Origin of the sequence: Roseateles sp. L2-2 (assembly GCF_050613215.1) — a bacterium.
GTDB lineage: Bacteria > Pseudomonadota > Gammaproteobacteria > Burkholderiales > Burkholderiaceae_C > Roseateles > Roseateles noduli.
Genome location: NZ_CP192509.1, coordinates 1 through 54745, shown reverse-complemented (window position 1 = coordinate 54745; position 54745 = coordinate 1). Strand labels below are relative to the sequence as shown.

53 protein-coding genes and 1 pseudogene (1 of these 54 cut by a window edge) are annotated in these 54745 nt (G+C 63.3%); 16 read left to right on the top strand and 38 right to left on the bottom strand.

The annotated features are described in order from the left end of the window. The 5 genes from ACQZ13_RS00270 to ACQZ13_RS00250 all read right to left on the bottom strand — a co-directional run. On the bottom strand, positions 1-118 hold the 5' end (the start) of the coding sequence (locus tag ACQZ13_RS00270; RefSeq protein ID WP_431049301.1) for a glycosyltransferase. It extends 536 nt beyond the left edge of the window; 118 of the gene's 654 nt are visible here — the first part of the coding sequence; the start codon lies at positions 116-118; the stop codon falls past the left edge of the window. Then, positions 115-753, bottom strand: a complete 639-nt coding sequence (locus tag ACQZ13_RS00265) for a class I SAM-dependent DNA methyltransferase (RefSeq protein WP_431049300.1) — start codon at positions 751-753, stop codon at positions 115-117. The genes ACQZ13_RS00270 and ACQZ13_RS00265 overlap by 4 nt, the downstream gene beginning before the upstream one ends. Continuing rightward, positions 750-1628: a PIG-L deacetylase family protein gene (locus tag ACQZ13_RS00260; protein ID WP_431049299.1), complete on the bottom strand. Its 879-nt coding sequence runs from the start codon at positions 1626-1628 to the stop codon at positions 750-752. Before ACQZ13_RS00260 ends, ACQZ13_RS00265 begins: the two co-directional genes overlap by 4 nt. Further along, on the bottom strand, positions 1616-2656 hold the full coding sequence (locus tag ACQZ13_RS00255; protein ID WP_431049298.1) for an acyl-CoA dehydrogenase: 1041 nt from the start codon (positions 2654-2656) through the stop codon (positions 1616-1618). Before ACQZ13_RS00255 ends, ACQZ13_RS00260 begins: the two co-directional genes overlap by 13 nt. 205 nt (positions 2657-2861) lie before the next feature. After that, on the bottom strand, positions 2862-3125 hold the full coding sequence (locus ACQZ13_RS00250) for a hypothetical protein (protein WP_431049297.1): 264 nt from the start codon (positions 3123-3125) through the stop codon (positions 2862-2864). A 104-nt stretch (positions 3126-3229) separates the two neighbouring features. Here ACQZ13_RS00250 and ACQZ13_RS00245 point away from each other — a divergent pair, with 104 nt between their 5' ends. Then, positions 3230-3997: a DUF72 domain-containing protein gene (locus ACQZ13_RS00245; protein WP_431049296.1), complete on the top strand. Its 768-nt coding sequence runs from the start codon at positions 3230-3232 to the stop codon at positions 3995-3997. Positions 3998-4111: 114 nt separating this feature from the next. Here the strand turns inward: ACQZ13_RS00245 and ACQZ13_RS00240 are convergent, their stop codons facing one another. From ACQZ13_RS00240 to ACQZ13_RS00230, 3 genes are all read right to left on the bottom strand, one after another. Next, on the bottom strand, positions 4112-5122 hold the full coding sequence (locus tag ACQZ13_RS00240; protein ID WP_431049295.1) for a hypothetical protein: 1011 nt from the start codon (positions 5120-5122) through the stop codon (positions 4112-4114). Positions 5123-5210: 88 nt separating this feature from the next. Beyond that, entirely contained in the window at positions 5211-6830 is a 1620-nt protein-coding gene (locus tag ACQZ13_RS00235; RefSeq protein ID WP_431049294.1) for a histidine kinase famiy protein, read from the bottom strand. Between the two features lie 123 nt (positions 6831-6953). Then, the gene (locus tag ACQZ13_RS00230) at positions 6954-7346 is read right to left on the bottom strand and encodes a response regulator (protein WP_431049293.1); all 393 of its coding nucleotides are present in this window, start codon (positions 7344-7346) and stop codon (positions 6954-6956) included. A 181-nt stretch (positions 7347-7527) separates the two neighbouring features. Between ACQZ13_RS00230 and ACQZ13_RS00225 the strand changes: the two genes are divergently transcribed. The 3 genes from ACQZ13_RS00225 to ACQZ13_RS00215 all read left to right on the top strand — a co-directional run bounded on the left by ACQZ13_RS00225 (position 7528) and on the right by ACQZ13_RS00215 (position 10454). After that, positions 7528-7947 carry a response regulator gene (locus ACQZ13_RS00225; RefSeq protein ID WP_431049292.1) on the top strand — a complete coding sequence of 140 codons (420 nt, stop codon included), beginning with the start codon at positions 7528-7530 and terminating at the stop codon, positions 7945-7947. A gap of 167 nt (positions 7948-8114) precedes the next feature. After that, positions 8115-9920 (top strand): ATP-binding protein, encoded by a 1806-nt coding sequence (locus ACQZ13_RS00220; protein WP_431049291.1) that lies wholly within the window; start codon positions 8115-8117, stop codon positions 9918-9920. A gap of 111 nt (positions 9921-10031) precedes the next feature. Then, entirely contained in the window at positions 10032-10454 is a 423-nt protein-coding gene (locus ACQZ13_RS00215; RefSeq protein ID WP_431049290.1) for a response regulator, read from the top strand. Positions 10455-10546: 92 nt separating this feature from the next. Here ACQZ13_RS00215 and ACQZ13_RS00210 read toward each other — a convergent pair whose 3' ends face one another. The 3 genes from ACQZ13_RS00210 to ACQZ13_RS00200 all read right to left on the bottom strand — a co-directional run bounded on the left by ACQZ13_RS00210 (position 10547) and on the right by ACQZ13_RS00200 (position 12384). Beyond that, positions 10547-11086 (bottom strand): hemerythrin domain-containing protein, encoded by a 540-nt coding sequence (locus tag ACQZ13_RS00210; protein ID WP_431049289.1) that lies wholly within the window; start codon positions 11084-11086, stop codon positions 10547-10549. Positions 11087-11133: 47 nt separating this feature from the next. Then, a complete protein-coding gene (locus ACQZ13_RS00205; RefSeq protein WP_431049288.1) occupies positions 11134-11670 on the bottom strand; it encodes a tetratricopeptide repeat protein in 537 nt (178 codons plus the stop codon). A gap of 486 nt (positions 11671-12156) precedes the next feature. After that, positions 12157-12384: a DUF3606 domain-containing protein gene (locus ACQZ13_RS00200; protein WP_088405818.1), complete on the bottom strand. Its 228-nt coding sequence runs from the start codon at positions 12382-12384 to the stop codon at positions 12157-12159. A gap of 113 nt (positions 12385-12497) precedes the next feature. On the opposite strand from ACQZ13_RS00200, the gene ACQZ13_RS00195 reads away from it, so the two are divergent. Beyond that, entirely contained in the window at positions 12498-13088 is a 591-nt protein-coding gene (locus ACQZ13_RS00195; RefSeq protein WP_431049287.1) for a pyridoxamine 5'-phosphate oxidase family protein, read from the top strand. 352 nt (positions 13089-13440) lie between these two features. On the opposite strand, the gene ACQZ13_RS00190 is transcribed toward ACQZ13_RS00195, so the two are convergent. Beyond that, positions 13441-15873 (bottom strand): catalase, encoded by a 2433-nt coding sequence (locus ACQZ13_RS00190; protein WP_431049286.1) that lies wholly within the window; start codon positions 15871-15873, stop codon positions 13441-13443. 204 nt (positions 15874-16077) lie between these two features. Here ACQZ13_RS00190 and ACQZ13_RS00185 point away from each other — a divergent pair, with 204 nt between their 5' ends. The 4 genes from ACQZ13_RS00185 (at position 16078) to ACQZ13_RS00170 (ending at position 19582) form a co-directional block, all read left to right on the top strand. After that, positions 16078-16536, top strand: a complete 459-nt coding sequence (locus tag ACQZ13_RS00185) for a DUF421 domain-containing protein (RefSeq protein WP_431049285.1) — start codon at positions 16078-16080, stop codon at positions 16534-16536. A 694-nt stretch (positions 16537-17230) separates the two neighbouring features. Next, on the top strand, positions 17231-18406 hold the full coding sequence (locus tag ACQZ13_RS00180) for a zinc-dependent alcohol dehydrogenase (RefSeq protein ID WP_431049284.1): 1176 nt from the start codon (positions 17231-17233) through the stop codon (positions 18404-18406). 43 nt (positions 18407-18449) lie between these two features. Next, positions 18450-19256, top strand: a complete 807-nt coding sequence (locus ACQZ13_RS00175) for an SDR family NAD(P)-dependent oxidoreductase (protein ID WP_431049283.1) — start codon at positions 18450-18452, stop codon at positions 19254-19256. Positions 19257-19357: 101 nt separating this feature from the next. Beyond that, complete coding sequence (locus tag ACQZ13_RS00170) at positions 19358-19582, top strand: hypothetical protein (protein ID WP_431049282.1); 225 nt, start codon at positions 19358-19360, stop codon at positions 19580-19582. A gap of 30 nt (positions 19583-19612) precedes the next feature. Here the strand turns inward: ACQZ13_RS00170 and ACQZ13_RS00165 are convergent, their stop codons facing one another. Next, on the bottom strand, positions 19613-19876 hold the full coding sequence (locus ACQZ13_RS00165; RefSeq protein WP_431049281.1) for a hypothetical protein: 264 nt from the start codon (positions 19874-19876) through the stop codon (positions 19613-19615). 237 nt (positions 19877-20113) lie between these two features. Here ACQZ13_RS00165 and ACQZ13_RS00160 point away from each other — a divergent pair, with 237 nt between their 5' ends. Beyond that, on the top strand, positions 20114-21622 hold the full coding sequence (locus ACQZ13_RS00160) for an ATPase domain-containing protein (protein WP_431049280.1): 1509 nt from the start codon (positions 20114-20116) through the stop codon (positions 21620-21622). Further along, a complete protein-coding gene (locus tag ACQZ13_RS00155; RefSeq protein WP_431049279.1) occupies positions 21619-23202 on the top strand; it encodes an ATP-binding protein in 1584 nt (527 codons plus the stop codon). Before ACQZ13_RS00160 ends, ACQZ13_RS00155 begins: the two co-directional genes overlap by 4 nt. A 50-nt stretch (positions 23203-23252) precedes the next feature. Here the strand turns inward: ACQZ13_RS00155 and ACQZ13_RS00150 are convergent, their stop codons facing one another. Genes ACQZ13_RS00150 through ACQZ13_RS00140 form a run of 3 tightly spaced genes read right to left on the bottom strand, consistent with a single transcriptional unit; the run spans position 23253 to position 24010 of the window. After that, on the bottom strand, positions 23253-23507 hold the full coding sequence (locus ACQZ13_RS00150) for a hypothetical protein (protein ID WP_431049278.1): 255 nt from the start codon (positions 23505-23507) through the stop codon (positions 23253-23255). A 33-nt stretch (positions 23508-23540) separates the two neighbouring features. Further along, on the bottom strand, positions 23541-23792 hold the full coding sequence (locus tag ACQZ13_RS00145; protein WP_431049277.1) for a hypothetical protein: 252 nt from the start codon (positions 23790-23792) through the stop codon (positions 23541-23543). Beyond that, a complete protein-coding gene (locus tag ACQZ13_RS00140) occupies positions 23780-24010 on the bottom strand; it encodes a hypothetical protein (RefSeq protein WP_431049276.1) in 231 nt (76 codons plus the stop codon). Before ACQZ13_RS00140 ends, ACQZ13_RS00145 begins: the two co-directional genes overlap by 13 nt. 143 nt (positions 24011-24153) lie before the next feature. Here ACQZ13_RS00140 and ACQZ13_RS00135 point away from each other — a divergent pair, with 143 nt between their 5' ends. After that, a complete protein-coding gene (locus ACQZ13_RS00135) occupies positions 24154-24339 on the top strand; it encodes a hypothetical protein (protein ID WP_431049275.1) in 186 nt (61 codons plus the stop codon). Between the two features lie 149 nt (positions 24340-24488). Here ACQZ13_RS00135 and ACQZ13_RS00130 read toward each other — a convergent pair whose 3' ends face one another. The 5 genes from ACQZ13_RS00130 to ACQZ13_RS00110 all read right to left on the bottom strand — a co-directional run bounded on the left by ACQZ13_RS00130 (position 24489) and on the right by ACQZ13_RS00110 (position 29374). After that, positions 24489-24917: an Hsp20/alpha crystallin family protein gene (locus ACQZ13_RS00130; RefSeq protein ID WP_431049274.1), complete on the bottom strand. Its 429-nt coding sequence runs from the start codon at positions 24915-24917 to the stop codon at positions 24489-24491. Positions 24918-24944: 27 nt separating this feature from the next. Then, positions 24945-25397, bottom strand: a complete 453-nt coding sequence (locus tag ACQZ13_RS00125) for an Hsp20/alpha crystallin family protein (protein ID WP_088405808.1) — start codon at positions 25395-25397, stop codon at positions 24945-24947. A 483-nt stretch (positions 25398-25880) separates the two neighbouring features. After that, positions 25881-27791 carry a WD40/YVTN/BNR-like repeat-containing protein gene (locus tag ACQZ13_RS00120; protein ID WP_431049273.1) on the bottom strand — a complete coding sequence of 637 codons (1911 nt, stop codon included), beginning with the start codon at positions 27789-27791 and terminating at the stop codon, positions 25881-25883. A 380-nt stretch (positions 27792-28171) separates the two neighbouring features. Then, the gene (locus ACQZ13_RS00115; protein ID WP_088405806.1) at positions 28172-28525 is read right to left on the bottom strand and encodes a hypothetical protein; all 354 of its coding nucleotides are present in this window, start codon (positions 28523-28525) and stop codon (positions 28172-28174) included. A 507-nt stretch (positions 28526-29032) separates the two neighbouring features. Further along, the gene (locus tag ACQZ13_RS00110; protein WP_431049272.1) at positions 29033-29374 is read right to left on the bottom strand and encodes a helix-turn-helix domain-containing protein; all 342 of its coding nucleotides are present in this window, start codon (positions 29372-29374) and stop codon (positions 29033-29035) included. 218 nt (positions 29375-29592) lie between these two features. Between ACQZ13_RS00110 and imuA the strand changes: the two genes are divergently transcribed. The 3 genes from imuA to ACQZ13_RS00095 all read left to right on the top strand — a co-directional run bounded on the left by imuA (position 29593) and on the right by ACQZ13_RS00095 (position 34935). Further along, positions 29593-30432, top strand: a complete 840-nt coding sequence (imuA, locus tag ACQZ13_RS00105; protein ID WP_431053424.1) for a translesion DNA synthesis-associated protein ImuA — start codon at positions 29593-29595, stop codon at positions 30430-30432. Continuing rightward, positions 30362-31678, top strand: a complete 1317-nt coding sequence (locus tag ACQZ13_RS00100; protein ID WP_431049271.1) for a Y-family DNA polymerase — start codon at positions 30362-30364, stop codon at positions 31676-31678. The genes imuA and ACQZ13_RS00100 overlap by 71 nt, the downstream gene beginning before the upstream one ends. 164 nt (positions 31679-31842) lie before the next feature. Next, on the top strand, positions 31843-34935 hold the full coding sequence (locus ACQZ13_RS00095; protein ID WP_431053422.1) for an error-prone DNA polymerase: 3093 nt from the start codon (positions 31843-31845) through the stop codon (positions 34933-34935). Between the two features lie 98 nt (positions 34936-35033). Here the strand turns inward: ACQZ13_RS00095 and ACQZ13_RS00090 are convergent, their stop codons facing one another. Then, complete coding sequence (locus tag ACQZ13_RS00090; protein WP_431049270.1) at positions 35034-35333, bottom strand: helix-turn-helix domain-containing protein; 300 nt, start codon at positions 35331-35333, stop codon at positions 35034-35036. A gap of 122 nt (positions 35334-35455) precedes the next feature. On the opposite strand from ACQZ13_RS00090, the gene ACQZ13_RS00085 reads away from it, so the two are divergent. Then, complete coding sequence (locus tag ACQZ13_RS00085) at positions 35456-35938, top strand: hypothetical protein (protein WP_431049269.1); 483 nt, start codon at positions 35456-35458, stop codon at positions 35936-35938. 261 nt (positions 35939-36199) lie between these two features. Here ACQZ13_RS00085 and ACQZ13_RS00080 read toward each other — a convergent pair whose 3' ends face one another. The 16 genes and pseudogenes from ACQZ13_RS00080 to dnaA form a co-directional block, all read right to left on the bottom strand. Then, positions 36200-36562, bottom strand: coding sequence for a hypothetical protein (locus tag ACQZ13_RS00080; RefSeq protein ID WP_431049268.1), 363 nt, complete (start codon positions 36560-36562; stop codon positions 36200-36202). Continuing rightward, positions 36559-37365: a metallophosphoesterase family protein gene (locus tag ACQZ13_RS00075; protein WP_431049267.1), complete on the bottom strand. Its 807-nt coding sequence runs from the start codon at positions 37363-37365 to the stop codon at positions 36559-36561. Before ACQZ13_RS00075 ends, ACQZ13_RS00080 begins: the two co-directional genes overlap by 4 nt. Positions 37366-37893: 528 nt before the next feature. Beyond that, positions 37894-38238 carry a hypothetical protein gene (locus ACQZ13_RS00070; protein WP_431049266.1) on the bottom strand — a complete coding sequence of 115 codons (345 nt, stop codon included), beginning with the start codon at positions 38236-38238 and terminating at the stop codon, positions 37894-37896. A gap of 140 nt (positions 38239-38378) precedes the next feature. Then, entirely contained in the window at positions 38379-39620 is a 1242-nt protein-coding gene (locus tag ACQZ13_RS00065; protein WP_431049265.1) for a TniQ family protein, read from the bottom strand. A gap of 5 nt (positions 39621-39625) precedes the next feature. After that, positions 39626-40375: a hypothetical protein gene (locus tag ACQZ13_RS00060; RefSeq protein WP_431053446.1), complete on the bottom strand. Its 750-nt coding sequence runs from the start codon at positions 40373-40375 to the stop codon at positions 39626-39628. 321 nt (positions 40376-40696) lie between these two features. Next, positions 40697-41101 (bottom strand): annotated as a pseudogene (locus ACQZ13_RS00055) (TniQ family protein); the annotation flags it as partial. Continuing rightward, positions 41085-42041 (bottom strand): TniB family NTP-binding protein, encoded by a 957-nt coding sequence (locus ACQZ13_RS00050; protein ID WP_431049264.1) that lies wholly within the window; start codon positions 42039-42041, stop codon positions 41085-41087. The gene ACQZ13_RS00050 and the pseudogene ACQZ13_RS00055, both read right to left, overlap by 17 nt. A gap of 12 nt (positions 42042-42053) precedes the next feature. Next, positions 42054-44066 (bottom strand): hypothetical protein, encoded by a 2013-nt coding sequence (locus ACQZ13_RS00045; protein ID WP_431049263.1) that lies wholly within the window; start codon positions 44064-44066, stop codon positions 42054-42056. Further along, positions 44023-44571: a TnsA endonuclease N-terminal domain-containing protein gene (locus ACQZ13_RS00040; RefSeq protein ID WP_431053420.1), complete on the bottom strand. Its 549-nt coding sequence runs from the start codon at positions 44569-44571 to the stop codon at positions 44023-44025. The genes ACQZ13_RS00045 and ACQZ13_RS00040 overlap by 44 nt, the downstream gene beginning before the upstream one ends. Positions 44572-44577: 6 nt before the next feature. Further along, the gene (locus ACQZ13_RS00035) at positions 44578-44817 is read right to left on the bottom strand and encodes a hypothetical protein (protein WP_431049262.1); all 240 of its coding nucleotides are present in this window, start codon (positions 44815-44817) and stop codon (positions 44578-44580) included. Continuing rightward, entirely contained in the window at positions 44814-45212 is a 399-nt protein-coding gene (locus tag ACQZ13_RS00030; RefSeq protein WP_431049261.1) for a hypothetical protein, read from the bottom strand. Before ACQZ13_RS00030 ends, ACQZ13_RS00035 begins: the two co-directional genes overlap by 4 nt. Before the next feature lie 569 nt (positions 45213-45781). Further along, complete coding sequence (locus ACQZ13_RS00025; RefSeq protein ID WP_431049260.1) at positions 45782-46222, bottom strand: helix-turn-helix domain-containing protein; 441 nt, start codon at positions 46220-46222, stop codon at positions 45782-45784. 1486 nt (positions 46223-47708) lie between these two features. Continuing rightward, on the bottom strand, positions 47709-49163 hold the full coding sequence (locus ACQZ13_RS00020; protein ID WP_431049259.1) for an ATP-binding protein: 1455 nt from the start codon (positions 49161-49163) through the stop codon (positions 47709-47711). Between the two features lie 187 nt (positions 49164-49350). Further along, the gene (gene gyrB, locus ACQZ13_RS00015; RefSeq protein ID WP_431049257.1) at positions 49351-51879 is read right to left on the bottom strand and encodes a DNA topoisomerase (ATP-hydrolyzing) subunit B; all 2529 of its coding nucleotides are present in this window, start codon (positions 51877-51879) and stop codon (positions 49351-49353) included. Positions 51880-51996: 117 nt separating this feature from the next. Beyond that, on the bottom strand, positions 51997-53121 hold the full coding sequence (dnaN, locus tag ACQZ13_RS00010) for a DNA polymerase III subunit beta (RefSeq protein ID WP_431049256.1): 1125 nt from the start codon (positions 53119-53121) through the stop codon (positions 51997-51999). A gap of 70 nt (positions 53122-53191) precedes the next feature. Beyond that, a complete protein-coding gene (dnaA, locus tag ACQZ13_RS00005; RefSeq protein ID WP_088408119.1) occupies positions 53192-54745 on the bottom strand; it encodes a chromosomal replication initiator protein DnaA in 1554 nt (517 codons plus the stop codon).

Below are 54745 nucleotides of genomic sequence, written 5' to 3'. Positions count from 1 at the left end.
CCAGGATGCGAACTTCCTCGCCTTGCAAGTCCGGATGCGCGGCGGCTACCCGCAAGGCCTTCAAGGCCCTGCCGATCAGGGCCTCCTCGTCATGGGCGGGAACCACCGCGCCGATCATGGCCGCAGGCCCTCGCGCCGCGCCACCGAGCGACCGTCCGGACTCCAGGCCTCGACAAGGAAATCCTCCTCCTCGTGACGCGACAGTCGGGTCCAGCCGGAACGCCGCTGGAACGCGGCACTCATCAGTCGATGCACCTCATCGCCGCTGCGGACATAGTCGCCTTCCGGATGCCGCCAATGACTGGCGAGCAGCGTGCCGCCGGCATCCAGGCTCGCCATCGCGCCCTCGAGGGTCTGCCGGAAGGCCTCGTCGTCGAGGTAATAGCCGATCTCGCTCAGGACGATCAGGTCGAAGCGTCCCTCGGGCCACTGCGCAGGGAGGCGGGCCTGCGACACCTCGACATGCGACAGCCGGGACAGTCGCCGACGCGCATGGGCCACGGCCGTGGCGCTGCCGTCGCTGCAGAGCAGCCGGTCGCAGCGCTCCGCCAATCCGGCGCTCAGCACGCCATTGGCGCACGCGGGCTCAAAGGCTCGCGCATAGCGCTCCGACGGCAGGCTGGCGAGGATCTGCGCGCGCTTGCGCCGCTCGTACCACCGCGTGCGGTAGCCCCACGGGTCCGCGTCCTTCCTGAACAGATCCTCGAAATGCTCGGCCAGCGCGTCCTGTCCTGACGGACCTCGGGCGTTCATGACGACTGCTCCGACACGAAGAAGAACTCCGCCGAGCGAAGCAGCCGATCCACCGCTTCAGGGAACAGCACGGGCGGACGGTCTCCGTCGGGCGTCAGCTGGCTGCGGTGTTCGGACAGCGCGAGCCACTTGTCCTCGAGCGCGCGCCCGGTCAACGGCAACTGGCGCAGGCGCTGCCACGGCACGGCTGGGTCTCCCGGTCGCGCCCAATGCCAGGTCCACACCGGGACTTCCAGCAGCGTGGCCCCGCATGCCGCGCTGGCCTTGGCGCAGGCGCGGCCGACAGCTTCATGGTCGGGATGGCCGTCGTGGCGCCAGGTGGAAATGACGACGTCGTGCGGCCGCAGCTGTCCGGCCAAGGCGTCGACGAGCCGAGTCTCGTGGTGCCGCACCTGACCATCGGGAAGTCCGAGCCCGTGGATCGGGGCACGCAGCCCGAGATGCCACAGGCCTTGCGTGCGCTCCTGCCGGCGGCGCGCGGCGAGCCGGGCCGGCGTCCATCTCGTCGACCCGGCGTGGCTGGCGCCGCCATCGGTCACGCCGATCACGAGGACCGTCGATATCGAGGGCCAGCGCTGCGTCGTCGCGCGCGACCGGGCCGCGAGCAGCGACAGCAGGCCGCCACATCCCAGCACTTCATCGTCCGGATGCGGCGCCACGACGACGACCCGCGATCCGTCCGGCACCAGCTCGTCGATCGAAGTCAGCGGCACCTGCCACAGCGGCATCCATTGCCGCCAAGCCCATTCAGGCGTCCCGGTGCCCTCGATCCGGCGGCGCGACAACGGCGCCCCCGTCGACGTCAAGTCGGGTTCTTGCGTCTGCGGCATCTGCTGCAGATGCGGGAAAGTGAGATCGATGGTCAGAGCGTCCATGTCGTGTCCGCCTGTTGAGAGAGTTCCTGACCCAGCGCGGCCAGATCCCGGTCGCCATGGCATTGGCGGATGAACACTGGCAAATCCGCTGCCAGCCGGGCAAGGCGCTCGTCATGGCATAACGGACCGGCGCCCATCGCACGTGTCGCCGCGCGGAGCACCTGCTGGGCGCATTCATCGCTGGAGGCCCGCGTCCGCAGCGCCCAGACGCGCGCGTCGCGGTCGGGATGGCGATCGATCCAGGCGGCGGCTTCGCGCAGGAGCGCGGCATTGGCGCTGAGCAGTCGATCCATGTCGCCGAGTGCCAGCGCCCGATGCCAGCCTGGATCGCCGGCGGCGTTCGCGCCGGTGCCGGAAGAGGCGACCGCCGCCGCGCGGGCCTGTGCCACGAGGGCGTTGGCGATCGCACACGACGCACCATGCCAGCAGGCGGCGATGCCGATGCCGCCTTGCCAGAACCCAGGCCGGGAGAGATAGAACCCCGCCGGCCCGACCAGGCGAGCCGGCACCGCGTCGAATCGCACCGATGCACTCGCGGAGTCCGCCATGCCGACGGCCTTCCAGCGCGACGCATCGATGGTCACGCCCGCCTGCCGCAGATCGACATCCGCGAGCCACGGCCCCTCATTCGGGTCAGCGTGCGCCCCTTCGTCCGGCCAGACCGTCAGCAGCGCCCGATCCAACGCGGCGGCACCTGAGCACCAAGCCTTGACGCCGTACAGCGCGACGGTGTCTTCATCCGATGCTCGAAAGGCCACGCGTGCCCCCGGAGGCTCCGCCGCCCACATGCCGTAGGCGGGCGCCGCGGATGAGGTGCCTCGCGGCACTGCAACGCCGCCGGCGTCCGCGAGGATGGCCATCGCGTCGGTGTGTCCCTCGAAGAGCTTGACGAGCGAGAGATCCACGGCGGCCACGGTCGCCAGCGCAGACCAGCGCTCCAGGGTGCGCCCACGCCCTGGTAGCGGCAGTTCGGCCCGACCCGCGTCGATGAGGGCACGCAAGCGTCGACCTGGCTCCACGTCGCTCATGGCCAGGCGCTCGCAGAGGGCGCGGCCCGCCTGCTGGGCAAGATCGCAAGGGTCGCGGTGGAAAGCATGGACCGGTTCCTGAAAAGGGCGACCCGCATGGCAAGGCGCCGCGGGAATCTGAACCGCTCGATAGCAAGGGCGGTGCCCGCGCCAAATGGAGAAGTCCCTTCGGCCTCGAAGCGCTTCTCTGCGGGGTGATCCTCGGTCAACGCCCGTTCGGGTCCTGGTCCTGCGCGCTCCGCTCGTTCTTTCGTACGCCACGCAGGTTCATCGCGAACAGACCGACCTGCAGCACGATCAGGGCGTACGAATGACTGAAGGCGCCCCAGACACACCACAGCACATTGCTCAGGACAAAGGTCCAGAAGCCCCAGGTCCTTCGCCGTGCGCTCTGTCCGCCCACCAGCCAGGCGGCAATGAGCGTGACGACCATGGCAGGCCATTGAAGCGCGTCGAGCAGGTTGTCCATCTCCACGCACGGCAATTGGCCCGCCGACGGCCGACGGTGAGGGCGTGACCAGCACGGCTTGCCGCTTGCCATGCCTTGGAGGCCATTCACGCGGAGCTTATGGCATGTCCGTCACTCTTCGCATCGGCACCGCCGGCTGGAGCATTCCCAGGGATGTGGCCGGCAGCTTCCCGGGAGACGAGAGCCAGCTGAATCGCTACGCGCGCGTCCTCGGGTGCACCGAGATCAACACGACGTTCAGCCGCACGCATCGCGAGTCCACCTTCGAACGCTGGGCCGGCGAAACGCCGGAGGATTTCCGGTTTTCAGCAAAGCTGCCGAAGGCGATGACGCATGACGCGCGCCTGAGGGTCTCCCGGGCAGATGTCGACGCATTCATCGCGTTGCTCGCGGGGCTGGGCGAGCGGCTGGCCGTGCTGCTCGTCCAGTTGCCTCCGTCCTTGGACCTGGAACCGAAGACGGCGCGGACCTTCTTCCGTGCTCTTCGCGCCGCGTTCAACGGCGCGGTGATGTGCGAGCCCAGACATTCGAGTTGGTTCACCGCATCCGCCCAGCGGCTGCTGCGTGAAGAACGGATTGGACGCGTGGCCGCCGACCCTGCCCACCCTGCCGGCGCTTTCCAACCAGGCGGGTGGATGGGTGAGGCGGCGAACGGTCGCGGCGCCACGATTTATTACCGGTGGCACGGATCTCCGCGCACTTATTGGTCCCGTTATGACGACGACTGGCTTCTGGGACGTGCGCAGGAACTGTTGCGGTGGCCGGACGGCTCGGACATCTGGTGCATCTTCGACAACACCGCGTCCGGCGCCGCCGCAGCCAACGCATTGCAGTTGCAGGCCTTGATCAGGCAAAACCGCGACAACCAGTGATCGGGGACCGGTGTCCCGATGGTCATGCACCATCGCCGGCAGGCGACGATGCATGGGGGAAGCGCAGTGTCGCGCGATAGGAACTACCGCGCGGCCATCCTCAGGTGACAGACCTCATTTGGTCTTGCCGGACGAGGTCTCAGAGGTACTGGCGCTCGTGCTCGGCGGCGTGCCGATGGACGTGCTGGGAAGTCCCGTGGCGCCGCTCGTCGTCGATGCCCGATCGTCACCAGACGCGACATTGCCCCCTGGCGTGCTGCCGCCCGAGCCATAACGCGTCGTGTCGGCACCGCTTTGCCCTGCATATGGGGACGATCCGCTCTCCGATCCGGCACCGCTGCCTCCAGAGCCTTGCCTCGACGAGCGCTCCGAACGCCACTTGTTGAAATCGTCCGAGAACTTCTGGTATCGCTCCTGGCGCCACCCGTGATAGTCGTTGTCGAGGTTGCGCATCTGCTCGTGGCGCCATTGTTCGTAGTCCGGGTCATAGTGCGAGCGGCCTTGCGACTGCCACGTCGACTGCTGGCCGTAGCCGCCAGCGCCGCCCTGCGGGTAGTCGCGTTGCTCGCGCGCGCCGCCGGCATGTCGTTCAAAGTCGTTGGCGTCACTGCGGTAGCTCGGGCCGGACATGCCGCCAAATCGTCGGCCGCTGTCCTCGCGCCAGCCTTCGTGCCTCGGGCCCTGGTCGCGGTAGTCGCTCGGGCTGCCATGCCCGTACCCGCTGGAGGCGCCGTAACTCGGAGTGCCGTAGTTGCCCGAGCCGCTGTAGCTGTCCTGGCCGCCGAAGCCCCCACCGCTTCGGCCGCCCACCGAACGGCTGCGGTCCGGCGACCAACCATCGCTGTCGTATCCGCTTCGATAGCCACCTTGGCTCTGCAGATCGCCATGGCTGCGGTAGTCCTGGCGATAGTTGTCGCGGTAGTCTCTACCACTGTCATAGCCCGTCCCGCCGCCATGCATGTGGTCGCGATCTGCCTGGAAGCTCGTCCCTTGGTAGCCCGGCTGATAGCCCTCGCGCGACGACTGTCCTTGATAGCTGCCCTGGCCACCGCGATTGCGGTCATCTTCGTCCCACGCGTTGATGGGGCGTTGATCTTGTCTGCCTCGTTGTCCGTGCTGGTTCATGGCGACTCCTTTAAGCCTCAAACCGATTGTCGAGTCCGGCAGCGCCCGCCACCGGCTCCGACATCGATGGGCAAGGTTTGTGCCGCCGTCAGCCGCTGGCGAACTTGTCGAAGGCGCGACGTACCTTCTTCTTCAGCTCGTTGATCGCGAACGGCTTGAAGACGATGTCGTACCCTTCACCACCCCATCGTTCCGGCGAACCGTCGGCAAAGCCTGTCATGAGCAGCACCCTCAGATGCGGCTTCGCACGCTGCGCTTCCCGAGCCAATACCACGCCGTTCTTGCCGCCGGGCATGATGAGGTCGGTGAGCAACATCGCGTAGTCAGACGTGGCAAGCAAGTGTTCAGCCTGTACGGCTGACGTGGCTACATCGCATTGATAGCCGAACGCAGACAGCATGTCGGCCGCCGTTTGCGCAACCTCGGGGCGATCGTCCACCACAAGGATGCGCTCGCCGCGTCCGCCTCCTGTTTCGGGCTGGCTGGACTCCGTGAGCTGTGGCGCTTCATCAAGCGCCGGAAAATAGAGCCGGACCGTCGTGCCCATGCCGAGTTCGGAATAGATGCTTGCCGCGCCCCCGCTTTGCTTGGCGAACCCATAGACCATGGACAGGCCCAATCCAGTTCCCTCGGTCGCCGCCTTGGTTGTAAAGAAGGGGTCCATCACGCGGGGCAGCACTTCCGGCTCAATGCCCTTGCCGTTGTCGCTGACTGCGATCGTGGCGTAGCGGCCCGCGCGCGGCAGGCCAAGCGCTCCCACATCCTCCTCCGCCGCAAGCAGGTTCGTCGTGCGGATCCAGATCTTTCCACCATCGGGCATCGCATCGCGCGAATTCACCAACAGGTTCAGGATCGCCGCCTCCAGCTGCGTCGGATCCACGCGCGCACTCCAGAGATCCTCGTCCAGGTCCAACTTAAGCTCGTTGTTGTCTCCAATGGCGCCCCGCGTCATCTCGACGGTACGCCGCGCAGATTCGTTCAGGCTTACCACGCGGCCCTGCAGCTGCTGTTTCCGAGCAAAGGCCAACAGTTGTTGAGTCAACGCGCCTGACTTCTCCGCGGCTTGACGAATGCGCGATAGCGAGCGCTCAAGCGTCGCGTCGCCAGCGAAGCGAGCGTCGACGATCCGCGCGGCGAGCTGCACATTCCCCAAAATAATCTGCAGCAGATTGTTGAAGTCGTGAGCCATCCCGCCGGTGAGCTGGCCAAGGGCCTCAAGTTTCTGGGATTGGCGCAGCGCCGCCTCTGCGTCGCGACGACGACTCACATCGAGTTGGGACGAGAAGTAGTAGACCAGCTTGCCATCCGTATCCTTGACCGGCGTGAGGAACAGCGCGTTCCAGAAAGACGTTCCGTCCTTGCGATAGTTGATCAGCTCGACCGTCACCTCGCTCTCGGTCCGAATCGCCTCGCGGATCAGCGCAACGCTTTCCCGGTCCGTATCAGGCCCCTGGAGGAAACGGCAATTCTTCCCCACCAACTCATCCAGCTCGTACCCCGTCATTTCGAGGAAGGCATTGTTGGCAAACACCAGGGGCACATCCGGGAGCCGCGGGTCAGCGATGGCCATCGGCATCCGGGTAGCGGCAACGGCGGCGAAAAAGATGTCCCGACCTTCACCGACGGATCCGAAACCTTCTCTGTCCACGAATGTGGCGTGCCGTGGCGCGTGCGGCACCGTGTCGCGCGGGTCAGTGTCATTGCTCATGGCGCATTGTCAGGCACGCAGCGCGCGACGGTAGTTTTGGGCTCCTCCGGGCTTAGTCGGAATGGCCGACAGGCACTAGCTCTCAGCGATTTGACATGCAGCGTCCGCGCCCTTTTGCGGAAGTCAGCTGCTCCTGCCGACGGCCATGACAATCGACGCCTTCAGCTCTTCAATGTTGGCTGGTTTCATGACATGGTGTGCGAAGCCAGTTGCGGCCGAACGTTCCATGTCGCTGTCGCGACCGCGCCCGGTGAGAGCGATGAGCGCCACGCTGTGCAGCGCAGGCTTGGCACGCATGGACTTCGCAACCTCATAGCCGTCCATCCCCGGCATGCCCAGGTCCAGCAGCACGACGTGCGGGGCCCAGGTTGCTGCGGCGTCTATCGCGGAGGGCCCATCGATCTCAACCAAAGTGTCGGCACCAAGTCCTTCCAGCAAGAACGCCATGGACTCCGCAGCGTCGATGCTGTCATCGACGATGAGCACTCGGATGCCCCTCAGGTCATCGTCCTTCACGTTGGCCCCACTCCCCCAAAGAGCATCGAAAGTCGTTCTGCCTCACGGGCTACTGGCCGTGCAGCGTAGTCCAAAGTCGGTGCGACGCTGGAGGCTGTTTTCCCGAGGCGGCGCACCACCATAGGCACATCGGCTGCCATATGCGAAAAGAAGGGCTTCGCCACATCGGCGTGGAGGGATCATGGATGGTTTGACGCCTGAACCGCCCCAGCTTGGCGGAAAATTCCTCTATATCGAGGACAACCCCGTCAATGCCCTGTTGATGACGGAGTGGTCCCGGCAGTTCCAGCTTCTGGAGCTGTGGGTCGTCGCCACGGCGGCCCAAGGCATCGACGAGGTCGAACGCAAGCGTCCCGACCTGGTGCTTCTGGACATGCAACTGCCCGACATGGATGGCGTAGAAGTGATCCAAGCGGTGCGTTCCACATCCTTCGGTGCTTCGATGCCCATCGTGGTGCTGAGCGCTTCGGCCTCCCGAGAAGATATGCTCCGGGCGCGCGACGCGGGAGCGTCGGCTTACTGGCTCAAACCAGTGGACTTCCGACAGATTGAGGCTGACCTTCGCTTGTTGCTCGGCGCAGGCACGTTGAAGGACCGGTAATGCCGCACCGCGGATTCGTGCAGGAGGATGCGAGTTCAACCCAGCGCCGGGTTGTGCTCTTCCTATGTGCGCTCATCCTGAGCTCTGTCGTCGTGATGGCGCCTTGGGCGTCGATGCCATTGCCGCCGTTGGCGCACATCAGCGGCATGTATGGCGCAGCGACTGCGATGATCGATCTGGCCACGTTCTGGTTGCTCATTTCGACACCGCGCCCCCACCGATCTCACGTCATCGTGGCATCCGCCTACCTCTTCGCGGCGCTGATGGCGATCTTGCACGTGCTGACCTTTCCGGGTGCCGTCCTCGCAGACGGTCCCGTGCTCGGTTCGCCGCACGCGGTCAGCTGGCTATTTGTGGGATGGCGCGCCGGATTTGGGTTTTTCGTCATCTGGGCCATCCTGAAGGAGACCGCGACGCCGCGGCCGGCCGACCGGAGGCCCGGCGCTTGGCCCTTGCTGGCTGCCATCCTGGCCACCGTGCTGCTCGCTGTCGCCTCGCAGGCCACCGATCTTGGCGCGGTGAGGCCCGATGGGGGGCGTCTTCTCTTCGGCCCAGTGAGCAGGCTCGGTGCCTACATCAGCGTAGTCGCCGCAGCCGTCGCGGTCTTTCTCATCTGGCGCCGCGGCCTGTTCCGGCGAGCCGTTTACCTCTGGCTGGCCTTCGTGCTCATCGCCGAAGGGGCGGGAGTCTGGCTCAGCACCCATAGCGGGCACCGATACTCGCTCGCCTGGTACATGGCTCGCATTGAAGGATTACTCGCGAACACGGTGGTCCTTGGCGTGATCGCGGTGCATTTCCGTGCCGTGCAGAAGCGACTGACGGAGGCATACCTGACGCTACAGCATCGAACCGAGCAGTTGCAGGCGCAGGTACAGAAGCGAGAAGCTGCCGAAGCGCAACTGGCCCGTGCCCAGAAGCTCGACGCAGTAGGCCGCCTGGGCGCGAGCCTGGCCCACGACCTGAACAACATCCTCCAGGTGCTGACTGGGCGACTGGCCATCATCCGCAAGCGCGCTGGCGATAGCATCGACGCCGATGTGCAGGTGATGCGTCGCAGCGTCAAAAAGGGTGAAGCGCTGACCCGCCAACTCACCTTGCTTTCCGGTCGGCGCCGCAACCAGCCGCGCGCGCTCCAGGTCGGGCCGGTTCTGAGGGAGATGGAGGACGCGCTCCGCTCCCTGATCGGTACGCAGTGCCATCTGACGATCAGCATCGCCGATGACCTGCCTACGGTTGCCCTGGATCCGCTCGAACTTGAAATCGCCGTCACCAACCTGGCGACCAACGCCAGTGACTCGATGCCACGCGGCGGGCGCATCCGAATCAACGCTCGATTGGCTTCGAGCGAGCAGGCTGCTCAAGCCATATCCATCGAGGTTGCCGACGAAGGCGAGGGAATCAAGCCCGAGATCCTAGAGAAGATCTTTGAGCCGTTTTTCACCACCAAGACTCGAGGCAACGGCACCGGCTTGGGGCTTGCTCAAGTTCAGGCGTTCGTCACGGGTAGTGGTGGCGCAGTCCAAGTGAACAGCGAACTCGGACGGGGGAGCAGTGTCACCATGACGTTTCCGGCCACTCACGCAGCTGAGTTGCAGGAGACAGAACGTCAGGCAGGGCAGGTTGCCATGGAAGGCAAGGTAGTGCTGCTGGTGGAAGACAACCCGGACGTCCGCGATGCCTCCAATCAACTCCTCTCCGCCGAAGGGTTGGCGGTCCGCGTTGTCGATGACGCCGAGGCCGCGATTGCGCTACTGGCGGCGGGGTTTGCAGCCGACTTCCTTGTCACGGACATCGTGATGCCAGGGAGGATGAACGGCGTCGACCTGGTGCGGCAGGTGAAGGCGCAATACCCCGGGATCCGCAGCATCCTCGTGACTGGCTACAGCGACATCGCCGAGCGTGCCCGTGAGGAAGGGTTCACTGTGCTGCGCAAACCCTACGACCTGACCTCACTCATCGAGGCGCTCTCATAGAAGCGCGCTGAATTGCCGGTTGAACGCAACGCGATCGTCGCAGCGACCGCTTCGACATTCCGCCATACGGGCCGGACCCGCTGTCCGGCACGGCCGTTGCCAGATCTCGGCATGTCCATCCCAAACGTCGATCCAAACACGCGCATCCTCGTCGTAGACGACAACGTCGACGCTGCCGACACCCTGGTGATCTTGCTCCAATCGCTGGGATTCGACGCAACGGCAACCTACGACGGACACGAAGCCGTGCTGCTGGTCGAACTGATTCGGCCTCAGCTGATCATCCTTGATCTCAATATGCCTGGCATGGACGGCTTCGAGACGGCCGCGTCTATCCGGGGTACCGAGCTTGGCGATCGGTCATACCTCGTAGCACTGACAGGCAGCGAGGCCGACCTCGATCCAGTGCTCGCCTCATGCTTGGGGTTCGACGTCTTCGTCACAAAACCGGTTGGCAGCCGGCAGCTGACGGAGTTGGCTCGAGCGGCGCTGCGGGAGTCCGGCCGCGGATCGCCGCCGCAACACTTCCACTGACGTAGCGCGCAATCACTGAGTGGATGCGATCCGATCGAGTCTGAGGAGGAGGCCGCCGGCGCGACGACTGTCCCGCCGGTGACCTGCGGTGCTCAGTGCGCCCGGGCTGCGGTGCCCAGCAGCTCATCCTTGCGCTGCTGGATGCGTTCCCCGAGTTCGATCAAGTCCAACTTCGACTTCTTCGCCTTCGGGAACATCTCGTTTTGTTCCTCTTTCACATGGTGCTTGACCCACTCGCCCATCACCTTGACCTTTGCATCGTAATCCTCGCCATAGGGCTCGACGCCTTCGACCGCAGCGATGAGGTCCTTGATGCTCTGATGTTCAACCTTGGCCTCGGGAACCAACTCCTTGTCCCGCAGCGCGGCCTGGACTTCGGGGTAGAAGATTTCTTCCTCCACCTGAGCGTGGACGGTCAGTTCCAGGCAGATCTCTGCGACGAGTTGCTTCTTCTTCGCGGGCGACCGTGACTTCTCGAATTGCTCGAACAGGTCGGCGACCTTCTTGTGGTCCGCGCGAAGCAGCGCCACGGCGTCTTGCGAGCGCTTGCTACCGACTTTCGCCGGAGACTTGCGGGCGGCGGCGGCGCGGGGGGCTGCGCGTGAAGTAGAGCGGGAGGTGGTTGCTGGCATGACTGCTCCTAGCGTTGGCTGGGTTGAGGGAACTTCAAAATCGAAGGTCAGCACAGGAGGGGGTTGGTGCCTCGTGCAACAAGCAATCGCTGATAACGCTTGAGGTGACGCGCGGCGGTCACCGGGTCACCAAGGCGTTCGCACAGGAGGCCAAGTCGGTAGTGAGGCTCCGCAAAGGTCCTGTCCAGGCTGAGCGCTCTCCCGAAGGCCTCCATGGCTGCGGCCCAGCGCCCTGCCGACTCCAGCGCGTAGCCGCGCAGGTAGTGCAGCTGCGCGCTCTCGTCGCAACGATCCAGTGCAGCGTTGATCAGATCCAAGGCTGCGCCTTCACGCCGTTGGCGGCATAGCAGCTTGATTAGTCCTCCGTAGGCGAGGACCGAGTCGGGATCGCCGGCAATCGCTGCCCCATAGACAGCTTCGGCGCGCCCCTCATCGCCCAGCTCTGTGGCCGCTGTTAGGCCTGCTATCGCGTCCAACGCATCACGACCAGCGTCTAGTCCTGTTTCCACCGGGTCAACGTCGGGCGTGGGGAATGGCGGCAGCGCGACTGTCGGGGTGGTCAGGATACTGTCCAGAACTTGCATGAAATCGGTCCTGTGGAGCGCTCACTAAGTCGACTGACACGCAAGATATTTCTTGCCTCATGCTCTTGCAGCCAGAGCGCACCGTCTCCTTTTGTAGGAGGCGGCGCTGCGCCAATGAGCAAGCCAGTTCACATCGTGCGTTAGCGTTAGCTCGCCTGAGCTAGCGATTCGTACCAGCCTGCGTAGGGTGTGTTCCGGACCATATGCCGGTTGAAATCTGGCGCGCCGTCGTGCCACCAGACGGCACCGCGCTCTCCCAGCGAGCGCTTAGCCACGTCCACCCGTTCGCGCGTCGCCGCGCGATCTTCCACGGCCAAGTCACTCCTCGCCAGGCGCCGCCGGGCGTCCATGAGATCTTTCACCAGTGACTGCGCCTGCTCCGGAGGTAGCGCGGGATTGGACCGGCGCCAGAGACGCCCCCTGACAACGAAGTACCGGCCATCGGGTGTCACCGGATAGGTCTCTGTCATCCACGCGCTCCGCGGCTCAGATGGCCTTCTTGACCTGCTCGGCGTTCGTCGTCGAGCGAGTCCCCTTCAGATGCTCTTCCACATCGCTCGGGTTGCTGCCGACTTGCCCCACTGCCTCTCGAATCTGGGCAGCAGAGACATCGAGCTTGCGTGCCCAGTCCTGCACCTTGGCTTCGTCCGAAATATCAATCGTGTTGCTGGCGGAGGACTTGGAGGGACTGGCAAAACTAGCTTCGTCGGACATGGCGGTTCCTTATCGTTCCGGCCGCCGATAGCGGCCATAGACCTACAGGGCATCCCAGGATCCCGGCCTCCACGAACTTGGCCCGCGGCGCCAGACATGCCTTCCAATCGCGCATGAAGAACGGAATGCGCCTTGCCATTGCACTGGACCCAACTCCGGATCACATCATGGACTCGATCAATCGTCAGCAGCCCGAGGTCAACCGCGCGGACCTGAGCGGCCCCGATGCCATCCAACACATTCGAGACGCCGTAAAGAAGAACCAGACTTGCTTTTTCTGCACGGGAGTCAGCACCCCTGGATCTCACGCGACCCGACCGATGGGTGTCCTGCAAGTAGACGACGCAGGCAGGCTGTGGTTCATGAGTGCCTCGGACAGCCACAAGAACGTCGAGATCGCTCACAACCCGCTGGTCTGGCTCTTCTTCCAGGGCTCTGAGCACTCGGGCTTCGTCACCGTGCACGGACGCGCGTCGGTATCGCGCGACCAAGCCAAGATCGATGAACTCTGGAGCCCGCTGATGAAAACCTGGTTCACCGAAGGCAAGGACGATGCTCGCATCACGACAATAGCCGTGGAGCCGATGTCGGGGTACTACTGGGACAACAAGCATGGCGACATCGTCGCGGGAGCGAAGATGGCGATCGGAGCGGCGATCGGGAAGACATTGGACGACTCGATCGAAGGCGAGCTCCGCTTCTGATCACCGCCGACATGCGGCGGGCGAAAGATGTCGGCTTTCATCGCTCGTCGCCGCACTGACGGACAAATGTGCATGAGCAGTGCCAGCATGAGTTCGGAGGACAACATGCGTCACGTCACACCGGCCGTCCGAGCACTGATTTCTGCAGCGATGGCGGCGATAGCTGCTGGGCTCTGTACGTTGAACGGCTTTGAGACTCCCGCCACGATCGTCGTGGCCACACTTTTCGCCGTTCTGTTCTGGACCTGGCTCCGTCGCTAGTCCGTCTCGTCCGCCTGGCGGATCGGCAGATGCCTCCAAGCGGCATCGTCTCGCTTGCCCTCCCGCTGTATTCGGCGGGAGGGCAAGTGGCTCAGACTTTGGGCGGATCGGTCTCTCGCTCGAAGTGGCGGTGCGTTCCAAGCCCCTCGATTAGCGCATTCGCACCGTCGGCGGCGGAGCCAGCGATAAAGATGCCGGGCGCCGGGTCAGGATCGATGGCCGGGCCGAGGCCGGCGGCCTCGAGCAGCCGAACCCCCTGTCCAAGCGCCAGGATGGGCTTGCAGTGCCGGAACTGGTCGCGGATGAACTCGAAGACATGCGCGTCCTGCTGCAGGCCGTCGATGGCTGCGTCGCCGTCCGGCACGACCAGCGCGTCGAACAGGAAGCCCGGTTCGTTCTCGAGCGAGATGTCGGCCTGGATCTCGACACCGTCGGCAGTCGCCACCGGCCCGATGCGCGGCGCGGCGTAGCGCGGCACGGCGCCTTGCGCGAACAGTGCGGCGTGCACCTCGGACACGGGCTGCCCCTGCACCCCGTCAGCGACGAGGATCACGACCTTGCGGCCCATGATCGACCCGTCGCCCGGCCGCGCCATCAGGGATAGCGCCGGGGAGCGGCGCACCTCCGGTTCGGGCGCCTGATCGATGGCCAGCGGCATCGGCTCGGGCAGCGGCATGTTCAGCCCATCGGCCACCTTCTGAGCCAGCTCCTCCGACGCATTGCGCAGCGAGGCCAGCATCCGCTCGCGGATGGCCGGCACCGTGACCTTGCTCAGTTCGAAGCGGAAAGCCGCGGCGATGTGCGCCTGCTCGGCCGGCGTCTGGCTCTCGAAGAACAGCCGGGCCTGGTTGTAGTGCTCGGCGAAGAGCTCCGGCTTGGCGCGCACCTTGGCCTGGTCCTCGCGCGCCTGCAGCCTCGCCGCCACCGACGTGAAGCCCTGTGCCGCGCCGGCCTGGAACGGACAGCCGCCGCCCAGCGAGTTGGGCTCATAGGACACGCGTCCCCGGTTGATCGCCTGCCGGTGCATGCCGTCGCGCTGGTTGTTGTGCACCGGCGCGATCGGCGAGTTGATCGGGATCTCGTGGAAGTTCGGCCCGCCGAGCCGGCTGATCTGCGTGTCCACGTAGGAGTGGATGCGCCCGGCCAGCAGCGGATCGTTGGAGAAATCGAGCCCCGGGATGATGTTCGCCGTGCAGAACGCGACCTGCTCAGTCTCCGCGAAGAAGTTGTCCGGGTTGCGGTTCAGCATCATGCGACCGACCGGGCGTACCGGCACCAGCTCCTCGGGGATGAGCTTGGTCGCGTCGAGGATGTCGAAGCTGAACTTCGCGGCTTCTTCCTCGGTGAAGACCTGCAGGCCGAGTTCGTACTCCGGATAGGCACCGCCCTCGATGCGCTCCCACAGGTCGCGACGATGGAAGTCCGGATCGGCGCCGGAGATTTTCACTGCCTCGTCCCACACCAGCGAATGGGTGCCAGCCTTCGGCGACCAGTGGAACTTCACGAACACCGACTCACCGGCCTCGTTGACCATGCGGTAGGTGTGCACACCGAAGCCCTGCATCGTCGCGTACGAGCGCGGGATCGCGCGGTCGCTCATCACCCACATCAGCATGTGCGTGGATTCGGGCATCAGCGAGACGAAATCCCAGAAGGTGTCGTGCGCGCTGGCCGCCTGCGGCATCGCGTGATGCGGTTCCGGCTTGACCGCGTGCACAAGGTCGGGGAACTTCATCGCGTCCTGGATGAAGAACACCGGGATGTTGTTGCCGACCAGATCCCAGTTTCCTTCGTCGGTGTAGAACTTGACGGCAAATCCGCGCACGTCGCGCGCCGTGTCTTTGCTGCCACGTTCGCCCTGCACCGTAGAGAAGCGGACGAAGACTGGCGTGCGCTTGCCAGCTTCCTTGAACGGCGCGGCCTTGGTCAGGTCCTGAAGATCCTCGTAAGCCTCGAAGTAGCCGTGCGCGGCAGATCCGCGCGCATGCACGATGCGCTCGGGGATCCGCTCGTGGTCGAAGTGGGTGAGCTTGTCGCGGAGGATGAAGTCCTCCAGCAGCACCGGCCCGCGGGTGCCGGCCTTCAGCGAGTTCTGGTTGTCAGCGATGCGAACACCCTGGTTCGTCGTCAGCGGCTGGCCGGACGAATCGACGCGCACTCGGTCCAGCGGTGCAATCGTGGCGTTGCCGCCTTCAGGCGCCTGTGTGCCTGTCTTTTTGCTGGTCTGAGACTCCGACAGTGTGCTGGCCGTCGGCAATCGCGACGGGAACTCGGTAGTCGCACCGACGGGCGGCTTCACGCCGTTGTCCGCTCCGTGCTCGCTGGCCTTGTTGGCGTTGAACGCGAACGCGCGGGCGGCGGCTTCGGTCTCCACCATCTTCTGCAGCGCCGCGTCGCCGGCGCTGTCGGACGCGCCAGTGGCGGGCCCGCTGTCAGTATTGCGCGCGGCCGCTTTCGCGGCGGTCGTCGCGCCTGGGCGTTCGGGCTTGGCGGATGCGGCGGGGGCACTGGGCTTCTTGGCCATGGACGTCCTCATTGATGGTAGGAAGAACAACGAGAGCTTCTTCAGCAGGGAACGTTCCTGTTCGCTGCATCTGGCCAACAAATGTCGCTATGGCCCCCATTGGCCCGTTCAATGGCGGGCACTGGCGCGCACAGGTTTTCGCAGCGCGCACTCCAATGCAATGCTCATCACGTCGGTTGGGTATAGCTCTTGCTCACACGAGACATGTTCGACCTACATGTTTCGTGGTGGGAGTTGCTCGCTCGGGCGGCTTTCATCTACTTCGCGCTCTTCCTGATGGTGCGGCTCTCCGGTAAGCGGACTGTTGGTCAGTTCACGCCCTTCGACCTACTCGTCGTGATGCTGCTCAGCGAGGCTGTCAGCAACGGGCTTAGTGGTGGAGACGACTCGGTAACGGGGGCTTGGATCCTCGCCGCCACGTTGATCGCCATGAACGGACTGGTTGGATTCATCAGCTCCCGCAGCAAGCGCTTGGAGCGCCTATTGGAAGGTTCCCCGATGCTGATCGGTCGAGACGGCGTCTGGTTCCCGGACGTCCTGCGCCGGCACCGCCTCGGAACAGCAGACGTCGAAAAGGCTCTGCGCGAGGCGGACTGCCGGCTCCGCGACATGAAGCTTGCGATCCTGGAAACCGATGGAAGCATCAGCATCGTCAGACGCTGACGCTTCTGCTCAGCGCAGTTCAGCGCAGCTCATTGCGGACCTAAGACGCTCCGCGTCTGTTCAGGCCGTACGAACGAATTTTGGTCCGAGACCTTACTCAACTCGCCGGACGGGCTCGACATTGACCGTTCCTGCCCGTTGCCTGTTTCGTTGTTTTGTCCCCGCTCGGTCTTCAATGTTGTGGGCGACGAGGGGCCACCCGCTACGCCGACCGGTACGCCTTGCGACTGCGCGGTGCGGTCGTGCAACGGTGAAGAGTTCGAAGTTGAGGAGGCAACTGCCGTAGGGGAGGTCGACCCAGCCATGGACTTCGCGGCGGTTGTAGACGTCGGGAACGTGGGCAAGTCCGAGGATGCCACATTCGGGGACGGCGACCCTTCTGCGGACTTGGCTGACCCAGAGGGTGTTGTCGGCTGTTGCTTGTCGCGCATGGACTTGACCAGATGCGTCGTCAAGAACGCGACGCCGCCTGCAATGGCGAGGAAACGAAGGGACATCAAGTGCTCCAGGTTGCGGCTCACGAAGGGAGCCTTGGGCACATGCAGGCAACCATCGTTCCAACTTCTTCTTCCGGTGAGTCGCGACCTCGAGCCGGTCGATCTCATCGCGATGCTGACGCGCCGGGCGCCGCGCTTGCCGCATCCGTTTCATGCGGCTGCGCGCTTCTGCGACGTCGCTCACGGAGGGTTCCAACATGCTCGCCCTGACCTACCACGGTGCCAAAGATGTTCGCGTCGAGACCGTTCCAGATCCCGTACTGGCGGCCGACGATGACATCCTTCTTCGCGTGACCGCGACGGCCATCTGCGGATCCGATCTCCACATCTATCGCGGCAAGATCCCGGACATGAAGTCCGGGGACATCCTCGGCCACGAGTTCATGGGAGTCGTCGAGGACGTCGGCCGGGGCGTCACCCATTTGAAGCGTGGCGACCGGGTCGTGGTTCCTTTCACCATCTCCTGCGGCGACTGCTTCTTTTGCGGCCGCAAGCTCTTCGCCGCCTGCGAGACGACCAATCCGGGGCGTGGCGCCATCCTGAACAAGAAGGACGTCCGCTCCGGCGCCGGCCTGTTCGGTTACAGCCATCTGTACGGCGGCTATCCGGGTGGCCAAGCGCAGTACGTGCGCGTGCCCAAGGCCAACGTCGGTCCGCTGGTGATTCCGGACACGCGACTGAGCGACGAGCAGGTGCTCTTCCTCTCGGACATCCTTCCGACCGGCTATCAAGCAGCGCTGAACGCCCAGATCACCGCAGGATCCACCGTAGCCATCTTTGGTGCCGGGCCGGTCGGCATGATGGCCGCCGCAAGCGCCCGGCTGCTGGGCGCGGAGAAGATCTTCATGATCGACCACCACCCATATCGGCTGGCCTTCGCGAAGGAAACGTACGGCGTGCTGCCGATCGACTTCGATCAGGTCGACGATCCGGCGCAACTGATCATCGAGCAGACTGACCATCGCGGCGTCGATGCCTCGATCGACGCGGTGGGGTTCGAAGCCAAGGGCAGCACCGTGGAGACCGTGCTGTCGACACTGAAGCTGGAGGGCTCCAGCGGCACCTCGCTGCGGTGGGCGATCGCTGCCACACGTCGCGGTGGCATCGTGAGCGTGCCGGGTGTCTATGCCGGCTTCATCCACGGCTTCCTGTTCGGCGATGCCTTCGAAAAGGGCCTCAGCTTTGCAAGCGGACAGACGCATGCACAGCGCTTCATGCCGGAGCTCCTCAGGCACATCGAAAACGGCGAACTCAAGCCTGAAGTCATTGTCAGTCACCGTCTGCCGCTTACCGAGGCCGCACGGGGCTACGAGATCTTCAACAAGAAGGAAGAGGACTGCCGCAAGGTCGTGCTCACGCCCTTCGATCTGTGAATCCGTTCATCCGTCCCGGCCGAGGGATGGTCAAGGAGTCGCCATGAGTTCGAATCCTGCTTCCGCACGGCCGCTGGCCGTCGTCACCGGTGCGTCGAGTGGCATTGGTCGCGAGTTGGCCCTCGAATGCGCCCGTCACGGGTACGACTTGTTGATCGCGGCCGACCGTCCTCAAGACGACACGGCCGCCGCTTGCCGGGCCGAGGGAGCGCACGTCCGGACCTTGCAGGCCGACCTGTCCCTCATGACCGGCGTGGATGCGTTGATGGCGGAACTTGGCGGCAGACCGGTGGACGCCCTACTGGCCAATGCCGGCCACGGTCTCGGTCACGCGTTCCTAGACCAGGACTTCAAGGCCGTGCGACATGTCATCGACACCAACGTCACCGGGACGCTGGACCTGATCCAGCGCATTGGCCGGGACATGCGCGATCGCAACGCCGGCAAGATCCTGATCACCGGTTCGATCGCGGGGTTGATGCCCGGCACATTCCAGGCCGTCTACAACGGCACGAAGGCGTTCATCGATTCATTCGCGTATGCACTGCGCAACGAACTCAAGGACACGGAGGTTTCCGTGACCGTGTTGATGCCGGGCCCGACGGACACGGAGTTCTTCCGCCGGGCGGACCTCACTGACACCAAGGTAGGCAGCGGAAAGAAGCAGCCGGCGGCCGAGGTCGCGAAGACTGGCTATGAGGCCATGGAGGAGGGCGAGAGTGCCGTGGTGGCGGGCTGGAAAAACAAGGTCCAGGCACTGCTGGCCAACATCACGCCGGCGGAGGTGCTGGCCGAACAGCATCGGAAGACCGCTGAGCCTGGCGGGGGTGCCCCGCGCGATCGCGGATAGCTAGCAGTTGTGATTTCGCCCAAAGTGGGTACGGCCGCGCTTCTTTCAAAGCTTGCCGATCGTGCCCTCTAGAGTTCCCACCAGCAGTACCTGGAGCCGCCATGCTCATTGATCACATTTACAAGATGGCCAAGGTAGGGGTCGAAGAGGAATTTTCGTTTGAGGCCCATCGAGATGTCATCGAGACGATGGAGCGGTTCTCACGTGAGCTTGAGCGTCTGGATGAGCTTGCCGAACAGGGTCTTGTCGAAGTGCTATCGCAGCATTCGCAATCTACTTCTGGCGAAACGTACGTTGATCGCGTGCGCTTCAAACGATTGAAGTGACGTGCAGCGCTTGGCGTAGACCGCGCCGGTTCAGCGTTCAGGGCGCTGTCCACCGTAGTGCTGCCGCGCAGCGTTGATGGCGGCCTCTTTCGTCGGGTATTCGCCTTCGTAGGTCAGACTAGATTCTCGCGGGCCGTCGCCCGCAGATCGCGAGAGCCTTACGAGCGGAGCGAACTTCCCCGACGGCAAAGGCTTTGCATCAAAGTCTGGGGTCCAAGTGTTTTCCATCGCCACTCCCGTTGAAGTTTCTTCTTCAGGGCGATGCTGGAACTGAATGTGCACTGAAGCCAGCATGTCCCAACTTCATCCTTGATGAACTCTATCTCTTCGCCCCGGCTCGTGGAAGTCTGCAGGGTCAGCGCGGCGGCGCACGAGCGGCGGAAAGCTGGAGAGCACGCCGGACTCTCCAGATGATGTAAGACGAGTAGCCGGGCTTGCGTCGGAGTAGGCCGCGTCGTAGTCGGCGGGTACGTCTTTCGCCAGCGGCAGGTGCTTTTCTTGCCAATGTGGCGCATCACTTAGATGCAAGCTATGGTCAAGCCGATTTACTCGACGTCCTCGATAGAAGAAAAAATCTCTACCGGGTGCTCTGGTCTCGACGACGTGCTACGCGGCGGATTGCCGGCCGGCCATATCTACCTGCTTGAAGGCCCAGCCGGTGCCGGAAAGACAACATTGGGGCTTCAGTTTTTGCTGGAAGGCGTGCGGTCTGGTGAGCGAGTCCTGTGGTGCACCCTGGCGGAGACCGAATCTCAACTGATGGCCACGGCCCGGTCCCACCGGTGGGACCTGACCGGTGTGGATATCGTCAATCTGGCAGAAGTTGACACAGGAGAAGCTGAAGGCGATTACTCCTTCTTCTCGCCCAGTGATGTCGAACTGAACGACGTCGTCGCCAGAATCTTCCGGGTCACCGAGGAACTTCGCCCGAGCCGCGTAGTGTTTGACCCCTTCTCCGACGTGCGTCTGCTCGCACGGGATCCGCTTCGGTTCAGGCGCCAGCTCCTGCGGCTCCGCGAGCACTTCTCCGCTATGGGCGCCACAGTGCTGCTCATCCAGGAGGCCGGGCTGCATGGCAACAACGATGAAGCCGGCGAAGGTGTCGTGCACGGCATCATCAGCCTGTACCAGCATGCACCGGACTACGGAAAGCAACGCCGGCGCCTGCGGGTGCACAAGATGCGTGGCGTGGCCATGCAGGAGGGCTTCCATGACACGGCCATCCACATGGGGGGAGTGGTCGTCTATCCGCGGCTGGTCGCCAACGAGCATGACGCCGAGTCGGAGAGCGTGGGTCGGGGCACCACACTGACCAGTGGCAGTGAGGTGCTGGACGGCATGCTGCTCGGCGGCCTGGACCGCGGCAGCAGCCTGTTGGTCACTGGACCGTCTGGCATCGGCAAGAGCACGCTGTGCATGCAATTCATGAATGCCCTCGCCGAGCGCGGCGGTCGAGCTGCCGTATACCTGTTCGACGAGACCCGCCGAGTGTTTCTCTCGCGTGCGGATGCGTTGGGAATGTGTACCCGGGCTCGCGTGGACTCAGGGAACATCACGTTGCGTCAGATCGACCCGGCCGAATTTTCCCCCGGTGAATTTGCGCACCTCATCCGGCGCGCGGTGGAGGAGGACGGCGTCACGATGGTCGTTATCGACTCGCTGAACGGCTACCTGACCGCGATGCCTGACGAGAAGCATCTCGCCATGCACATGCACGAACTGTTGACCTATCTCTCCAACCGGGATGTAGCCACGCTGTTGACACTGAACCAGCAAGGCTTCGTGGGCGAGCCCAGCGGGTCGCCCCTGGACGTCACCTACCTGACCGATGCCGCAATGCTGCTGCGCTACTTCGAGGACGACGGCGAGATCCGGCGCGCCTTGTCCGTGATCAAGCGGCGCGTGGGCGGACACGAATCGACGATCCGCGAGTTCCGTATCGGACTGCCGGGGCTCCACGTGCAGGAACCGCTGCGCGGTTATCACGCCTTGCTGTCGGGTATGCCGGTGGCCAAGGGCGACGAGACGCGTGCGACATGAGCGAAGTCCAGATGCTGGCCGAGACGCTGCCGCCCATCGCCGCGGCGGATGCCCTGTGTGCGGATGTCCTTATCCTTGCGGCGCCTCGCGATGCCTCGCTCACACGCAAGCTTCTGAACGATGCCGGCGTGTGCAGCGAATACTGCGCGAACGAAGCTTCGTTGATGCAGTGCCTGTCCCTGGAGACCGGATCGGTGCTCGTGGCGGAGGAAATGTTGACCCCTTCGCTCCGTCGTCACCTGACAGCGAGCATCCGGGCCCAGCCGCCGTGGTCGGACCTGCCGGTCATTATCGTGGCCAGCGCATCCGCTGAGCATCTCCCTCTCAGCGCGGTGGCGGAGCTAGGCAATGTCGCAATGCTGCATCGGCCGATGTCGCCGGACGCGCTGCGCTCGGCGGTGTCCGCGGCGCTGCGCGCACGACGGCGGCAGTGGCAGGTGCGCGACCTGCTGCGGCAACAACGCGAGCAGGCGGAGCGCAAGGACCAGTTCCTGGCCATGTTGGCGCACGAGCTGCGAAATCCCCTGACGCCGATCCGTTATGCCGCCCATCTGCTGCAGCTGGATGAGCTGCCGCCTGAGCGCCAGTCGACGCTCGCCCGCCTGGTCGATCGGCAGGTTGGTCACATGGGTCGGATCATCGACCAGTTGCTCGACGTGTCCCGCTTGACGCGCGGGCTTGTCCAGCTCACGCGCGCGCCAGTGAATCTGTGCGCCCTGGCGCGCGATACGCTGGCGGCCCACTCGATCGCCGCGCAAGGCAGCGGCGTCCTTCTCGACTGCCGGTGCGACTGCGAAGCTTGGGTAGAAGGGGATGGCACGCGGTTGCGCCAGGTGATAGACAACCTCGTGGACAACGCGATCAAGTTCTCGTCGACCGGTGATCAGGTCAACGTGAGCTTGAGTTGCGAGGGCGATCGTGTCCAGTTGATCGTTAAGGACGAGGGCGACGGGATCGAGCCGCACCTGCAGGACCAACTCTTCGACGCCTTCGTGCAGGCAGACCGTTCGCTGGAGCGCTCGCGCGGAGGCCTCGGACTCGGTCTGGCCCTTGTCAAGGGCCTCGTCTCCCTCCATGGCGGCGAGGTGTCGATGTACTCCGCGGGCCCCGAGCAGGGCAGCACGTTCACTGTGAGCTTGCCCTCCCTGCGCGAGAGTCAGGCCGAAGAAATCATCGACGTGGACACCTCGCCGAAGACCGCGCCGGCGTCGCGCGACGTACTATTGGCAGAAGACAACGTCGACGCCGCCGACTCGCTGCGAATGATTCTCGAAGGACACGGCCACCGGGTGGCGGTCGTTCACAACGGGCCGGCTGCCCTTGAGACGCTGCGATTGAAGCGTCCGCAAGTGCTCATTTGCGATATCGGGCTTCCTGGGCTCAGCGGCTATGACGTTGCACGGGCCGCGCAAGGCGCCCACCGACCGGCACTCATGCTCGCACTGACTGGCTATGGCTCCGCCGAGGATCGCAAGCGGGCAGCCGATGCCGGGTTCGACGGGCATCTCGCGAAGCCGGTCGCGGTTCCGGCATTGTTGGCCTGGCTGTCCGCTGCCGTACTGGACACCGACCCAACCTGAAAGGTCGGGTTCTGCTCGCCGACCACAACAGTGGGCGATCCGGTCCTCCCTCAATCGTCTTCGCAGTCGATTCCCAACGTCCGCAGCACGCGCAGGCGTGTGAACCTGTCGTTCACGTCGTCAACCATCACGATCAGCGCGACGCTCCCCGCGGTCGCGAAACCACCTGACGGCGTTCTGATGGAAACCAAGTCGGCGATGAGCTTGCCGCCCGGGCAGGTCGTCGAGGCCAGTCGGATCTCGCCGACACCTTCGACATCAGTACGGCGCAACTCCATCTCGCCCACCACACGCTCTACCGGCATGACGCTCCCTCTTGGCATGGAGCGAAGTTTGCATCAGATCTTGCATATCAGCGTCCGACGAGCGTGAAGGGCCAAGACGAGCGCGCGCCGACCAGAGGCACCCAGAATGAGCGCCTGACTTTCACGATCGATGTCGACGAGCGCGCGTCTTTGTAGCTCCGCCAGCAGCGCGAGGGCCTTGGGATTGGCGCGACTGGGATCAAACGGCAGTGCACCCAGCACCTGCAGCTGTTCCTCTGTCAGGGCGCCTGTCGAGGTCACTGGGGTCGTCGTCAGATCTTCCACCCGGGCTCCCCATTCAAAGGGTCGAGTTCAAGCTTCACGTAGGCAGCGAGCATGACGTCGTCAACGTCCTGAACGATGACGACGAGGCTTGGCCTATCCGATCGATCCTTCCGCTCGAACAGGCATTTGCTGGTGTCCGCCTTTGGGTCGAGCAGAACGACGCGGTCGTAGAGCGCGAGCGTGACGCCTCCGAGGTACTTCAAGTGCAGCGCAGGCATCTGGGGCGACGTGGGTTGTTCGTCGCTTTGGCAAAGCGCATGCCGGCTGGTGAATCGGTTAGGTCATTTCCCGTAAGCGTCGCGGGGCAGAGCGCAGGCAGCCGGTTTGCCAACAGCTGCTTACATCTATCACCGGAGTCATCATGTCTGCCGATCAGCGGAAGGGGGCTGCCGTTCCAGCATCTGCAATGGAGCGTCGTACCGACAACTTCAGGCGCGAGGCCTATGAGCAGCGAGATCGCAGCAAACGTCTGGGGATGGCGAGCAGCCAGCCGAAGGCGGAGAGCAAGCTCGACACAATCGAGCCGAACAGCGCCCGTTTCATCTGAAGGCCCGAAAGGCCCGATCGACCGATGACGTCGATGCGGGCCCACTTTCCAGACACTTGCTGCGGTTGCACACCTACCGCTTCGCGGCGGGGAAAATATCGCGCTGCGGCGCCTCCTCGATTGCATGGGAGCGACGCACCGCAGCGCGCTTAGCTGGTGGAGACGGCGATCCGTCGCGGCTGCGCATGTGCTTGCTTTGGAATCCTCAGCGTCAGCACGCCATCCTTGATGCCAGCCTCGATCCGCCCGGCATCCAGTTCCCGCCCTAGTGCGAAGGCACGGCGGTAGCGTGGCGCGTTGAACTCCGCCCAAAGTCCGCGCAGGCCGTCCGGGCTCTCGACGGCGACCTCGCCTTCGATCACCAGCGTTTCTCCGTCAAGTCGGACGTCTAATTTCTCGCGCGGAACGCCAGGCATGTCCGCCAGTAACGTGATGCCGGCCGCATCCTCGAGGATCTCGACGGAGGGCTGAGCCACGCTGCGCGCGTCCGGGGCGTGGCGGCGCGGCGCGCCGCTCTCGTTCGCTGCGACTGCATCTTTGGCGCCCGACGCGCGGGTCAATTCGTTCTGTTGCGACATGACAGCTCCTTTCAGGTGTTCACAGGGTCATTGCACGTTGATGCGTTGCGGACGGGCGGCCTCGCGCAGGCCGATGCTCACGCGCAGCACGCCGTCGCGGTAGCTGGCCTCGACGTTGGCGGTGTCGGCGTCGTCCGGCAGGGTCACTGCTCGGCTGAACCGGCCATACCAGCGCTCGGCAGCGTAGACCTGCGTCGCCTCGGCGCTGCCGCGCTGGGTCGGTCGCCGTTCGCCAGATATCCTCAACACTCCGCGCTCGACCGTCACATCGATGGTTTGCGCCTCTAGGCCTGGCGCAAACGCATAGACCTCGACGGAACGCTCGGTCCGCCCGACATTGATGGGCGGAAAGCTGCCAGCGGCGGCGGCCCGGATGCCGTCAGGAAATGCTTCCGACGTCAGCGAGCGGGAGAGCGCCTGCTGCAACTGGGCGAGCTGCTCCAGTAGGCCGTGGGAACGAGGGGATGCCGAATCGAACATGAGAGACCTCCTTTCCGTGGTCGATGAAAGATGTCGACGCAGGGACGCGTCGATCGTTGAAATCGTGCGACGCAGATTCAGCCGCCCGCTCGCCATCCGACCGTCTATGGCTTGTCGGAGGGCGGGTGGTGATCGCTCGGCTTGGCGTGACCGATCAGCGCGCTCGAGGTGGCGGCCCCGCGTCGTCTCGTGGTGAGGCGGGGTCGCGCGCGAAGCAGGGGCGCTGGCCGCCCTTGAGCCGTCGCAGCGTCTCGCGTGCGAGCAGGTAGGCCTGGAGCTGCGACTGGCTCATCGGGAGACGAGGCCGTCGCGGGGAACGCTCGTCTGAAGCGTGGTCAAGGTCGTGTTGCGGTGTGGCCATGATCCAGTTCCTCGTCCGAATCGAGTTGTGGCGAATCGATTCGGATTTAGGAACTCGGACGCGCCGCTTCAAGGGGTTGAAGATCAGGGAAAACCTTAGACTTCCTTCTTCATTCGGGACGCCTATTGGGGCGTGAAGATCATGTTCGCCGAGACGTAGCTGATCGGCATGAACGTCCCGCCGCCGATGTATTGGAGCTGCAGCGCATCGCCATGCCCACCCGACAGTGAGCCGGTCACCCCCGTGGTAGTGGTAGACCGCCGCGCGCCTGCGTAAAGCGCGCCACCGGACTTGCCGCCCAGCAGGGTCAGACCGTTCGCACTGCTGGCGACCGTAGTCCATGCACCGGAATCCGCGGCGGGACGCCATGTGAGGCCCCCGTCCGGCGATTCGTACAGCGTGCCGCCGTTCGTGGCCGCCACGACGTAGCGACCATCCGCCGATGTGGCGATGGCGCGCCAATCGCGATTCATCGCCACCGCTTCCCACGTGGTACCGAAATCGTCGGACCGCCAGACTGCACCGGTGTCGACTGTCGCGTAGAGCCGCCGGCCATCGGCCGACGCTGCAGAGCCCCACCAGAACTGTGCAGTCGCGCGCGCATTCCAGGTCACGCCGTAGTCGGTCGACACGTACAGCTGCGCTCCGTTGGTGCCTGCGATCAACACGCGTCCATCGGCGGACGAGTTGACGGTCCGCCAGGCACGGCTACTGTCGCGCGCTGTCCAGCTACTGCCGCTGTCAGAGGAGGTCCAGATCTGGCCGAGATAGGCCGTGGCCACGAGATGCGTGCCGTCCGCCGAACTGGCGACGGCGCTCCACGCCCGGCTGCTTCCGTCGTTGGACCAATTGAGCCCGCCGTCCGTTGACAGGTACAAAGCTCCCCCGTTGGTCGAGGCCAGCAGCTTCAGTCCGTCGGACGAAACGGCGACGCCCGACCACGTCTGCCCCGTCAGTCGAGGCGTCCAGTTAGCGCCGGCATTTTCTGAGGTGTAGAGCTCACCGGACGACGAGGTGGCCACCTGCCGTGCACCGTCGGCCGACATGGCCGTGGCGGTCCACGCACCCATCGGCGTCAGCGCCGCCCAGCTCACTGCGTTTCCGCCGGGCAGTCCGATCGTAGTGATGCGCTGGCCCGCATTCTGCGCGATCGTCCAGCCGCCGGTGCCGACGCCGGTGATTTTGATCCAGTCCCCGATCGTGGGCGACGCCGGTAGAGTGATGACGACCGCGCTATTCGAAGCGGCCAGATAGCCGGTGTTCGATTCGGCCTGCGCGGTCGCTCCCGTCACAGTCACCCAGCGCGTGTCCGCCGGCGCGGCGCTGCAGGCGTAAGCGGTGGACGACACTTCTCCGACGTCCAACACGCCGTTGCGGTTCCCGTCTTGGCCCGACTGCACGCGTTGCCCCCCGTAGGTGCAGTTCGCGCCAGGCAATTCCGCAGCCACTGCGACCAAGGCGTCGAGGCCGGGGGCGCCACTCGGGCCACTCGGGCCACTGGGACCGCTGGGACCCGTAAGGCCCGTTGAACCGTTCGAGCCGTTCGGGCCATTGCACACGTAGGCAATGCTGCTGATCTCGCCGGAGTCCAGCGCACCATTGCCGTCGCCATCCAGCCCGGCAAGCACTGCCGAACCACCCTGCGCACAATTCGCGCCAGCCGCTTCAGCGCGGACTCGTACCAGCATGGACTGACCTTGGACGCCGGTGCTTCCGTTCACACCGTTGCAGACGTACTGGGTGTTGGACACCTCGGCGTTGGCGAGCTGGCCGTTGTGATCGGCGTCCGTGCCGGATTGGACGCGAGTGCCGCCCGCGGCGCAATGAGTGCCTGCAGCCTCCGGGGCGACGCGGACCAGCGTCGCGGCCATCGTTGCGGGATTGGCTTCGGGCGTGGCATCGTCATCCGATGACCCGCCGCCGCACGCCGTCAGCGTAGCCGTGGCGACGGCGAACGCCGCGATGCGAAGAGACCAGGAGGAGCGAATAGACGCAGTATCGAGAATGCGACTATCGGTGATGACATGAAGCATGACGGCGGTGGCGCATCCCGCTGTCGCACCATGCGGCAGCTTCCTTGAGGCGCGGATGGTGAAAGTATCGTCAGGCCCGAAAGAATCAGTATCCCGTCCAACCATGTGGACGCGGAAGTTACAGGAGCGTATGCCCCCCACGACGGAGCGAGTTGGTCAGTCGCGAGCCGGGCTGGTCCAGCGGGGAGACGGTGTGACGCCGGTCTCTGAATCCGATTGCAGTGCGGTGAGCCGTATGAAATGCGCTCCACCGATCTCACGCGCTCGCGTCGCGGCAACCGACGGACAAGTGCCGCGAGGTGGCGCACCGACGAATCGACCGCAGGTGTTGAAAGCGCCGCTCGGTGCCAACTGCCCTCAGTTACCGTTGCGCTTGAATATCACTGAAACAGCCGAGGCGCGGCGTTCTCGTGAGATCCATCAGCAGAGGTCGACTCAACCGCCAAAGTGCGGCGATGGATGCGGTCGACCCACGCCTGAGTTTGCGAGTTCAGAGCATCGAGGTCGCTGGGGCGGAAGTGCCGCAGCGTGTGCTCAATCTGGTGCTCGAAGCAACGCTTGAGTTCACCCGGATCGGGGTGGGTGTCCACCACAGCGCAGAGGACAGACTGGAGCTCTGTAGCCTGCAGATGAAGCGCGCATAGCGCCTGCGTCATCGTTTCGACGTGACGTTGCATCGCAGTGAGTGCAACCACGACGGGATCCTCTTCGGCATGCTCATGGTCCGGACTCATCGGGCACCTCATCAAGTGAAGAACTGATGGACCAGCTGTGGCATGTCCCGTGCCCGTCGAGGAACTACGACGCGCTGCCATTGATGAGGGTGCAGCACGTGCACCGGCACTGGCTCAGTCGGGCACCAAGATCTACAACTGGCCGCCGCGAGGCGCCTGCGTCAACAGCCGCGACCAGACTTCATCGCCACCAACATCGAGAGCGGCGACAGCAGATCGAGCAGAGCATCCAGCGCTACCTCGCGGCGTGATCAACTCAAGAATGAGCCAGGCAGGTCGACGGCATCGCATTCCGGACCCAAATCCTCGCGCTCAATGCGGCGATCGAAGCGGCGCGCAGGCGCATCGAGTCCAGAGGCCATCGCGTCCCCACAAGAAAAGTAGCTGTGGCCGTAGCGGAACTCCGCCAATGTCGCGCCCCCTGTCTCCTGTGCGACGGTCAGCCGCCAGCAGATCATCGGCTCGACGTCGCCCTGAGGGAATGGCCAGATGTAGACCTGATCCCCCTCAGAAGTCGTTGTCGACCTTTCTTTGTACCTGCACTCGCATGGTTTGTCTGTTGAGCTCCAAAGCCAGCCCGTCGCGGTCCAAGCCCGGGTCGGCTACCAGGTCCAAGTTGTCAGCCAAGCCCATCGCCCACAGGGCGCGCAGATAGGTTCCTAGCCCGGTGGAGAGCTTGCCTGACTCAACCGCTTCGATGGCAGTGCGGCTCAGGCCCGCCCGATCGGCCAGGTCCTGCTGGCGCAACTTGCGCCGGATGCGAGCCACCCGGATGCGCTTGCCCAGCTGTGCAGCCAGATCCGTTACCGTGCGCGGAACGGGGGCCGTAGGAATGAGCCTGCTCTTCATGGAGCGCATTATGCGGGATTACGCTGTTTATAGAACGCACCGTTTAGCGCGCGGAACGGCGATAAACGCCGTGGGTCAGCCGCTTGAGTGACGTTGCGATGCCATCGAACTTGGATCTGTGACGGATCGAACGCACTCGGCGACTGCGGAAGACGTGGGCTGGACAAGCCTCGACGTTGCATATACTGTATAAAAATACAGTCTTTATCCAGCAGCCTATGTCGCCCGCTTCGCCCGGGTTGGCGGGAGCGTCGCCTCCTGTCAGCCTGATATCGCCCCATCAGAATGCCGTTGCACACGTGCATAACCCGCTTGCGCCCGGAGTAGAAGCTGCGTTGTGGCGAGGAGATCAGCTGGGCAGCTTGGTGACAGAAGTCGAGCCCACCGGGTTCGCGGAGCTGGACGCGGTGTTGCCCGGCAACGGTTGGCCCTGTGCAGCGCTCACGGAAGTATTGGTCAGCCAGTTTTCAGTGGTCGAGTTCCGCCTACTGGGATCGATGATTGCGGCTTTTACCCAGCGCGGCCAGACCGTCGCGCTGGTCGGTCCGACGCTTTCACCGCACATGCCGGGCCTGCGTCATGAGGGGGTCGACGAGCGATATCTGGTCTGGGTGGACGTTGACACGCCTAAGGATCGGTTGTGGTCGACCGAGCAGTTGGTGAAGGCGGGCAGCTGCGGCGCCGTCATCGCCTGGCTGCCGCTTGTACGAGCTGAGCAGATCCGACGGCTGCAAGTACTTTCGGCTCGGTGCAAGGGCCCGGTCTTTGTCTGTCGCCCCGAATCCGCAGCTCGGGACGCGTCCGCTGCGCCCTTGCGTATAGCGGTCCACGTGGACACCGACTGGCAGATCACTGTCGAGGTGATCAAACGCAAGGGCCCGCCCATGGATGGCCAGCTGCGACTGATGTCCATGCCTGGCGGGCTGAACAGGATCATGACCCCGAGGCTGCGCTATCCCAGCCGCCTCGTTGCCGTTGAGCCAAGTCATGCTGTGGACAGCCCTGTTGCTGCCGCCGTGCGCAAGCCAAACGTCGCCCTCGAACCTACCCAATCGTGACGCGCTTCGAGCGGTCGCCGTGTGGGCGTTGCAATTCACGCCTCGCGTTGCTGTCTCCGAAGACGCCGTCCTGATGGAGGTCGAGGCCAGCACCCGCCTGTTTGGCGGCAAGCGTGCCCTGCGCGACCGAGTCGTCGCGCAGGCTGATGAGCTCGGCGTCGTACAGGTTGCGTGGGCCACGACCTCGCTCGCCGCCCACGCGCTGGCCCGGAACGGAATAGAGAACGGCTTCAAGCGCCCCCTTGAGACGATGCTCGATGCGCTTCCGATGGAATGCCTTACTGCAGTTCGACCGCACGCGACCACGCTGGCCCAGACGGGCTGTCGCACGCTGGGCGACCTCAGGGCCCTGCCGCGTGGCGGTCTGAGCCGACGGTTCGACAAGCAGCTGCTTCAAGCGCTCGATTGGGCCTACGGGCGGGCGCCGGAGGTGCATGTTTGGGAGACGCTCCCCGACTCGTTCGCTGCCAAGCTAGAACTTCCCTTTCGCGTCGAACATGCACCCGCGCTGCTTCAAGGCGCGCGTCGCCTGCTCGTACAGATGTGTGGATGGCTTGCCGCGCGCCACGCCGGCGTCACCTCGTTCACTCTGCGTTGGTGGCACGACACGATGCGGTCCAAAGATGCTGGCGAGGGCGGCTCGCTCACCGTAGGAACCGCCGACCCCAGCCGAGACCTCGAGCACCTGTGCCGATTGCTGGCGGAGCACCTCGCCAAAGTAGCGCTGGCCGCACCTGCGGGTGACTTGGCTCTCACTGCAGATCAGGTCCACGATCAAGCCGGCACCAACGCATCGCTGTTGCCAGATACGGTGCAGGACGCAGAGTCGCTGCATCTAGTGCTCGAACGCATGGCCGCAAGGTTGGGACCAGCAGCGGTGCGGCGCTGCGTCACGCGCGAGGACCACCGTGTGGAGTGGATGGGCCATTGGCAGCCTGCAGCAAATCCGCACCCGCGGAAGGTTCAGGCCAGTACGTCGCTTCCTCAGCCCACCTGGGTTCTAGCCGAACCGTTGAAGCTGGCCGTGCGCAAGAACCGTCCCGTGTATCAAGGTGAGTTGCAGCTTCTGGCCGGACCCCAATGCGTAGAAGCCGGCTGGTGGGATCGTGACGAAGCATTGGACCAGGGACGGCTGGTCGTGCGCGACTACTGGTTGGCCGAGTCCAGACACGCGGGGCTGCTGTGGATCTTCCAGGCGAAGCTCGACGATGGCGTCGCCTGGTTCCTTCATGGCGTGTTCGGCTGAGTGGCGGGACGTCGTGGGATGACGACGCAGTACCACCCATTGGCCGATCCATTCGTGCGCGAAGGTGAGGACCGGCGCAAACGGCGGTTCGACATCTGTAGGCTGATTGCAGGAGAACCGCGAGTGCGGCCGGCATTCCGGCAGGTAGCGCGATCAGGAGCGCCATCGTGATTCCAGAGTATGCGGAGCTCCGCTGTGCGTCGAACTTCACCTTCTTGAAGGGCGCGAGCGCGCCAGATGAACTGGTCCAGCGCGCGAAGGCCCTCGGTTATGCGGCGATCGCGATGACAGACGAGTGCAGCATGGCTGGCATCGTGCGGGCTCATGTCGTGGCCAAGGACGTCGGCATCAAACTGCTCGTCGGCAGCCAGTTCAAGGTCTCCGGCGCGGCGCCATTCACGCTGGTCGTGCTTGCCACGAATCGCAACGGCTACGGGAATCTGTGCGAGTTCATCACCCATTTGCGACGCCGCTCTCCCAAGGGCACCTACACCCTCAACCTTGAAGAAGTTGACAGCAAGACTCTGGCGGATTGCTTGGTTGTGGCAATCCCAGAGCGCGAATGCAGCCAGGATCAGATGGCGAGCATCGCGCGTTGGCTCCTGAGCAACTGGGTGGGCTGCTGCTGGCTGGGATGGGAACAGCTTCGGCGCATGGACGACGAAGTGCAGCTCTTCAAGCTGCGCGAGTGCAGTGAGCTCACCGCAGTGCCCGTAGTGGCCGTGGGCGACGTTCACATGCACGTGCGCTCGCGCAAGGCGCTCCAGGACGTCATGACCGCCACGCGACTGAACTTGCCGCTGACCGCTTGTGGGCTGCAGCTCAAACAGAACGCCGAACAGCATCTGCGGACTCGCAGACGCATCGCGGAGCGATGTCCCGCTGAGCTCATGGAGGAGACGCTGCGGATCGCGGCACGCTGCGACTTCTCGTTGGACGAACTGAAATACCAGTATCCAGAGGAGGTCGTACCCGAGGGAGAGACGCCTCAAAGCTACCTTCGCCGCATCGTCTACACGGGCGCGGGGCGCCGGTGGCCACGCGGCATCCCCGCCAAAGCTCAGGAGCAGATCGAGCACGAACTGACTTTGATCGAGGAGATGAAGTACGAGCACTACTTTCTGACCGTGTACGACATCGTTGCATTCGCCAGGTCGCAGGGCATCCTGTGCCAGGGCCGCGGATCTGCTGCGAATTCGGTGGTCTGCTACTGCACCTTCATCACCGAGATCGACCCGCTGCGAAGCAGCATGCTGTTCGAACGCTTCATCAGCAAGGAACGGGGTGAGCCGCCCGACATCGATGTGGACTTCGAACACGAGCGGCGCGAGGAGGTGATTCAGTACCTTTATCGCAAGTACGGGCGCGAACGCGCGGCCCTCACTGCGATCGCGACCAGCTACCGACCGCGTAGCGCACTGCGCGACGTGGGCAAAGCTCTCGGGTTCGAGGACGCCGTTTTGGAACAGCTCAGCAAAGGCATGAGTCATTGGGATCTCGACATCAGCGATGAGCTGCTCGCGGAGGTCGGCCTCGACAAGAGCAGGCTAGCCGTGCGCCAGTTGCTGTTGTTGACCGAGCAGCTCATGGGTTTCCCGCGGCATCTGAGTCAGCACCCTGGGGGCTTTGTGCTCACCAACGGCCCCTTGTCGCGGATCGTGCCGATCGAGAACGCGGCGATGGAGGATCGCACGGTGATCCAGTGGGATAAGGACGACCTGGATCTGATGGGGCTGCTGAAGGTGGATGTGCTGGCGCTGGGCATGCTGACCGCCTTACACAAAGCACTGGACTTCATCGGCGCGCGCAAGGGCCACGTCTTCGAGATGCAGGACATCCCAGCCGAGGATCCTGCGACCTACGACATGATCTGCAAGGCAGACACCGTCGGCGTGTTCCAAGTCGAGAGCCGCGCGCAGATGAGCATGCTGCCCCGTCACCGCCCGCGGTGCTTCTACGACCTAGTAGTGCAGGTCGCGATCGTGCGCCCAGGGCCAATCCAAGGCGGCTCCGTGCACCCGTATCTTGACCGGCGCAGCGGCAAGGTGCCGGTGGTCTACCCGAGCCCGGAGATCGAGCAGGCGCTTGGCCGCACCCTTGGCATCCCACTGTTTCAGGAACAGTGCATGCAGCTGTCCATCCTGTGCGCGGGCTTCACCGCCGGTGAGGCGGACGGGCTTCGTCGCGCGATGGCGGCGTGGCGTCGAACGGGAAGCCTGGACAAATACGAGCCGCGCATCATTGGCGGCATGCTCGAGCGGGGCTACACCGAGGCGTTCGCCAAGAACGTCTTCGAGCAGATGAAGGGCTTCAGTAGCTACGGATTCCCGGAAAGCCACGCTGCCAGCTTCGCCCTGTTGGTCTACGCGTCCTGTTGGGTGAAGAAGCACCATCCGGCTGAGTTCCTCGCTGCCATGCTCAACAGCCAGCCGCTGGGCTTCTACAGCCCCAGCCAGCTTGTGCAGGACGCGCGGCGCGCGGGCGTTGAGGTGAGAGCTGCTGATGTGCTTCACAGCGACTGGAACTGCACGCTGGAGAACATCGACCACCAGCCCGCGGTCCGGCTGGGCCTGCGGCTGGTTGACGGTCTCAAAGCCGAGTCGGCCCAACGTATCGCCCAAACGAGGCAGACCGTCTATTTCAAAAGCGCGGAAGAGCTGGCACGCGTCGCCGAGCTGGAACAGCATGAGATGCGTCAGTTGGCCGCTGCAGATGCGCTGCAATCGCTCAGCGGTCATCGCCGCCAGCAGGTCTGGGACGCCGCGGCGCTCAAGCGTGCGCCACGGTTGTTGCGCCAGGCACCCGTGGACGAGCCAGTACTGGAACTCGCGCCTGCAGCCGAAGGCGAAGAAGTGATTTGGGACTATCGCACCCTAGGCCTGACTCTTCGCAGCCATCCTCTCCAACTCCTACGCCCGCTCCTGACCAAGCGAAAGTTCTGTACCGCGAAGGACCTCGCTGCGATGCCGAACGGTAGGACGGCGCATTACTGCGGCATCGTGACGCTTCGCCAGCAGCCGGGCACTGCCAAGGGCGTGGTGTTTCTGAGTCTTGAGGATGAGACGGGAAACGTGCAAGTGATCGTTTGGCCAAGCGTCAAGGAGAAGCAGCGAAAGGAGCTGCTGCGGTCTCGACTGATGGCCGTGCATGGCACATGGCAGCGCCAGGGCGACGCGTGCAGCTTGGTTGCCAGCCGGCTGGAGGATCTCTCTGATCTTCTAGGTAAGTTGGAAACCAGCAGTCGCGACTTTCGTTAAAGGAACGGTATGTGAGGCTCTGGTCACCTCCTCAAACCGGCGAGCTAGACGCCCCTTTTTGCCCCTCCAGTGCCGCGCAACCGGTCTTCGCTGCGAGCTTAGCCTTTCCGAGATTTTCCCGTGGAATTGGTGGTCCGCGCGCGCAGCGCTTCGCTGGCCTCGATGCGCCTGTCGAGTTCGCCGCAGAACTCAACGAAGTCAAGTCGTAGCGCTCGTACCCACTCGCGCAATTCGATCACATCGATGTTGCGCACACCGCGTTCGATTTTGCTGATGTCGGTTTGCCGTAGTTGCAGAGCCACCGCCAGGTCGGTCTGGTTCACGCCTTGCTCAACGCGTGCTTGTCGGAGCAACTCGAGTAGGGCGGCGTGGCGGTGGTTGAACAGAATTCGCGGCATGCGTCACGGGATGGCGACGCTTACGATGTATGCGAATCTGGAATATGCGAAATTCGACTACAGTGGGTTTTATGCAGCCCCCGCACCTCATGCCGGGCGGACGGGAGTCAGCAGGTAGTCAGATGTCGCAGCTTGAAGTAATTGTTGGTCGCATCAGTCTCGTTGGCGAGTCGATGCGAGATATGGACGTCCACACGTACAACCAAATCGAGGTCGAAACCCCAAGCGGACGAGTCGATCTGGCAAATGTGTTCGTGGCGGCCCAAACAGCGCGCCCGCTTAAGCCGGGTCGAAACGTGAGAATCCTTGCGCTCAAGCCCTCGAAATCGGCCAAGGCGAAGCTATTTCTGTTGGCGATATACGACGAAGAACTCAAGCGGACCTTCTCCGACGAACGCCTTTTTGATCTTCGCGCGAGTGCACGCAACAAAGCTTTGATCTATAGCGCGTTGTCGATCGTGATGCTGCCAATTCTCTTCCTTGCGTACGTGCTGCCAGCGATCGGGTACGTCTGGCTTCTGGTCGCCGCGTGGAGGAGCGTGAACGCCCTACCCGACGTAGACACGGTGGCGAAGGCCGTCGGCAATCTCGCGCAAAGTTGTTAGCGCCGCGCTTCGAGTGACGCATCGCCCGGGCGTTATGAGCCCTCACGTTGCTTTGAAGGGCGCAGGTGCACACTGATTTAGCCAGCCCGTTCGCAACGTTATCGCCCGTGACAACGCTTCGGTTGCAGACCTTGCGACGAGGTCAGTCCGTGGAGCCGCGATGCGGATTGCGAGCTTGGCTGACAGCAAGTAGCCAACCAGTTTACGCATCACCTGGTGTCGCGGCCTTTCTGTAGAGCTGTGCGGTCCGACCCTCGCTGATTAGCGATCGGGCACGAGCCGCTTGCGCTGCTGCATGATGTCCGCGAGACGAGCGAGGATCCATAAGCGATAGGCCTCGGGCATCTCGAAGTCGCGGTCAAGATTGACCTTGAACTTCTCCAGCATCTGTTCCGTTGTCAGCGCTGCGTACTTTGGCTTGAGTGCCTTCTCACGAAGGAACCCCTCGGCCCAGTCCACCACCTCGCAACAGCGCAAAAAGTCTTCGGCCCGCTCCGCCGGCAAAGAGCCCGGCTCGTGAAGCAGGCCGTCGGGCCCTCGCGTCAGGCTGAACTTGATCTGCACACCGGGCACCGATCCGCCGATGGGAAGTTGGGGGAAATCTTTTGGAACGGCGACGGTCATGGCTTCGCTCCTTCAGCAGAACGCGCAGTCGCGGCCGCCCGGCTGGTGCGAGGCGCGCTTGCCTCGTCGAGCTCGCCAGGGACCACCACCTCCAGCTCGCCATCACCGCTGACGGCAGTAATACCGCGCAAGCCCACCCCCACAGACTTGAAGCCCTGGGCCTGCCATACCCGCGACTGATCCTCGAAGCGCCACCGCGCATCGTGAAGGTGGCCGTGGGCAAGCAGGACAACCCCCAGGGCGCGCGCGAGCTCATCGAGGACGGGGAAGCCATACGGGTGATATCCGCTCGCCTCATGGGTCACCAGGATGTCTGCTCGCTGGCGCTTGAGCCGCTCGAAATCTTCGGGGTAAATAGTGCCCCAGTGCTTGAAGTGGGGACCGTCACCGTAGCGATCCTGACGAGGTGTTGACCGCGCGTGTTGGCGCATGCTGTTGAAGCTTGGGGGCGAGCCAGCTCCACCGCCCGGTCCCTTGGGCATCCAGACATTCCCGCGAAACACGTTCCCGAGGCCGGCGATCCTTCGCCCGTCCTCGAGCCTCACAACCCGGCCATGCAGATTCCTGTCCGCGAGCCCGCTTTGCCAAGTACGTTCGATGTCGACGATTCGATCGGAGTCATGGTTCCCCGGGATCCACCATACGCGATCGGCCAGCGGAGCGAGCACCGTCTCCAGCGGCGCCTCGGGTTCCATGTCGCCAAGAAGGATCACGGCAGCGGGATCGAGCTTGCCGGTCGCTTCGAGAATGTGTGCGAAGTGTCCGTGAGGATCGCCGCACAGCAAAATTGGTCTGAAGCTCATGAATCAGTGACTCGCTCTGTACTCAGCATGCTCGAAGCTTCAAAATTTGATACGTCGGGTTCTGCTCGCTCGCAAGCGGGTAGTTGGTGGTGCGGCTCTGCCGGATCGTGACCGTGCGCCCAGCGTTCTGGGGCCATAAGCTGCGATGGAGCGAAGCACTCGCCGAAGGCGGCATGAGAGCAGCCGCCCGCTCTCTGTCCTTGTTGGCCGGACCCCGAACACTGCGCCCAGATGCGTGAAGTGGAAGTAGATCCGTTGGCCGGGGTGGAAGTCGAGCACGTCAGGCGGTAGGTCGATCCTTCCAGCCTTCCTCACTTTGGTTGTCCACGTAGCGATTCTCATGGGACTGTTCATATCCGTGGCTCCCGTTGGTTCCTAGGCGAGTTAAGCAAGTTCGCGTTTAGGCGAGCTGGTTTCCCCGCAGTCGTCGCGGTCGAGCCAGCGGCATCCCTCTGAGGCACGGGCTTGGCTTGACCAGCATTGCAGCGCCGCCTGGTTGGTACGCAGAGATTGCATCCTCTGGGGCCGTCATCGGTCCCTCAGCTTCTTTACCAGCGCAGCCGCACGTGCCCGAGATGCGTCCCTTGCTTCCTGTTCATGTGGGCTAAGCTCCATGGCCGACGGCGGAGGTTCGAGGATCGCCTCGGCGCGGATCTGTTCTAGGTCACCAGGATCGGACGCAGCCAGAATAGGCCCGATCCAGGCTTCAAACTCGGCGGCCCTGACGCTCGGATGCGTTCCTGCAGCAGGCCAGCGGATCTCGCCCTCGTAGTTCCCGCATCTAAGAATCCTTTCCACGACCTGTCGTGACAGCCCCGCCATCTCTGCGGCCTCGGTGGTTGTGATCCAACGCTCGTTGTCAAAGGGCTTCATATTCACCTCAGCACATATTCGGGACGGATCCCGGACTCGCTCGTGCCACGATCAAAAAAAGCGTGCAACGCTGAGGAGCGACACGCTCAATCCCTCGTCGGTTCGAGGCGACACCACGTACCGATACCGGCGACACGTTCTCATCTACGCGAAGCTACGAACTCACCTAGTTGCTCCACGTCTAAGCGGTGAAATACCCACGTCTTGCGGCCATCAACTGAAGGCCCCGACAACGGTCGCAGTTTGCCGAGTTCCATGAGTTCATGGATCCGCTTCTTTCCGACCCTCAACGCTCGGCATGCCGAGAGCAGATCGAGGCTTGTCCCTTCCATCTGCTGCAGCCGAACAAGTTCGTCGCGGTGAACGACGCCAGTCATGCGACCAGAAGGTCTGGCCTGGACCGTCCCCCGGATTTTGCCGTCAGCGATCCCTTGCCGCACGCGTGCGATCGACCAGCCGATCGCCTTAGCCGCAGCGGTGATGGGAACCCAAGCATGAGCATCCACCGCGTCAGCGCTCAGACGTCTATTGCGCCTAGCGAGTTGACCTCTCCAACGCGTGCGCAAATAGGCTTCAAAGCCGTCCCGTAAGTCCGAGTTGAACCCATGGCGATCCCCGCGGAACAGCTCACGGTACAGCGGACCGAAGTGACTCATGATGCTTGAGCTCCCCGGCCGTCCGTACCGACTCGCCACATCTTCGAGGAACTGGAAGTAGCTATGGGGCCAGTCGTCCACAACACGCGAGGCGGAATCAACTATGCGTGCCGCGCGAGCAATTTCATGCAAGCCTCCAACTTTTTGGGCGCGGGTTGTGAGCTGCAACCGGTAGGCCCCTAAAAGCCAGGCCCGCTCGAGCAACAACTGCAAGCCCCTGGCGGACTCTTGCGCCTTGAGAGGCTCTCGCAAGAATGCGGCGATCTGGCAAGCAAGGTTGATGGCATGCTCGCCTGCGCCGACAGCCTCACGCTGTCGAAGGTCTGCTCCGCACGCGCATTGCGCCACTTGAGTTCGGTGCCATTTCAAGGGTCGGCTGCACCGGTGGCAGTCGTCGACGAGCATCACTTTATGAAGCGGGCAAGCTACGCAAAAGTTCAGCGACCAAGCGGCGCGCCAGTGACCGCTTTCGGTGAGGCAGGCTGGGCAGTAGCGAGGGCGTCTAGTGTTCCAGTGTCGGACCGGAAGACCGCCTGGATCGGGCCGGTTCAGTGTCTTTATGCCGTTGATTGGCCCCCGCAACTTCGCCTGTGAGTCGTGCATGTGCAGATGCTCGGGGTGCAGGGCTCCAGTATTCGCGAGCACGTTGGCTGCCGCTAGGCGCAGCAAGTAGCCTTGGGCGCTCTCATCGTCAGCTGGAAGGGGACGTACGAGAAGTTGTTTCATGGGAATCACCAGGTCGAGACGGGTGCCGATTTGCGCGTGGGGGCATTCTTCTCATCAGGTCTGGCCAGCAGCAGCTGAGCCAGTCGCATCGGCCGGACTGTTCCGGTTCGATAAAGGCGCAACCGGCCCGCTTTGACCTGTCGAAGGGTCTGCGCTAGCTCCCCGTCGATGCCGCCGCTCATCTCGTCAAGCGCGTGGAACCGGCGCATCGGCGCTCGAAACGATTCCTCTGACGCGTGCTGCAGCAGGGCAGAGACGTCACACAAGTCTTGCGCGGAGTACCAGCCATCCATACAGCTGATCAAACCAGCCGAAGAGATCGCGACGAGCTGCTCCTCGGACGCACCCAGCAAGTCCTGCATGACCTCCTTGGAGATCCAATCTTCGTCGGTAAGCGATTTGCCGGAGACCCCCGAGGCGAAAGGCAGGCGCTTGTGGTCACGGCTCTTTGCAGGAGACATGGATCCGAGCGTGAAGAATCGGTTGACGTGGATTTCAACGGTGCGTCTTGCCATGTGTTCGTGAAACTCAGCCTTAAAGGGTCCGGGAACGGATCTCTCGCTGTTCGATCGATGGTTCAACATCGGATGAACCTTGCTCGCCCAGCGGGTTCGGCCCACGATGTAACGCCCGCGCTCAGGCCGCGGTAGATCGCGACCTCCGGCCATCGTTTGATCGATCAGCCTGCGCCAACCCTTGGGCCACTGGGACAGCGCCGCAGCAGTCAACGCCGCCACTGAGGCTTGGCGGGCCATTTCCTTCGTCCAGCAAGCCTTTGGCGTAAAGTCGGGTCGCGGAGCTCCGAAGCGTCGGCTGTCCAGAAGCTGGGACACGCAAAGGAGTTGGCCGAGCGTCGATCGCTCCATCTCTGCGCAGAAGCTTGACGGCCATGGCTCTTGTGCAAGCGCGCCGAACAGTCGGGCACAGATTGCTTGCGCAAGGTGACGAATCTCTGCGGGGGCGGACGCAGTTGGCAGGAGCGCCAGGTCTTGTCCGCAAGAGCACATCCGAACTCCTGTCCTGCGCCACCTGATCGCCGCTTTGCAGCGTGAGCAACGGTCCACTAGCCAGCAACCATGATGGCCGCAAGCCACCTGTCCTTGCAGCTCCCAGTCCGCCCGAGCCGCCGACAGCTGCGCAAGGCAGAGCGGACAAATCGCACATTGAGCCTTTCGCAAGTGTTTGGCCTCCAAGCTGTGACCCAGGAACATGCGCCGCTGTCGATCATCGGGGACCGAGCTAATCGCAAGCCGACTGAGCGTCGAATCGGGCAAGCCCAGCTTCGCTTCCGCGGCTTGCAGCAACGCTGGTTGTATCGCGCGGCGGTCCGGTGCGCCGAAGCAAAGGCGATGCAGATCCACGACCGAGCTGAGCGCGTTGCTTTCCGCCAAGCGCAGCATGAACCCCCGGAGCCCCTCGTACTTGAAGGGCTCCGGGCGAACAAGCAGGCGGGAGGCTGCCCTGTTAGGCGTGCATGTCATGGAAGGGCTCCCCCGACCCCACCAACGGCTTCCCATCGAATTTGGCATCGAACGGATTGCGATGCCGCTTGCAGCCGGGATAGACCGTCCTCTCGAACGCCCACCGCAAGGCTTCTTGGCTCAACGTCTGGGACTTTCCATACAGCGTGGCCTTCAGCGCCATCTCGAGCAGTTGGCTCAACTGGCCAATCAATCCATGGCAGGCCTGATACAGAGGGCCCGTGTTGGACGCGTCGATAAGTGCGGAGGGGCCAGTCGTCGGCAACAGCTCGTGAAACGCTTTCAGCAGTCGTCGGAAGTCGTGGAGATGCTCGGCGTCCTCGGTGCTGAACGGTTCCAGTTGGATCTTGGGAGTGCAGCGTCGGCTCAGTTCAGGATTGGCTCGCACGATCGCCTTGCTCGAGTTTGCGCCCAGCAACAAGATCGGGATGAACGTTTTGTTCATCAGATTTTTGATGGTGTCCAACGCGATCTCGCGCTTGCGAGGGTCCAAGTTCGCGATGTGATGGAACTCGTCGAGGATGATCAGCTCGACACCGCATGCCCGCATCAACTCTGCCGCTCGGAACAGACGATCCTCCGCACTTCCGCTTTCGGAGTGCGGGTCTCCGAGGGCTTCCAACAGGTTGCTACCGATGACCTTGGCGGTAGGCTGACCGGAGAGCTCCACGTAGAGAACGGGCACGATGGTCCGGTCAACCTCCTCTCGGCGAGGCGAGAGCTCCAGCAAGCGCTCCGCGATCGTTGATTTGCCGACCCCAGAGGGCCCGCTGATGAGCATGCCCCGTGCCTTCTTTCTGTGGTGGACCCCAGACAACCGCATCGAGCCGATCAGGGTGATGCAGTCGGACAAGCTGTCGTGGAGTAGCCGTTCGGACATGAACGACGCCACTTTGGCCTCGACCTCGGGGGAGCTTCCAATGATGGGAGTCTTCGACATGTTGGTCTCCAGTCAAGAGAAGAGGTTGCGTTGACCCGTGCTCGGGAACCCCTCGATGCGATCGAAGGGCACGAAGTCCGGGGTGGGTACGGCCTTGGGCAGTCGCTCGCTCGACTGATCGAAGCACGCATCAGCCTTGTCAGCGTGCTGACGGGCTGCGCGCTGGAGGGGCGTCTGGGCCTTTATGCCGAGAACCTTGCCGGTGCCGCCAGCGCGGTGCTTTTCGGCGATGGCCTTCAGCTGTTCGCCTTGCAACTTGAGCGCTTTCACCGTCTCCGTCATCTCATGCCTGGCCGCGCGCGACGCCGAACGGTGATCCAAGCCCGCGTAACGTGCCCGCCCCTCGCGTCGCAGCAGTTTGTTCTGCTCCACGGTGAGGCCACACGCGTATTCGGGGTCTGTGCTGAAGGCCTTGAAGTAGGAGTTTGTTGTGGGGTGGAGCACGTCGATCTCCGCCAGATTTTCCCCATCCGGCCTGACCGTGAGTCGCTGCCGGCCCTTGGTGTGGAACAACTCCTTCAGCACATCACTGCTGTAGAACTGACTGTTGATCTCGATGCCCTTGGACGAGAGCCAGCGGAACTCTTGGGGCCGAGCCATCACGTCCAGCACCTCCGGATGCCGGGGAAGTACAGGAGGCCGCAGCTTCGCTAGTTCGTCCCACCGTTGCAGGGGTGACGCCTGGATGCCGCGGTGAAACTCCTGCGCGTACACCTCCACGATCCATCGGTACATCAGGGCGCGCAGCTGGTCGATGGTCAGGACCGCACTTCCTTCGGAGTCGTAGTCGCCGCGTTCTTTGGGGTTGCTGAACGTCGTTCCGGGAAGCGTGTGGACGCAGTCGTGATTGATCGTCTTCATGAACCTCTCGATCACGCCTTTGTAGCGAGGCTCATTGCGGGGGCAGAACACAAGCGTGACGCCGATGTCCGTGCAGGCCTTCTCCACCGCATCAGAATGAAACTCGGTCCCGTTGTCGCAGACCAAGGACACCATGACTCCGCAGGCTGGCCAACTGCCCTTGACCTTGTAGCGACGCAGCAGCGCATCCTTAGGCAAGATGGCCTGCTTCAGTGCGCTAAGCACCGTCTGGGCGTTCGGCGTTTCAAACCCGATGACTGCTGCGACGATCATCCGCGAGGCGACGTCAATGAGCACCGTGATCCAAGGGCGGCCCAATATCGCCCCCGTTTCCGCGTCGATGCAGATCACGTTTAACCGCGCGTGATCGGCCTCCACGCGATCTAGGAGTCTCTCAGCGCCTGGCCCCTTGCCATACACCGAAGTCTTCACTTCGGCGACCTTGCGGCCATACCGCCGGGAGAGCCTTTGATAGCGGCCGATCTTCTCTATGGCGCGCTCGATCTGCCGTCGTGTCGGCCGAGGCAGCTTGAATTCCACGGATCGCGCTTCGTTGTGCTCATCAACAAGTCCTTGCGCGGCCTTCCACGTTTCGGAGATCGTTCCCCGCTCAGCTCGGAGATAGATCTTGTCGACGGCTTGGTCAAGGATGGGTGCCAGTTCTTTGGGCACCGGCTGGGGCCGTCGACCGCGAAGATCAAACCGGTTCACAAGCGCGGTGTCGCGTTGTTCTGCTCGGAGCCATCTTCGGCGCCAGTCATAGAAGGTGGCCGGCGACGGCGGCGGCCGCCCTTCGGCACCTGGCAGCGTAGACCAAACGTCGCGAATGGCGGCGGGAAGATCCGCACGACGCACCTGTACGATGCCGTTCGGGCACAACCTGTTGAGCAAGGCTCGCTTAAGGGCGACATCCCGTCGATCGCGTTCGTTGTAGTCCGACAAGCCCTTCAAGACGACTGGCTGCGCATCCGCATCCGCGAGCAGATCATCGAAGAGCAGCGCGCCACTTTGGAACGCGTGGAGCACGTCGGCTCGGCTCTCGACGGTGCATTCTTTGGTTTCGATGTCCTGAAGCGTGATGGTGCGCTGACCACAGGCTTCGACGACGTAGTGCCGGTCGTTAAGAAGGACGCCGGACCCGATTTGGAAAGAACAGTTCTTCATCGTTCGACTCCGAATACAGATGAACAAAGGTCGACGGAAGGAGCATGTGGTCGACATTCCAGACCAACGCCCGTTCCGCCAGCAGCGCGTCCACTCGACGCTCGCCATCGCCTCGCTCGTTGAGAACAGAAGTGGCGTGAGAGAGGCGAATACAGCCGCGGTCGCCCAACAAATGGCCGAGAGTGTTGAGGTCCTCGGATCGGGTATGCGCCACGCGTGCCAACTCGTCCGGGCTCATGCCCAGATGAGCGGCGTGCTCCTGCTGACGAACTGCGAGCAACCGCTCGATGCCTTGGAAACTGGGGCGCGACACTTCAGCCTCGGTCATCAAGACGAAGTGCAGATCGAGCTCCGCCGCTGCTTCGCGCGCGCGAAGCAGTCGTTCTTCCATCGTGGGCGATCGAGCTTTGACGCCTGGCTTCACCTCGATCAACCAATGGCGTTGGTTGCGCCACTGGACGGCGAAGTCAGGGGTGTAGCGGCGCGGCTTGGAGCGGCCGCACAGAGCGAGCTACTGTGGCTGTTGGGAGTAGCAGACGACGCCGCGCGCGAACTCGAGCAGCATCGCAACCTGGCTCTCCAACATCGACTCGCAGGCGATCGCGCGCGCTTGCTTGACGGAGGCGTACTTCACGCGGAAGTTGTCGCCTCTGCGGTCGATGGGGTCTCTGACCGGCTCGGATACAGGCGGTGTAGTCACGCGTGCGTGCACCACCTTGCCGATGCCGGAGTGGTTGAGGGGCGCGCTCACAGGAGGCTGGCCTGGCGCACGGGACCACAGGCGTGTTGGTAGCGCGTCATCTGAGCGCTCCGTTGACGAGTTTGTGCCCGGTCGCGGACGGCCGATCTTTGCAATGAGCGCTGGTCATGCAGAGCTTGCTTGCGCTCAACGCGCTTCGGCAGCGCGCCCCCTTCATCGAAGAGGATGGACTCAAAGACCGAGTCGAGACGGGTCTGATACTTGCGGTCGAACGCAGCAGCCAGCGGGCTGGGAGACGGTTGACCGATTTCTCCCTGACGCAGTTGGCGCTCCGACAGCGCGAGCGCGAATTGGTTGATGTGATGCCTGTCGATATTGACGAAGGGCACATTGAGACGCGCCAAACTGGCGCTGACAGATTGAATATCTGCGGGCAAAGGTGCCAAGACGACATCGAGATGAATCCACGTAATCCAATACCATCCGTCTTGCCACGTGATTCGGATGGCCGGGAGAACTCGTTGGAGAGGAATGGAATATCGGCGATACCGTGCGGGATCCGTCCATCCATACGTCTTCACAGCCTCAGAATCCTCCAGCGCTCCTCTGATGCAAACCAGAGATTTGGAAAGGCTGGGGATTTTTCGGATCGCCTTAGCTCCAGTGGGAGCTTGCGATTTCAGATCGGTGAATCCAGCCAAGCTGGCTTGGAAAGCGGGGGGCGGCGTAGCGGAGGAGCGATGGCCAGATATGGCGTCGCCGAAAAATGCGATGTGCATAGTGGTACCCCTGCGTCTTTCAGACGCAAATGGTCAGGGCTTTCGGGAATGTCACCGAAAGCTGGGTGCAGGTGCTGCCTCGAACGGGGAACAACTCCCAGTCCGTGAAGGCTCCTGGCCGTGAATCGGCTTGACCATCTGGGGCGCGTCGTTCAAACTGACTTCACCTCTGAAGTGCGTTTGCCAACCGGCGCGCCGCCAAATGGACGATCCGAAAGGTTCGTCCATTTGTCGTTCTACATGGGCGTCTCCTTCGAGTTCCTCAGATGTGATTGCACCTCTTGAGCCTCAATGGGGTTGGTGCCAACCGCGGGAGCGGTGGTGGGTGCAAACTTCTTTAGCAGACCCCGAAGCATCCGAAGATCGCTGTCCGGCAGGTCGTGGACGATGGCAAACAGCTCGTATGTGAGCTCGTAAGCCTCCTCCGACGCATTGATCCGTAACAAGTACTTCCTCACCGACCTTTCGCGGGCGCGGTGAAGGCGTTCCGCGTCGATCGAGCTCAAGCCAAGTGCCGCACAGAGCTGCACCAGTAGCCCTTTGTCCGGCGGAGCCTTGCAAGCGGCCTCCACCGAGGCCAAGTACCCACGCTCCAGACCCAGGCGACCTGCCAGGGCGGCCTGCGTCTGGCCTGATTCAAGTCGGAACTGTCGCAACAGCTTTGCGAAGGGGCTCACGTCATCTCCAAAAAAATTGCCACTCGATTCGGAACGCAGTTGCTCTCGCGTTTAGGGTATACGTCGCGACATTGAGTTTCAAGGCTCACTAAAGTCTTGAGAAGTTGTCGATGCTGATAATGATGGTGTATGAGATATCAAAATGCTTCGCGTTGGTGTATGAAATATTCACTGCGTTCGGCAAGCTACCCCGGTGCATAACCAAGAAAGTCCGTGCAAATCAACGCGTTAAAACTACGCATTGACGCATTGCATTAAGGCGGAGATTAGCCAGTTGAAAACCCAATAAGAAATTGTGACAAGATGTGACAAGAAGAATTGATTGGACCTCTAGTACCTTCAACATGCGTGAGAACTTGAAGTTGTGGATGTGGATCACGATCGCCGGCATCAACTCAAGCAGACGCGGATCGCCTCGCATGTCGAGGCAGAAATTCATCCCCGATCTCCTCGAGAGCGGACTTCCCCGAAGCCCCTTGATCAAGATTGCTGATGCGCTCGACGCATTGGTGCAGGCTCACGAGCCTCAATTGCCAAAATGGCCGACCGCGAAGCTCTTTCCTCGCATCGGGCTGGTACTCGCTTACGGACGCGGTCTGTCGAGAGCTACGTGCACTTGCCGAGCAGAGCGATCACGAACCCTCTTGTCGTGAATGCCGGCGCCTCACTGAGGATCCCGGTGAGCTACACGTGTCTGCGAGCATGCTGGCGGAGCTGTATGAAGCGGCGGATCTGATCGTGAGCAGGGTTGCGGCGAGCGAGGCTCGATCAGACGTCGTAGGTAGATCCACACGCTTCGCGCGCACCACGAAACAATCGCTTGTGGCGCAACGATCTACTGACGGCTCCTCGGTGCACGAAGTCGTTTGCCGATCGCGAGGCGCCAGGCGCTGACTCCCCGTCGCGAGCGAACTCAGTAGCTTCCCGAGTCCCGACTCAGCCGCGGGACATGGCCGCGAACGCGTCCAGTGCGGCGAGCTTCGCTCGCTCTGGGCAGTCGAACTCTCCCTCGAGCTGCTGTCGCAGTGGAGGCCCGATTTCCGGCGGGGGAACGAGGATCAGGATTGGCGCGAATTTTCCCGACGGCAAGGGGGTCGCGTCGATGTCAGCTTCCCAGCTGTCTGTCGACTCACTCTTCATGCTGCACACGATTGGTTGGGCATCTCAACAGGTAGATTGCCTTTGGGATTTCCGCGGCGACTCCCGGTGACGAGCGTTTGAGTGCCTCTACTAGGAGGCCACATGGCCCACTAAAAAAGAGAAGTGCGCACTCACGTATCAAATAGCCGTCAAAGAGAAAAATGCGTGATCGATCAACGGGTTGCGTTCGGTATCCACGCGACATCGTTCCACCAATCAAAGAGGATTGGGCGGATGTTACTACTTGTAAATGCTTCCGATCAAATAGCCATCAAATAGGATTTACCAAGTAGATCAACAACTTAGGTTGCTAGCGAGCGATGGATATCGCGCGATATCAAATAGATCAGGCCCAGAACGGTTGGTATTGCGTGAGCTTGCGAGACTTGTTGTCTGGGTTCGCAACCTTGATGAAGCCAGCATCTACAGCGTCACCGATGATGCGAGAAGCCTGTGCAGAGTTGCCTTCCGAGATCTCAAAGCGGCGCCTGAGGCTCGTGTTAGTGAGCACTTCGTTAGAGACGTACTTCAAGCAAGCATGCTGATAGCAGGCCCGAACACGATCGTCCTTGCTCATGTCCTTCAGGGGAACACGGCTGTACATCGTCACGACCATGGCCTGCTCCTTGAGCATGAACATCGGGGCTGGCAGCTGGTACATCTCTGCCTGAAAGACCACCTTGTCGATCCCGCTGCCACGCTCTTCGCAGATGTTCATGCGACGCATCAAGGCTGCCAAGGACTCGTTTCTCGAGCGAGGGGGCTCATCCATCATCCGCAGCGTGTCGACCAACGGCTTGCCGGGATTGGTGATCTCAAGACGATCATCGAAGATCTCAACCATCGGACCGGTTCCGCCGATGGTGAAATCTTGATGGATTAGGGCGTTCGCCACCAGCTCGCGGATTGACAGCTCCGGATAGGTTCGCACTTCCTTGCGGAGGGCTTGGCCGATCTCTTCGCTCAGGGGAAGCAGATTGTTGATGTAGCCAATCGCCGCTTCGAAGCCGACCGCATAGCCCTTATTTCCGGGCGCCTCCCGCTCGGTAACGATGCGGTTCTTCCCCTTGTACTTGATGACCCTCAGGCCCTTGCGCGCGAGAGGGCCGAACTCGTTGAGGTTCTTGGCGAAGAGGATGGCGCCGAGATTGGTGATGCTCCAACCGTCGATGCCTTCCCGCAGGAGGCTGTCCGCAGTCAACTTGGCTATCAACGCCTCCTTGTTGCCGGGCAGCGGCTGAGAGGTCATCTCGAAGTAGCGCGGGTAGTCCAAAAGCGCCAGAACTTCATCGGCTTCCAGGGCTGACATAGCCACGCCCTGCTCGAATCGGCTCGCATTGAGGACTTGCCAGAGCTCGCGCTCCTTCTCTGGATAGTCCTTGAGCTTCTTCTTAAGACTTCCGATGCGGATGTACTCCGTGCCCGAGAACTGGACAGGCATGTGTAGCGCCGCGGGGACCTCGAGCATCACGACACGCTTGTCCTCGAACTTCAGCTCGTGAAAGCGCAGATCGAGCCTCGGGGTGAGCATTCGAACAAGCCAGTGCTCGAGCTCCTCATTGCCCTTACGAGCAGCGGCCGGTTCGAACGAGGTCCCGACGACTTGGCGCGTCCCATCCTGCACGCCCCATAGCAGGTAGGCGAACGGCTCGTTCCGCAGGCGAGCACCGTTCGAGAGGGCCGAGATCGTCTCCCCGATCATGTCCGGGGAGTCGTTGTTTTCCTTGAACTCAAGCCACTCACGCTCGCCGCTGAGGCGACACAGGCCGCTAAGAAGTCGCGTCAACTGCACAGAGTTCATGGCCGCCTCCCAATCGAGCGGAGTCCAGGTCGAGCCCGAACTCCGATAAAGAAACGCCCACTTGATGCGCTCGACGTCAGAGAGGCGACCAGCTGCAAGCGACGAGAAAGTCCAGCGTTATCCAGGGTTTCGGTCCTTCGTTTTCAGCTGACGTTCAACGTTTAGCGGTTCCTCACAGACGCAACGATCACACGTCGATATTCGCCGCCCTCAGCGCGTTCTGCTCGATGAACTCGCGACGCGGTTCCACCTCGTCGCCCATCAGCATCGTGAACACGCGGTCGGCTTCGATCGCGTCCTCGATCTGCACGCGCAGCAGGCGGCGGACCGTCGGGTCCATCGTCGTTTCCCACAGCTGCGCGGGGTTCATCTCGCCCAGGCCCTTGTAGCGCTGGCGGCCGACGCTGGACTCGGCCTGCGTCATCAGCCAGGCCATCGCGGCGCGGAAGTCTGCCACCTTGCTTTCCTTGGCCTTCTCGCCCTCGCCCTTGCGGATCACGGCGTCATCGCCCACCAGACCCTTGAAGGTCTTGCCGGCCTCGGCCAGGACTTCATAGTCCGCACCGTGCACGAAGTCCGCCGTGATGATGCTCGACCGCACGTTGCCGTGATGACGGCGGCTGATGCGCAGGAACTGCTTGTCGGTGCGCGGATCGACCTCCGCATGCACCACCGCGTCGTGCAGCGCGACCTGCAGCGCCGTCGCGGAGATGTCCGCCGCTTCCTTGGTGTCCAGGCCGAGCGTCAGGCCCGAAGCCAGCAGATGCAGCGCCTCGCCGTCCATCCAGGCCGACAGGCGCTCGATCACGTTCTGCGCCGCCACGTACTGGCGCGCCATCGTCTCGAGCTGCTCGCCCTTGAGCACCGGACCCGTGCCGACGCCCGCCGTGTGCAGCTCGGCGTCGTTCAGCGCGACCTTCAGCAGGAAGCCGTCCAGCTCGTGGCCGTCCTTCAGGTACTGCTCGTGCTTGCCGACCTTGACCTTGTACAGCGGCGGCTGCGCGATGTAGATGTGACCGCGCTCCACCAGTTCCGGCATCTGCCGGTAGAAGAAGGTCAGCAGCAGTGTCCGGATGTGCGCACCGTCCACGTCCGCGTCGGTCATGATGATGATGCGGTGGTAGCGCAGCTTCTCGGGATTGAAGTCGTCGCTGCCCGCGCCCCGGCCGATGCCGGTGCCCAGCGCGGTGATCAGCGTGATGATTTCATTGCTGGTCAGCAGCTTCTCGTAGCGCGCCTTCTCGACGTTCAGGATCTTGCCGCGCAGCGGCAGGATGGCCTGGAACTTCCGGTCGCGACCCTGCTTGGCGGAGCCGCCCGCGGAGTCGCCCTCCACGATGTAGATCTCGCACAGCGCCGGATCCTTCTCCTGGCAGTCCGCCAGCTTGCCCGGCAGGCCCATGCCGTCCAGCACGCCCTTGCGGCGCGTCATCTCGCGCGCCTTGCGCGCCGCCTCGCGCGCCCGCGCGGCCTCGACGATCTTGCCGCAGATGATCTTGGCGTCGACCGGGTTCTCCAGCAGCCAGTCCGTCAGCTTGCTCGCGACGATGTCTTCCACCGGGCCGCGCACTTCGCTCGACACCAGCTTGTCCTTGGTCTGCGAGCTGAACTTCGGCTCCGGCACCTTCACGCTGATCACGCAGGCCAGGCCTTCGCGCATGTCGTCGCCGGTGACGTCGACCTTGGCCTTCTTGGCCAGCTCGTTGTCCTCGATGTACTTGTTGATCACCCGCGTCATCGCCGCGCGCAGACCCGTCAGGTGGGTGCCGCCGTCGCGCTGCGGAATGTTGTTGGTGAAGCAGAGGACGCTCTCGTTGAAGCCGTCGTTCCACTGCATCGACACCTCGACACCGACGTTGGTGTTCTGGTCCGACATCTTGTCGCCCTGGGCGTGGAAGATGTTCGGGTTCAGCGGCGTCTTGCCCTTGTTGATGAACTCGACGAAGCCGCGCACCCCGCCCGCGAAGGCGAAGTTGTCTTCCTTGTTGTTGCGCTCGTCGACCAGGCGGATCTTCACGCCGTTGTTCAGGAACGAGAGCTCGCGCAGGCGCTTGGCCAGGATGTCGTAGTGGAACTCGGAGTTCTGCGTGAAGATCTCCGTGTCCGGCAGGAAGTGCACTTCCGTGCCGCGCTTGTCGGTCTCGCCGACGATCTTCATCGGGCTGGTCTCGAAGCCGTCGCGGACCTCGATCACGCGGTCCTGCGGGAAGCCCTTCTTGAACTCCAGCTGGTGGACCTTGCCCTCGCGGCGCACCGTCAGGCGCAGCGTCTTGGACAGCGCGTTCACGCAGGACACGCCCACGCCGTGCAGGCCGCCCGAGACCTTGTAGCTGTTCTGGTTGAACTTGCCGCCCGCGTGCAGTTCCGTCAGCGCGATCTCGGCCGCCGAGCGCTTGGGCTCGTGCTTGTCGTCCATCTTCACGCCGGTCGGGATGCCGCGACCGTTGTCGATCACCGAGATCGAGTTGTCCGTGTGGATGGTGATGACGATGTCGTCGCAGTAGCCGGCCAGCGCCTCGTCGATCGAGTTGTCGACGACCTCGAACACCAGGTGATGCAGACCCGTGCCGTCCGAGGTGTCGCCGATGTACATGCCGGGGCGCTTGCGCACCGCCTCCAGCCCTTCCAGGATCTGGATGCTGGACTCGCCGTACCCCGCGCCGTCGTTCTGCGGCACAGGCGTCGGGGTGTTCTCAGGAGTGCTGTTATCGGTCATCAGTGGGTGTTCCAGGCCGCCCTGCGGCCGTTTGACTGTCTAGCTGGAGCCCCCGTCTGGCGGGGGCTGGGGGTGCGCCACGTTCCCGCTCCGAGGAGCGAAGGTCGCGGCGCGACCTCAGATCCTCATGGGCATGACGACGTACTTGAAGCCGTTGTGTTCGGGGATGCTGAGCAAGGCGCTCGACGAGCTGTCGTTCAGATCCACCCGCACCATGTCCTGCGACATGTTGGCCAGCACGTCCATCAGGTAGGTGACGTTGAAGCCGGTCTCGATCTGGTCGCCGCCGTAGTCGATCTCCAGCTCTTCCTTGGCTTCTTCCTGCTCGGCGTTGCTCGACGCGATCGACAGCAGGCCCGGGTCGAAGGACAGGCGCACGGCCTTGAACTTCTCGCTGGTCAGGATCGCCGCGCGCTGCAGCGCGGCCAGCAGCGGCTGGCGGCCGATCAGCACGTGGAAGCGGTGGTTCTTCGGGATGACGCGGTTGTAGTCGGGGAACTTGCCCTCGACCAGCTTGGTCACGAACTCCATGCCGCTGAAGCTGAACTTGGCCTGGTTGCCGGCGAAGCGCATCTCGATGGGCGCGCTCTCGTCGTCGCCCTTGCCGCCGTCCTTGAGCAGGCGCATCAGCTCCAGCACCGTCTTGCGCGGCAGGATGACTTCCTGCTTGGGCATCTCGGTGTCGGTCTCGGCCTGCGCCAGCGCCAGGCGGTGGCCGTCGGTCGCGACCAGCGTCAGCATCTTGCCTTCGGCCACGAACAGGATGCCGTTCAGGTAGTAGCGGATGTCATGCACCGCCATCGCGAAGTGGACCTGGTTGATCAGGCCCTTGAGCGTCTTCTGCGGCACGCTGAACGCGGGACCGAAATCGACCGCCTCCTGCACCAGCGGGAAGTCGTCCGCCGGCAGCGTCTGCAGCGTGAAGCGGCTCTTGCCGCCCTGCAGCGTCATCTTGCTCTGGTTGGACGTCAGGCTCACCGTCTGGTCCGACGGCATCGAGCGCAGGATGTCGATCAGCTTGCGCGCGCCGATGGTGGTGGAGAAGTCGCCGTCGTCGCCGTCGAATTCGACCGTGGTCCGGACCTGGATCTCCAGGTCGCTCGTCGTGAGCTCCACCTGCCGGCCCTGCTTGCGCACCAGCACGTTGGCCAGGATGGGCAGCGTGTGGCGCCGTTCCACGATGCCGGACACGGCCTGCAGCGCGGCAAGCACTTTGTCCTGGCTGTCTTTCAACACGATCATGTCAACCTCTCTCCACTGTTGGCTGTACGGGCGAACGCGGCATTTTCGCTGAAGGCGAAGGCGTTTTTCCTCATCCCTTCAGCGTTTGCTCCAGGACGTGCAACTGCTGGTTCAACTCGGTGTTCTTCTGGCGCTCGCCGCCGATCTTGCGGACCGCGTGCAGCACCGTGGTGTGGTCGCGGCCGCCGAACAGCTCGCCGATCTCCGGCAGGCTCTTCTGCGTCAGTTCCTTGGCCAGGTACATCGCGATCTGGCGCGGGCGGGCGATGCTCGCCGGGCGCTTCTTCGAGTACATGTCCGCGACCTTGATCTTGTAGAAGTCGGCCACGGTCTTCTGGATGTTCTCGACCGAGATCTGCCGGTTCTGGATCGACAGCAGGTCCTTCAGGGCCTCGCGCGCCAGCTGGATGTTGATTTCCTTGTGCGAGAAGCGGCTGTAGGCCAGCACCTTGCGCAGCGCGCCTTCCAGCTCCCGCACGTTGGCGCGCACGTTCTTCGCGATGAAGAAGGCCACGTCCTCTGGCATGGGCGCGTTCTCGGCGTCGGCCTTCTTGATCAGGATCGCGACGCGCATCTCCAGCTCGGGCGGCTCGATCGCCACCGTCAGGCCGGCGTCGAAACGGCTGGTCAGGCGCTCGTCGATGTCCACCAGGCCCTTCGGGTAGGTGTCCGACGTCATGATGATGTGGGCGCGCTTGGCCAGCAGCGCCTCGAACGCATTGAAGAACTCCTCCTGCGTCCGGTCCTTGCCGGCGAAGAACTGCACGTCGTCGATCAGCAGCAGATCCAGCGAGTGGTACTTGGCCTTGAGCTCGTCGAAGGTCTTGCGCTGGTAGTTCTTGACGACGTCGGAGATGAACTGCTCGGCGTGCAGGTACAGCACGCGGGCGTCCGGGCGGTCCTTCAGCAGCGCGTTGCCGACGGCATGGATCAGGTGGGTCTTGCCCAGGCCGACGCCGCCGTAGATGAACAGCGGGTTGTACATCTGGCCCGGCGCGCCGGCCACGTGCAGCGCGGCGGTGCGCGCCATCTGGTTGGCGCGGCCCGGCACAAGCGTGTCGAAGGTCAGGCTGGTGTTGATGCGGTGGCGCGTGGCGCTCGGCGGCAGGTTGGCCGGGACACCGGGCGCCGCGCCGCCCTGGATCAGGCTGGCGGCGGTGGCCGGGGCGGCGGCATTCGGTGCCGCGGCGGCGGCCGGGCGGGCGGCCACGGAGGTCGCTTCTGCGCCCCCTTGTGCGCCCGATGGCGCGGCGCCGGTTCCGCCGCGCAGGCCGTGCTGCTGCAGCACCTGGCCCATCGACAGGCCGGACGGCGAGGTGCGCGGCAGCGGCGCGATGGCTTCGCGCGGCGCCAGCGACAATTCCAGGCGCGCCGGCTTGCCGGCCAGTTCGGTCAGGATGGCCTCGATCCGGCCGGCATACTGGCTGCGGATCCAGTCCAGCTTGAATCGGTTGGGGACGCGGAGGGACACCAGCACGGCCTCGTGGCCGTTCTCGTCCTGCTGGGCGACCTCCGCGGGAGGCAGCGGTCGGATCCAGGTATTGAATTGCTGTTCAGGCAGTTCGGCGGCCAGGCGTTCGCAGCCGCGCTGCCACAGGGCCGCACCTGACAAGTCTGCGCTCAT

What these genes read in the sequence shown, in the direction of transcription:
- ACQZ13_RS00265 (WP_431049300.1), bottom strand. Translation starts at nt 753, where the DNA reads ATGAACGCCCGAGGTCCGTCAGGACAGGACGCGCTGGCCGAGCATTTC.
- ACQZ13_RS00260 (WP_431049299.1), bottom strand. Translation starts at nt 1,628, where the DNA reads ATGGACGCTCTGACCATCGATCTCACTTTCCCGCATCTGCAGCAGATG.
- ACQZ13_RS00255 (WP_431049298.1), bottom strand. Translation starts at nt 2,656, where the DNA reads ATGAGCGACGTGGAGCCAGGTCGACGCTTGCGTGCCCTCATCGACGCG.
- ACQZ13_RS00250 (WP_431049297.1), bottom strand. Translation starts at nt 3,125, where the DNA reads ATGGACAACCTGCTCGACGCGCTTCAATGGCCTGCCATGGTCGTCACG.
- ACQZ13_RS00245 (WP_431049296.1), top strand. Translation starts at nt 3,230, where the DNA reads ATGTCCGTCACTCTTCGCATCGGCACCGCCGGCTGGAGCATTCCCAGG.
- ACQZ13_RS00240 (WP_431049295.1), bottom strand. Translation starts at nt 5,122, where the DNA reads ATGAACCAGCACGGACAACGAGGCAGACAAGATCAACGCCCCATCAAC.
- ACQZ13_RS00235 (WP_431049294.1), bottom strand. Translation starts at nt 6,830, where the DNA reads ATGAGCAATGACACTGACCCGCGCGACACGGTGCCGCACGCGCCACGG.
- ACQZ13_RS00225 (WP_431049292.1), top strand. Translation starts at nt 7,528, where the DNA reads ATGGATGGTTTGACGCCTGAACCGCCCCAGCTTGGCGGAAAATTCCTC.
- ACQZ13_RS00220 (WP_431049291.1), top strand. Translation starts at nt 8,115, where the DNA reads ATGATCGATCTGGCCACGTTCTGGTTGCTCATTTCGACACCGCGCCCC.
- ACQZ13_RS00215 (WP_431049290.1), top strand. Translation starts at nt 10,032, where the DNA reads ATGTCCATCCCAAACGTCGATCCAAACACGCGCATCCTCGTCGTAGAC.
- ACQZ13_RS00210 (WP_431049289.1), bottom strand. Translation starts at nt 11,086, where the DNA reads ATGCCAGCAACCACCTCCCGCTCTACTTCACGCGCAGCCCCCCGCGCC.
- ACQZ13_RS00205 (WP_431049288.1), bottom strand. Translation starts at nt 11,670, where the DNA reads ATGCAAGTTCTGGACAGTATCCTGACCACCCCGACAGTCGCGCTGCCG.
- ACQZ13_RS00200 (WP_088405818.1), bottom strand. Translation starts at nt 12,384, where the DNA reads ATGTCCGACGAAGCTAGTTTTGCCAGTCCCTCCAAGTCCTCCGCCAGC.
- ACQZ13_RS00195 (WP_431049287.1), top strand. Translation starts at nt 12,498, where the DNA reads ATGAAGAACGGAATGCGCCTTGCCATTGCACTGGACCCAACTCCGGAT.
- ACQZ13_RS00190 (WP_431049286.1), bottom strand. Translation starts at nt 15,873, where the DNA reads ATGGCCAAGAAGCCCAGTGCCCCCGCCGCATCCGCCAAGCCCGAACGC.
- ACQZ13_RS00185 (WP_431049285.1), top strand. Translation starts at nt 16,078, where the DNA reads ATGTTCGACCTACATGTTTCGTGGTGGGAGTTGCTCGCTCGGGCGGCT.
- ACQZ13_RS00180 (WP_431049284.1), top strand. Translation starts at nt 17,231, where the DNA reads ATGCTCGCCCTGACCTACCACGGTGCCAAAGATGTTCGCGTCGAGACC.
- ACQZ13_RS00175 (WP_431049283.1), top strand. Translation starts at nt 18,450, where the DNA reads ATGAGTTCGAATCCTGCTTCCGCACGGCCGCTGGCCGTCGTCACCGGT.
- ACQZ13_RS00170 (WP_431049282.1), top strand. Translation starts at nt 19,358, where the DNA reads ATGCTCATTGATCACATTTACAAGATGGCCAAGGTAGGGGTCGAAGAG.
- ACQZ13_RS00165 (WP_431049281.1), bottom strand. Translation starts at nt 19,876, where the DNA reads ATGCTGGCTTCAGTGCACATTCAGTTCCAGCATCGCCCTGAAGAAGAA.
- ACQZ13_RS00160 (WP_431049280.1), top strand. Translation starts at nt 20,114, where the DNA reads ATGGTCAAGCCGATTTACTCGACGTCCTCGATAGAAGAAAAAATCTCT.
- ACQZ13_RS00155 (WP_431049279.1), top strand. Translation starts at nt 21,619, where the DNA reads ATGAGCGAAGTCCAGATGCTGGCCGAGACGCTGCCGCCCATCGCCGCG.
- ACQZ13_RS00150 (WP_431049278.1), bottom strand. Translation starts at nt 23,507, where the DNA reads ATGCCGGTAGAGCGTGTGGTGGGCGAGATGGAGTTGCGCCGTACTGAT.
- ACQZ13_RS00140 (WP_431049276.1), bottom strand. Translation starts at nt 24,010, where the DNA reads ATGCCTGCGCTGCACTTGAAGTACCTCGGAGGCGTCACGCTCGCGCTC.
- ACQZ13_RS00135 (WP_431049275.1), top strand. Translation starts at nt 24,154, where the DNA reads ATGTCTGCCGATCAGCGGAAGGGGGCTGCCGTTCCAGCATCTGCAATG.
- ACQZ13_RS00130 (WP_431049274.1), bottom strand. Translation starts at nt 24,917, where the DNA reads ATGTCGCAACAGAACGAATTGACCCGCGCGTCGGGCGCCAAAGATGCA.
- ACQZ13_RS00125 (WP_088405808.1), bottom strand. Translation starts at nt 25,397, where the DNA reads ATGTTCGATTCGGCATCCCCTCGTTCCCACGGCCTACTGGAGCAGCTC.
- ACQZ13_RS00120 (WP_431049273.1), bottom strand. Translation starts at nt 27,791, where the DNA reads ATGCTTCATGTCATCACCGATAGTCGCATTCTCGATACTGCGTCTATT.
- ACQZ13_RS00115 (WP_088405806.1), bottom strand. Translation starts at nt 28,525, where the DNA reads ATGAGTCCGGACCATGAGCATGCCGAAGAGGATCCCGTCGTGGTTGCA.
- ACQZ13_RS00110 (WP_431049272.1), bottom strand. Translation starts at nt 29,374, where the DNA reads ATGAAGAGCAGGCTCATTCCTACGGCCCCCGTTCCGCGCACGGTAACG.
- imuA (WP_431053424.1), top strand. Translation starts at nt 29,593, where the DNA reads ATGTCGCCCGCTTCGCCCGGGTTGGCGGGAGCGTCGCCTCCTGTCAGC.
- ACQZ13_RS00100 (WP_431049271.1), top strand. Translation starts at nt 30,362, where the DNA reads ATGCTGTGGACAGCCCTGTTGCTGCCGCCGTGCGCAAGCCAAACGTCG.
- ACQZ13_RS00090 (WP_431049270.1), bottom strand. Translation starts at nt 35,333, where the DNA reads ATGCCGCGAATTCTGTTCAACCACCGCCACGCCGCCCTACTCGAGTTG.
- ACQZ13_RS00085 (WP_431049269.1), top strand. Translation starts at nt 35,456, where the DNA reads ATGTCGCAGCTTGAAGTAATTGTTGGTCGCATCAGTCTCGTTGGCGAG.
- ACQZ13_RS00080 (WP_431049268.1), bottom strand. Translation starts at nt 36,562, where the DNA reads ATGACCGTCGCCGTTCCAAAAGATTTCCCCCAACTTCCCATCGGCGGA.
- ACQZ13_RS00075 (WP_431049267.1), bottom strand. Translation starts at nt 37,365, where the DNA reads ATGAGCTTCAGACCAATTTTGCTGTGCGGCGATCCTCACGGACACTTC.
- ACQZ13_RS00070 (WP_431049266.1), bottom strand. Translation starts at nt 38,238, where the DNA reads ATGAAGCCCTTTGACAACGAGCGTTGGATCACAACCACCGAGGCCGCA.
- ACQZ13_RS00065 (WP_431049265.1), bottom strand. Translation starts at nt 39,620, where the DNA reads ATGAAACAACTTCTCGTACGTCCCCTTCCAGCTGACGATGAGAGCGCC.
- ACQZ13_RS00060 (WP_431053446.1), bottom strand. Translation starts at nt 40,375, where the DNA reads ATGGCCCGCCAAGCCTCAGTGGCGGCGTTGACTGCTGCGGCGCTGTCC.
- ACQZ13_RS00050 (WP_431049264.1), bottom strand. Translation starts at nt 42,041, where the DNA reads ATGTCGAAGACTCCCATCATTGGAAGCTCCCCCGAGGTCGAGGCCAAA.
- ACQZ13_RS00045 (WP_431049263.1), bottom strand. Translation starts at nt 44,066, where the DNA reads ATGAAGAACTGTTCTTTCCAAATCGGGTCCGGCGTCCTTCTTAACGAC.
- ACQZ13_RS00020 (WP_431049259.1), bottom strand. Translation starts at nt 49,163, where the DNA reads ATGAACTCTGTGCAGTTGACGCGACTTCTTAGCGGCCTGTGTCGCCTC.
- gyrB (WP_431049257.1), bottom strand. Translation starts at nt 51,879, where the DNA reads ATGACCGATAACAGCACTCCTGAGAACACCCCGACGCCTGTGCCGCAG.
- dnaN (WP_431049256.1), bottom strand. Translation starts at nt 53,121, where the DNA reads ATGATCGTGTTGAAAGACAGCCAGGACAAAGTGCTTGCCGCGCTGCAG.
- dnaA (WP_088408119.1), bottom strand. Translation starts at nt 54,745, where the DNA reads ATGAGCGCAGACTTGTCAGGTGCGGCCCTGTGGCAGCGCGGCTGCGAA.